Source organism: Subsaximicrobium wynnwilliamsii, assembly GCF_007997225.1.
In the GTDB taxonomy this organism is placed as follows: Bacteria; Bacteroidota; Bacteroidia; order Flavobacteriales; family Flavobacteriaceae; genus Psychroserpens; species Psychroserpens wynnwilliamsii.
Window position 1 is genome coordinate 1 of sequence record NZ_VORM01000030.1, and the last position, 52,074, is coordinate 52,074.

General features: G+C 34.4%; 48 protein-coding genes and 2 pseudogenes. 33 read left to right on the forward strand and 17 right to left on the reverse strand.

Going from position 1 to position 52,074, the window contains the following annotated elements; genetic code table 11:
* Positions 1–250: 250 nt before the first annotated feature.
* The 14 genes and pseudogenes from ESY88_RS17970 (at position 251) to ESY88_RS18030 (ending at position 17,197) form a co-directional block, all read left to right on the forward strand.
* Entirely contained in the window at positions 251–1,564 is a 1,314-nt protein-coding gene (locus ESY88_RS17970; RefSeq protein WP_147088066.1) for a restriction endonuclease, read from the forward strand.
* 163 nt (positions 1,565–1,727) lie between these two features.
* Positions 1,728–2,651 carry a DUF2971 domain-containing protein gene (locus ESY88_RS17975; RefSeq protein ID WP_147088067.1) on the forward strand — a complete coding sequence of 308 codons (924 nt, stop codon included), beginning with the start codon at positions 1,728–1,730 and terminating at the stop codon, positions 2,649–2,651.
* Between the two features lie 264 nt (positions 2,652–2,915).
* Positions 2,916–3,146 (forward strand): DUF2188 domain-containing protein, encoded by a 231-nt coding sequence (locus ESY88_RS17980; protein WP_147088068.1) that lies wholly within the window; start codon positions 2,916–2,918, stop codon positions 3,144–3,146.
* Between the two features lie 3 nt (positions 3,147–3,149).
* Positions 3,150–3,368 carry a hypothetical protein gene (locus tag ESY88_RS17985; protein WP_147088069.1) on the forward strand — a complete coding sequence of 73 codons (219 nt, stop codon included), beginning with the start codon at positions 3,150–3,152 and terminating at the stop codon, positions 3,366–3,368.
* A gap of 230 nt (positions 3,369–3,598) precedes the next feature.
* Positions 3,599–5,017 (forward strand): cyclodeaminase/cyclohydrolase family protein, encoded by a 1,419-nt coding sequence (locus tag ESY88_RS17990; RefSeq protein WP_147088070.1) that lies wholly within the window; start codon positions 3,599–3,601, stop codon positions 5,015–5,017.
* Positions 5,018–5,312: 295 nt separating this feature from the next.
* The gene (locus ESY88_RS17995) at positions 5,313–7,262 is read left to right on the forward strand and encodes a type I restriction-modification system subunit M (protein ID WP_147088071.1); all 1,950 of its coding nucleotides are present in this window, start codon (positions 5,313–5,315) and stop codon (positions 7,260–7,262) included.
* On the forward strand, positions 7,262–8,257 hold the full coding sequence (locus tag ESY88_RS18000) for a PDDEXK nuclease domain-containing protein (protein ID WP_147088072.1): 996 nt from the start codon (positions 7,262–7,264) through the stop codon (positions 8,255–8,257). The genes ESY88_RS17995 and ESY88_RS18000 overlap by 1 nt, the downstream gene beginning before the upstream one ends.
* Positions 8,250–9,527 carry a restriction endonuclease subunit S gene (locus tag ESY88_RS18005; RefSeq protein WP_147088073.1) on the forward strand — a complete coding sequence of 426 codons (1,278 nt, stop codon included), beginning with the start codon at positions 8,250–8,252 and terminating at the stop codon, positions 9,525–9,527. Before ESY88_RS18000 ends, ESY88_RS18005 begins: the two co-directional genes overlap by 8 nt.
* Positions 9,528–9,529: 2 nt before the next feature.
* Positions 9,530–11,980, forward strand: a complete 2,451-nt coding sequence (locus tag ESY88_RS18010; protein WP_223270881.1) for a type I restriction endonuclease subunit R — start codon at positions 9,530–9,532, stop codon at positions 11,978–11,980.
* Entirely contained in the window at positions 11,970–12,518 is a 549-nt protein-coding gene (locus ESY88_RS21545; RefSeq protein WP_223270882.1) for a hypothetical protein, read from the forward strand. The genes ESY88_RS18010 and ESY88_RS21545 overlap by 11 nt, the downstream gene beginning before the upstream one ends.
* 325 nt (positions 12,519–12,843) lie before the next feature.
* Positions 12,844–13,356 (forward strand): annotated as a pseudogene (locus ESY88_RS18015) (ATP-binding protein); the annotation flags it as partial.
* Positions 13,357–13,664: 308 nt separating this feature from the next.
* Complete coding sequence (locus ESY88_RS18020; RefSeq protein WP_223270884.1) at positions 13,665–14,714, forward strand: helix-turn-helix domain-containing protein; 1,050 nt, start codon at positions 13,665–13,667, stop codon at positions 14,712–14,714.
* Positions 14,715–14,848: 134 nt separating this feature from the next.
* Positions 14,849–15,535, forward strand: a complete 687-nt coding sequence (locus tag ESY88_RS18025) for a DUF6624 domain-containing protein (RefSeq protein ID WP_147088076.1) — start codon at positions 14,849–14,851, stop codon at positions 15,533–15,535.
* 9 nt (positions 15,536–15,544) lie between these two features.
* Positions 15,545–17,197 carry a serine hydrolase domain-containing protein gene (locus ESY88_RS18030; protein ID WP_147088077.1) on the forward strand — a complete coding sequence of 551 codons (1,653 nt, stop codon included), beginning with the start codon at positions 15,545–15,547 and terminating at the stop codon, positions 17,195–17,197.
* A gap of 69 nt (positions 17,198–17,266) precedes the next feature.
* Here ESY88_RS18030 and ESY88_RS21190 read toward each other — a convergent pair whose 3' ends face one another.
* A complete protein-coding gene (locus ESY88_RS21190) occupies positions 17,267–17,410 on the reverse strand; it encodes a hypothetical protein (protein WP_189702648.1) in 144 nt (47 codons plus the stop codon).
* 238 nt (positions 17,411–17,648) lie between these two features.
* Here ESY88_RS21190 and ESY88_RS18035 point away from each other — a divergent pair, with 238 nt between their 5' ends.
* The 9 genes from ESY88_RS18035 (at position 17,649) to ESY88_RS18075 (ending at position 26,540) form a co-directional block, all read left to right on the forward strand.
* Positions 17,649–18,191 carry a helix-turn-helix domain-containing protein gene (locus tag ESY88_RS18035; RefSeq protein WP_147088078.1) on the forward strand — a complete coding sequence of 181 codons (543 nt, stop codon included), beginning with the start codon at positions 17,649–17,651 and terminating at the stop codon, positions 18,189–18,191.
* Between the two features lie 88 nt (positions 18,192–18,279).
* The gene (locus ESY88_RS18040; protein WP_147088079.1) at positions 18,280–19,215 is read left to right on the forward strand and encodes a hypothetical protein; all 936 of its coding nucleotides are present in this window, start codon (positions 18,280–18,282) and stop codon (positions 19,213–19,215) included.
* 269 nt (positions 19,216–19,484) lie between these two features.
* Entirely contained in the window at positions 19,485–20,150 is a 666-nt protein-coding gene (locus tag ESY88_RS18045) for a CPBP family intramembrane glutamic endopeptidase (RefSeq protein WP_147088111.1), read from the forward strand.
* Positions 20,151–20,170: 20 nt separating this feature from the next.
* A complete protein-coding gene (locus tag ESY88_RS18050; RefSeq protein ID WP_147088080.1) occupies positions 20,171–21,208 on the forward strand; it encodes an alpha/beta hydrolase in 1,038 nt (345 codons plus the stop codon).
* Between the two features lie 11 nt (positions 21,209–21,219).
* Positions 21,220–23,505, forward strand: a complete 2,286-nt coding sequence (locus tag ESY88_RS18055; protein ID WP_147088081.1) for a serine hydrolase — start codon at positions 21,220–21,222, stop codon at positions 23,503–23,505.
* A 105-nt stretch (positions 23,506–23,610) separates the two neighbouring features.
* Positions 23,611–23,847: a hypothetical protein gene (locus ESY88_RS18060; RefSeq protein ID WP_147088082.1), complete on the forward strand. Its 237-nt coding sequence runs from the start codon at positions 23,611–23,613 to the stop codon at positions 23,845–23,847.
* 10 nt (positions 23,848–23,857) lie between these two features.
* Complete coding sequence (locus tag ESY88_RS18065) at positions 23,858–24,550, forward strand: hypothetical protein (protein ID WP_147088083.1); 693 nt, start codon at positions 23,858–23,860, stop codon at positions 24,548–24,550.
* A gap of 120 nt (positions 24,551–24,670) precedes the next feature.
* Positions 24,671–25,429, forward strand: a complete 759-nt coding sequence (locus tag ESY88_RS18070) for a LytTR family DNA-binding domain-containing protein (RefSeq protein WP_189702649.1) — start codon at positions 24,671–24,673, stop codon at positions 25,427–25,429.
* 127 nt (positions 25,430–25,556) lie between these two features.
* Positions 25,557–26,540: a hypothetical protein gene (locus tag ESY88_RS18075; RefSeq protein WP_147088085.1), complete on the forward strand. Its 984-nt coding sequence runs from the start codon at positions 25,557–25,559 to the stop codon at positions 26,538–26,540.
* Positions 26,541–26,740: 200 nt separating this feature from the next.
* Here the strand turns inward: ESY88_RS18075 and ESY88_RS18080 are convergent, their stop codons facing one another.
* Entirely contained in the window at positions 26,741–27,871 is a 1,131-nt protein-coding gene (locus ESY88_RS18080; RefSeq protein ID WP_147088086.1) for a serine hydrolase domain-containing protein, read from the reverse strand.
* Positions 27,872–28,421: 550 nt separating this feature from the next.
* On the opposite strand from ESY88_RS18080, the gene ESY88_RS18085 reads away from it, so the two are divergent.
* The gene (locus ESY88_RS18085) at positions 28,422–29,876 is read left to right on the forward strand and encodes a S41 family peptidase (protein WP_147088087.1); all 1,455 of its coding nucleotides are present in this window, start codon (positions 28,422–28,424) and stop codon (positions 29,874–29,876) included.
* A gap of 103 nt (positions 29,877–29,979) precedes the next feature.
* On the forward strand, positions 29,980–31,374 hold the full coding sequence (locus ESY88_RS18090; protein WP_223270885.1) for a S41 family peptidase: 1,395 nt from the start codon (positions 29,980–29,982) through the stop codon (positions 31,372–31,374).
* A 483-nt stretch (positions 31,375–31,857) separates the two neighbouring features.
* On the opposite strand, the gene ESY88_RS18095 is transcribed toward ESY88_RS18090, so the two are convergent.
* Genes ESY88_RS18095 through ESY88_RS18135 form a run of 9 tightly spaced genes read right to left on the reverse strand, consistent with a single transcriptional unit; the run spans position 31,858 to position 39,015 of the window.
* Complete coding sequence (locus ESY88_RS18095; protein ID WP_147088089.1) at positions 31,858–32,223, reverse strand: hypothetical protein; 366 nt, start codon at positions 32,221–32,223, stop codon at positions 31,858–31,860.
* A gap of 6 nt (positions 32,224–32,229) precedes the next feature.
* Positions 32,230–33,063: a DUF4138 domain-containing protein gene (locus tag ESY88_RS18100; protein WP_147088090.1), complete on the reverse strand. Its 834-nt coding sequence runs from the start codon at positions 33,061–33,063 to the stop codon at positions 32,230–32,232.
* A 25-nt stretch (positions 33,064–33,088) separates the two neighbouring features.
* Complete coding sequence (gene traM / locus ESY88_RS18105) at positions 33,089–34,003, reverse strand: conjugative transposon protein TraM (protein WP_147088091.1); 915 nt, start codon at positions 34,001–34,003, stop codon at positions 33,089–33,091.
* A gap of 11 nt (positions 34,004–34,014) precedes the next feature.
* Complete coding sequence (locus tag ESY88_RS18110) at positions 34,015–34,623, reverse strand: conjugal transfer protein TraK (protein ID WP_147088092.1); 609 nt, start codon at positions 34,621–34,623, stop codon at positions 34,015–34,017.
* A gap of 9 nt (positions 34,624–34,632) precedes the next feature.
* Positions 34,633–35,472, reverse strand: coding sequence for a hypothetical protein (locus tag ESY88_RS18115; protein ID WP_147088093.1), 840 nt, complete (start codon positions 35,470–35,472; stop codon positions 34,633–34,635).
* A gap of 4 nt (positions 35,473–35,476) precedes the next feature.
* The gene (locus ESY88_RS18120) at positions 35,477–36,046 is read right to left on the reverse strand and encodes a conjugal transfer protein (protein WP_147088094.1); all 570 of its coding nucleotides are present in this window, start codon (positions 36,044–36,046) and stop codon (positions 35,477–35,479) included.
* An 11-nt stretch (positions 36,047–36,057) separates the two neighbouring features.
* Positions 36,058–38,457, reverse strand: coding sequence for a TraG family conjugative transposon ATPase (locus ESY88_RS18125; RefSeq protein ID WP_147088095.1), 2,400 nt, complete (start codon positions 38,455–38,457; stop codon positions 36,058–36,060).
* Positions 38,444–38,728, reverse strand: coding sequence for a hypothetical protein (locus ESY88_RS18130; protein ID WP_147088096.1), 285 nt, complete (start codon positions 38,726–38,728; stop codon positions 38,444–38,446). Before ESY88_RS18130 ends, ESY88_RS18125 begins: the two co-directional genes overlap by 14 nt.
* Positions 38,728–39,015, reverse strand: coding sequence for a hypothetical protein (locus ESY88_RS18135; protein ID WP_147088097.1), 288 nt, complete (start codon positions 39,013–39,015; stop codon positions 38,728–38,730). Before ESY88_RS18135 ends, ESY88_RS18130 begins: the two co-directional genes overlap by 1 nt.
* Positions 39,016–39,203: 188 nt before the next feature.
* Here ESY88_RS18135 and ESY88_RS18140 point away from each other — a divergent pair, with 188 nt between their 5' ends.
* The 6 genes from ESY88_RS18140 (at position 39,204) to ESY88_RS18165 (ending at position 45,492) form a co-directional block, all read left to right on the forward strand.
* Positions 39,204–39,845: an N-acetylmuramoyl-L-alanine amidase family protein gene (locus ESY88_RS18140; RefSeq protein WP_147088098.1), complete on the forward strand. Its 642-nt coding sequence runs from the start codon at positions 39,204–39,206 to the stop codon at positions 39,843–39,845.
* 219 nt (positions 39,846–40,064) lie between these two features.
* Entirely contained in the window at positions 40,065–40,268 is a 204-nt protein-coding gene (locus tag ESY88_RS18145; RefSeq protein ID WP_147088099.1) for a helix-turn-helix transcriptional regulator, read from the forward strand.
* Positions 40,268–42,613 (forward strand): sensor histidine kinase, encoded by a 2,346-nt coding sequence (locus ESY88_RS18150; protein WP_147088100.1) that lies wholly within the window; start codon positions 40,268–40,270, stop codon positions 42,611–42,613. The genes ESY88_RS18145 and ESY88_RS18150 overlap by 1 nt, the downstream gene beginning before the upstream one ends.
* 4 nt (positions 42,614–42,617) lie before the next feature.
* Positions 42,618–43,277 (forward strand): response regulator, encoded by a 660-nt coding sequence (locus ESY88_RS18155; protein ID WP_147088101.1) that lies wholly within the window; start codon positions 42,618–42,620, stop codon positions 43,275–43,277.
* Complete coding sequence (locus tag ESY88_RS18160; protein WP_147088102.1) at positions 43,277–43,903, forward strand: HNH endonuclease family protein; 627 nt, start codon at positions 43,277–43,279, stop codon at positions 43,901–43,903. Before ESY88_RS18155 ends, ESY88_RS18160 begins: the two co-directional genes overlap by 1 nt.
* On the forward strand, positions 43,900–45,492 hold the full coding sequence (locus ESY88_RS18165; protein WP_147088103.1) for an Eco57I restriction-modification methylase domain-containing protein: 1,593 nt from the start codon (positions 43,900–43,902) through the stop codon (positions 45,490–45,492). Before ESY88_RS18160 ends, ESY88_RS18165 begins: the two co-directional genes overlap by 4 nt.
* Before the next feature lie 2 nt (positions 45,493–45,494).
* Here the strand turns inward: ESY88_RS18165 and ESY88_RS18170 are convergent, their stop codons facing one another.
* The 5 genes from ESY88_RS18170 to ESY88_RS18190 form a co-directional block, all read right to left on the reverse strand.
* Complete coding sequence (locus tag ESY88_RS18170; RefSeq protein ID WP_147088104.1) at positions 45,495–46,157, reverse strand: P-loop NTPase family protein; 663 nt, start codon at positions 46,155–46,157, stop codon at positions 45,495–45,497.
* Positions 46,141–46,893, reverse strand: coding sequence for a hypothetical protein (locus ESY88_RS18175; protein ID WP_147088105.1), 753 nt, complete (start codon positions 46,891–46,893; stop codon positions 46,141–46,143). Before ESY88_RS18175 ends, ESY88_RS18170 begins: the two co-directional genes overlap by 17 nt.
* A 3-nt stretch (positions 46,894–46,896) precedes the next feature.
* Positions 46,897–47,181: a helix-turn-helix domain-containing protein gene (locus ESY88_RS18180; protein WP_147088106.1), complete on the reverse strand. Its 285-nt coding sequence runs from the start codon at positions 47,179–47,181 to the stop codon at positions 46,897–46,899.
* Positions 47,182–47,456: 275 nt separating this feature from the next.
* Positions 47,457–48,296 carry an RteC domain-containing protein gene (locus ESY88_RS18185; RefSeq protein ID WP_147088107.1) on the reverse strand — a complete coding sequence of 280 codons (840 nt, stop codon included), beginning with the start codon at positions 48,294–48,296 and terminating at the stop codon, positions 47,457–47,459.
* Between the two features lie 29 nt (positions 48,297–48,325).
* Positions 48,326–50,725, reverse strand: a complete 2,400-nt coding sequence (locus ESY88_RS18190; protein WP_147088108.1) for an aminotransferase class I/II-fold pyridoxal phosphate-dependent enzyme — start codon at positions 50,723–50,725, stop codon at positions 48,326–48,328.
* Between the two features lie 202 nt (positions 50,726–50,927).
* Between ESY88_RS18190 and ESY88_RS18195 the strand changes: the two genes are divergently transcribed.
* The gene (locus tag ESY88_RS18195; protein WP_147088109.1) at positions 50,928–51,302 is read left to right on the forward strand and encodes a DUF7793 family protein; all 375 of its coding nucleotides are present in this window, start codon (positions 50,928–50,930) and stop codon (positions 51,300–51,302) included.
* Between the two features lie 72 nt (positions 51,303–51,374).
* Positions 51,375–51,995: a hypothetical protein gene (locus ESY88_RS18200; RefSeq protein WP_147088110.1), complete on the forward strand. Its 621-nt coding sequence runs from the start codon at positions 51,375–51,377 to the stop codon at positions 51,993–51,995.
* Here ESY88_RS18200 and ESY88_RS18205 read toward each other — a convergent pair.
* Positions 51,960–52,074, reverse strand: a pseudogene (locus ESY88_RS18205) (IS1595 family transposase); the annotation flags it as partial. The gene ESY88_RS18200 and the pseudogene ESY88_RS18205 sit on opposite strands and share 36 nt — an antisense overlap.

Consider the following 52,074-nt stretch of genomic DNA (forward strand, 5'->3'; position numbering starts at 1 on the left):
CTCGTTCCTCTTTAAAATGTGTACGACAGCTCTTTTCGTCTGTGAAATGAACTCCAAAATCAAATATATTCATAATCAACTGTTTTAATATCAAGTGAATATACGATAATTATTTCATTTTAGGGCTCTTTGCGGATATACAAAATTTAGCCAACATTTTGGTATAGATAAAGACATTGAACTTGACTTTGTAGATATTTACGCTTATCAAGATATTCCACTATTTCTTGATCCATTTGGAATTTCTGCAATGGGAACAAAATGGGCGAAAGAATGTGAAAATCAAATTGCTACTTATTTTCAGTATTTAGTTGATAGTTTAAGAACTGGAGATAAAAAAACGGTTACAAAATTATTGAACGCTTTACACGAAGTTAATGAAATTGCTTTAGGATATTCAGCTGGAATTCCAAGTGGCCGTGGAATTGGACCACAACAAGCGAAAGAAATACAATCAGCTTTTGAATCAAGTCAAGCAGCTCAATCTGGCGATATAAAAGATATTGCGGATTGTGCATTAATGATTCCAGGAATTAGTAGAGATAAAATTTCAGATATTACAGCCAATATCCTTAAGAGTCAGTTAGTCGAATATACCCAAAAACAGTGTGATAAGTATGAACTCCCGACTAAGAGAGTTGCAGTTAATAATGCATTTGATCATAATACTTTACAATTCACAAGTTACTTTGCTCAACTTCCAGTTATTGGAGACCACGCTAAAATATTATTACCGATTAGTTCGGTTCGTCAAGATCCGGAATTAAGTAAGAGTAAATATTATCGAAATTTTGTTCTTGAATTTTTAAGAGCTGAACATCAACATGCAGGAGATGCTCTTTCTTCAGTACTTAAAAACGGGCAAGTGGTCGTTAGAATTATGGACTTGAAGGAAAAATATCCTATGAACGTGGACTTTTTATATGATTTTTCTAAAAATCATCCTAAAATTCTAGAAAATTACAAGGCAGAATTACGAAGAACAGCAATCAAAAAAGGTAAAGCACAACTCGTTACAAATAGAAAAATTTTAAATTCTATTGACCGTAAAGTAATTATGAACTCAATTCAAACCGGTCGAAAAGACGCTCATCAGTTTCATAAAATATCATTTGATAATTTAATACATATTTTTGGAAAGCGAACTTCTAACCCAACAAGTGAGCAAGTCATAAATGAAAGTAGAAAAAGAATTGATATTGTATTTACCAATTCAGACAAAAATGGATTTTTTCATAATCTAAATACTGTACATAAGTTAAAGTGTCCAAAAATAATCGTTGAATGTAAAAACTATGGTAATGAGTTAGGAAATCCCGAAGTTGACCAAATTAATGGCAGATTTAATTCAAAGCGTGGTAGATTCGGAATTCTTGTTTGCAGAACAATAAAAGATAGAAAAGCTTTATTGAGCAGATGTAAAGACCTCATAAATGACAATGAAAATTATGTTATAGTATTAGAAGACAATGATATTCACCAACTATTGGAATTAAGAGATAAAAACGATGAATCTGGAATAGATAATTTCTTGGAAAAGAAAATGGACGAATTAATAATGTAAAAAATCATTAGCAAGCCTTATGCTACCTTTATATATCAAGCTAGAAGAGCCGTACGATGGAAGACTATTACGTACTGTGCTGTGAGAGACTCGGAGTGAAATTCCCCTTGCTTGCATGACTCCAAACGTTGACTTGTAAAAAAATACTAGAACACAAAAATTAATGAGTAAGAATTGGAAAAATAAATATTTGAAATTTATTTCAGCTGAGAATTTTGAAGAAGCAATTCCTCTCAAAACAAATAATTTCCCTAATTCTTTTTTTAAATTTAGACATTTATCACTGCGAACAATCGAAAGTATCAAAGATAATTATATTTGGTTAGCGGAAATATCTTCTTTAAATGACCCTTTTGAATGTTCAGTTCAAATTGATAACAATGAATGTTTAAGACAGTATCACTCAACAGACGGGTTTAAAAAAATGTTTAAATTTTTATCTGGTCACGAACTAACTGAAAAGGAAGTTAAACTTCTCACAACTAGCACAAAACCACACGAAACATACGTTGATATTTGTAAAAACCATAAACTACCATTTTCCCTAACACCTGAACAACATTTAGACAAAGTAAATGAACGTTGGAATCAGATTGTAAAAGACATCAACTTAGAACTAAGAATCTGTAGTTTTAGTACCACTAAAAAATCACTTTTACTTTGGAGTCATTATGCTGACGAACATAAAGGCATATCAATTGAATATGATTTTGTGGATACAGAATTAGTTACAACTTTTATTCAACCTGTTATTTATAGAGATTTAATAGAAAAGCTTGGTTTTTTTGACGAATATTCTGTTATGAAAATGGTTGGTTCCAGTCTTATAAAGTCTAAAGATTGGAAATATGAAAAAGAGTGGCGTTTAACTATTTTTAAACAAAAAGAGAATTTTCCACAAAAAGTTAATGTTCCTAAGCCAATAGCTATTTATCTTGGATCAAGATTTGATTTAAACGAGGAAAAACTTAAAATAGAGCTATTCAAAATCGCTGTGGAAAGAGAAATTCCTATTTTTAAAATGATTAAACATCCTAATGAATTTAAACTTATTGCAGATAAAACACAGTTGCTAAGCCGTAGGTAATTCATTACTAGTCATCGCCTTATTAACAAAATCCTCGAGAATTTCCCAGCTCATTTTTTTTTATAAATTAACTTCATGAGGTCCACAATTAATCCTACACAAGAGTTTTAACCAATTTCACAAAACATATCTGTAATATAATTTTCCAGAAAGATTGCTTGATCGAGTTTATTTAGAAATAATTGTTTATATCTTATTTACAACAAACTATAATTTAGGATTTTAACCACGAAAAAATATCATATTTTTAATAAAAATTAAAAAATGGGTAAAAATCAGCACGTAGTAAAAGGTAATGATGGCTGGAACGTAAAAGGAGAAAATAACTCCAAAGCAACTTCCAACCATAAAACTCAAAAAGATGCCATCGGAAGAGCTAGAGAAATTGCTAAAAACCAGAAATCTGAAGTTGTAATTCACGGTAGAGATGGAAAAATAAGAGACAAGGATAGTTATGGGAATGATCCAAATCCTCCTAAAGATAAAAAACATTAAAAAATGGAATATATTGATTATTCTTCAGTTAAGCAAAAAATAGAAAGAGAAAATTGTAGTAAACACAAAAAACATCCAAAATTTGAAAAAACGAGTAAAGGTTTCGAAATATTGGCTTGCTGCGAAGAATTCCGTTCTGATATGATAAAAAGAACGAAAAAGATTATGGCAGAAGAAACTAAATCTGCTATAGAAAGAATGCTTAAAAACACATTTAAATAGAAAACATGTTACAGACGGTGTAAAATTAATTGCTATGTTGTAGTCTAATTATGGAAATCCTTGGGGATTTAATGGCTTGTTTTTTATTGCTAGATTTACCGCTTGAGACATTCATCTAATAATATGCAAGAGCGATGTTATAAGAATTATGGATTGACCTAATAATTTAACAAACAGTTATTTATGAAAAGTAAAGTAAATTTGTGAAGTAGTATCAAACTGATTAAGATATGGAGGTAAATTTATTAGACATAACAACAGAAGAATTATTGGAAAAGTTTGGGGCTGGGAATCATAAGCCTGGTTCTGGAAGTGCAGCAGCATTTCAAGGAATGTTATCTGCCAAATTATTAGTTACTGTCATAAGCCTAACAAATGAAGAAAAAAGAAGGCACAAGTATAAAATTATTCTTCCACAATTGTTAGTCAAGGATAATGATATCCAAGAACGTATCTTTCCAGATTTAACAAGATTGTTTCATGAGGATGCAATACAATTTGGAAGGACAATTACTGCTAGAGAAGAAAGAGACAACGAAGTAGATTTATTTAAAAATAATAAACTCGGTAGAACAGCCTTAGATGAATTAAAGGTATCAATAGAAATACCACTATCAATAGGAAAACTATGTATTGAACTTGCAGAAATTTCAGAATTAGTTTTTGAAAGTGGTTTTCAATCAGCAAGAGGAGATTCCCAAGTTGCACTTAGTGGCTCTATAGCTGGCTTAGCAGGTTGTTTGTCTATAATACAATTAAATTTATTATCATTTGGGAGTGATGAATATTTTTGGACTTCAAAAATAATTGTTGAGGCTAAGAAATTGAAATCTAGATATCAAGAATTAAATGAAAGTGCTACTGCAAAAATTGAATCCTTAGAAAAGGAAGTTGATTCCAAAGCTAAATTATACAATAAGGTAGATAAATTACTAAAAAGGGTAAAGTCAAAATCAAAATTGAATAATACCGATATACAAGAAGTTGTGAGTGAATTGCAGAATTTGATGTGGATTCATAAAAATACAATTTGGCCATCAAATACGCCTGGCGATCCAACAAAAGTTTTAATGCCGAGCACCGTGTTTAGAAAAGCATTGGGTTTTAAGTATTCTCTTACAAGCGATATTGGGGTCTTAGAAAGAGATAATGAATACACTGAAATTGCGGGATTAATAGATCAAAAGGATAAAATAGTTTTAATCTCAAGTGGCTATGATGACAACATTCAAAATTTTACAGCAGCTCACGAACTGGGTCATGCAGTTCTGCATACCCAGACAATTATGCATAGAGATAGGCCTATAAATGGAACAACAATAACGGGAAAACGTAGCTTACAAGAAATTCAAGCAGACAAATTTGCTACTTATTTTCTTATGCCATCCAAACTTGTACAACAAATATTTAGAGAACTCTTTTTAACTAATAAGTTTGTCATTAATGATAATACTGCTTTTTTACTTACAAATGACTCTTCTGCAGACAAATTAAAAAATAGATGTAAAAATTTACGTGGATTAGCTTTAAAGCTAGCATCAACAGAGAGATATAATGACCAAAGTTTCCTCTCTATTGCAAAGTTATTTAATGTCTCTACAACTGCAATGGCGATAAGATTAGAGGAATTGGAGTTGATCGAATTCTAACAAGACATTACTGCAACGATTATAAAACATAGTTACGAAAAGGTTTCCGGTAAGTTTATCTCTGTTTTCTTATATGTCAAATATGGAAAACTTGCTTATAATCTTAAATAAAATGATCTATAGAACGGTATTAATTCCAAGAATGGGTGGCTTTACATGTTATTAGAATTCGTTTTTAAGAACACAGATATCCAGAGCAAATACTAATTAACCCCAAAATTCCCCACCACTTTTACAAGCAAATGCAAACTAAAAAGATAAATTTGAAATTGATTAAAAAGACATTGAACATATAATGATAGATTTTAAGGAAAAAGCAAATCTCATTTGGGAGGTAGCAGATTTATTACGAGGCGATTACAAACAATCAGATTACGGAAAAGTAATACTCCCTTTGACAGTTTTGAGACGATTGGATTGTGTACTGCAACCCACAAAAGATGAAGTACTGGCTCATTTACCAAAAGTTGAAGATAAACCGGATAAGACCAAAGATTTAATCCTTAATAAAATTGCAGGTCATAATTTTCATAACAGAAGCCAATATGACTTTAAAAAGTTGGTGGCTGAACCTGATAAGGTGGCAGCAAACCTGAGAAACTACATCAATGGATTTTCATCTAGTTCCAGGGAGATTATAGAATACTTCAATTTTGATGACCAGATTGAACGTATGGACGATCCCAAAGCGGACATCCTTTTTCAAATCGTTAAAAAGTTCTCTGAAATTGATCTTTCCGTTATGGACAGTATGGATATGGGTTATACCTTTGAAGAACTGATTAGAAGATTTGCAGAACAATCCAACGAAACCGCTGGAGAACACTTTACCCCGAGAGAAGTCATTAAACTCATGGTAAACCTCTTGTTTATTTCCGATAATGAGACCTTGACCAAAGAAGGCATCGTAAAAACATTATATGACCCAGCTTGTGGAACTGGTGGTATGCTTTCCATTGGTGAACAACACTTAAAAAGCTTCAATAAAAAAGCAAAGCTCGAGGTTTTCGGGCAAGAGATAAATCCTGAATCTTATGCGATCTGTAAATCGGATATGCTGATAAAAGGTCAAAATCCATCAAACATAAAATTCGGAAATACCTTTACGGTTGACGGATTGGAAGACGAAAAGTTCGATTACATGCTCTCTAATCCGCCATTTGGAGTGGATTGGAAGAAAGCACAGAAAACCATAAAATTGGAACACGAGAACAAAGGATATTCGGGGCGTTTTGGAGCTGGATTACCAAGAATCAATGATGGTTCTTTCCTGTTCTTGCAACATATGATTTCTAAAATGAAACCGGATGGCACAAGAATCGCTGTTGTTTTTAATGGCTCGCCGTTATTTTCAGGAAGTGCAGGAAGTGGCGAAAGTAACATTAGACAATGGATTATAGAAAATGATTGGCTTGAAGCCATTATTGCCATGCCAGACCAATTGTTTTATAACACGGGGATTTCCACCTATGTTTGGATTGTAAATAACAAGAAAGAAAAACAACGTAAAGGCAAAATTCAATTGATAAATGCCACCGGCACAAAGGATGATGAATTAATAGCAGAAGGGAAAATAGATTTCAATCGCTTTTATGAGAAGATGACCAAGAGTTTAGGGAATAAACGCAAGAAAATCATAGAAAACGGAGAAGAAAAGGGCATTGGCTTTATAACGGAATTGTACGGAGATTTTGAAGAAAATGGTTTTTCTAAGATTTATCCGAATGACTTTTTTGGCTATTGGCGCGCTACGATTGAGCAACCAGACTGGTCTGATTTAATGATCAAAGTCGCTCATGATAAGCAAGCGTTAGTTGAATTTTTAAATAATGCATCATCCGAGGACATAGAAAGAAAAGTCAATGATTTTGAAACACTATCTAAAATGCACATTGATGAAGGAAAATGGATTTTAAAAGAAAACGAATTAACCATTGAAAAAGGCAAGAAAATTAAAGTAAAACCAAATTCTAGCAGTAGAGACTATGAGAATATTCCATTCTTAAAATTGGATGCTAATAAAAAATTAGTGTCTCAAACCATCAAGGACTATTTTAAACGAGAGGTAAAACCACATTTGCCAGAAGCCTGGGTAGATGAGAGCAAAACCAAAATTGGTTACGAAATCAACTTCACTAAGTATTTTTATGAGTTTAAGCCTTTACGTTCGTTAGAGGACATTAAAGCGGAGATTTTTGCTTTAGAAACAACTGCTTTGGAGTTGGAGAAAAAGGTGCTTTACTAATGGAATTACAACCACAATTTGAACATATAGCCCAACTCATAGAGCAAGCTAAAAGACGTGCTTTTAAACAAGTAAATACGGAGATCATTGATTTGTATTGGAATATTGGTGCGTATTTACACCACCAAGTGAATACTGAAAATTGGGGTAAATCGGTCATAAAGCAGCTTGCTACACATCTAAAAAATAGACAACCCAGTACCAAAGGATTTTCTGCTCAAAACCTTTGGAGAATGAAACAGTTTTATGAAACTTATAAAGATGCCGAAAAACTCTCAACGCTGTTGAGAGAAATACCATGGTCGCATAATATGACCATAATCTCATCGGCTAAAAGTGCCGAAGAACAGGAGTTTTATATCAAGCTAGTGATTAAAGAAAGACTTTCCTTTAGAGAGTTGGAGCGCCAAATAAATAGTTCTTATTATGAAAGGGTAATGCTTGGCAATACAAAACTCTCAACGCTGTCGAGAGAATTTCCAGAAGATGTTTCCAATATTTTTAAAGACACCTATGTCTTGGAGATGCTGCAGCTGCCGGTGTCTCATTCTGAAAAAGAGCTAAAATTGAAAATCGCTCAAAATATCAGTCAATTTCTATTGGAGTTTGGGCGAGATTTTGCTTTTATGGGCGAAGAATATCCCTTGCAGGTAGGCCAACAGGATTTTGCCATTGATTTAATGTTTTACCACCGCACTTTGCAATGTATGGTCGCCATTGAACTGAAAATCGAAAAATTCAGACCCGAATTTTTAGGGCAACTTAATTTCTATTTAGAAGCTTTGGATAAAGACATTAAAACCGAAACCGAAAAACCAAGCATAGGTATTTTATTGTGTAAAGGTAAAGATGATACCGTGGTAGAATATGCACTCAACAGAAGCCTTTCGCCAACCTTGGTGGCCGATTACAAGACCCAATTGCCTAATAAAAAAGTACTTAAACAAAAATGGCAAGAAATACTCAATCAGCTAGATACTACTAAAAATGACTAAATACGAAACCTATAAAGATAGTGGTGTCGAATGGATTGGAGCCATTCCAGAGCATTGGGAGGTTAAGAAGATAAAACATTTTTGCTATGTAAAAGGTAGAGTTGGATGGAAAGGTTTAAAATCAAGTGACTTTTTACAGGAAGGATATGCTTATTTGGTCACAGGAAGAGATTTCAAAACGAATAGAATTGATTGGAAGAAAAGTTATCATATTGATAAAGAAAGATATGAGGAAGATCCATATATTCAGCTTGAAAATAATGATTTACTAATCACTAAAGATGGAACGATTGGCAAACTCGCCATTGTAGAAAATCTCGATAAACCCGCTTGTTTGAATAGCGGTATTTTTGTCGTAAGGTCTTTAGATGAACATTTATTGACTCAATACTTGTATTGGGTGTTGTTTTCTGATGTATTTAAAAAGTTTAACGGTTATACAACCTATGGTTCTACAATACAACACCTATATCAAAATGTTTTTGTTGATTTTGCATATCCGCTTCCATCGAATATTAGCCAAGAAAAAATAGCCAACTACCTAGACAAAAAAACAGCAGAAATAGACGATTTAATTGGCCAGAAAAAGCAACTGCTCAAACTCTATGAAAAAGAAAAGGAGGTCATCATCAACCAAGCTGTAACTAAAGGTATTAATCCTGATGTAAAATTAAAAGATTCAGGTATTGAATGGTTGGGAGCTATTCCTGCGCATTGGGAAGTAAAGAAGTTGAAATATGTTTTAGCTTCTCGAAACCATAAGAGAATTCCCCTTAGCAGTTCTGAGCGAGGAGAAATGATGTCAAAAAAATATGACTATTATGGTGCATCTGGTGTTATTGACAAAGTTGAGGATTATATTTTTGATGAACCTCTTCTTTTAATAGGAGAAGATGGTGCTAATTTATTAACTCGTAGTAAAAGATTAGTATTTATAGCAAAAGGTAGATATTGGGTAAATAATCATGCACATATTCTAAAGCCCAAATATGGATTAATAGATTACTATTCTGAATTACTAGAGTTATATGATTTCTCAATATGGGTCACAGGTTCAGCTCAACCGAAACTCACATCAGAAAATCTGTTAAATATTCCTATGGTAGTTCCACCGATTGAAGAACAAAATCAAATTAGCGAATTTCTGATGAAAAAAATATGGGAAATAACTCAGAAATCAGAGAACATCAAAAAGTTAATTGCATTACTAAAAGAATACAAAACAGCCTTAATAAGTGACGTCGTAACGGGTAAAATAAAAGTAACTTAATCATGGCAAATATTACAACAGAAAACACCTTTGAAACCGCCATAGTGGATTCTTTAATCACAAATGGCCGTTACACTCAAGGGAATTCAGCAGATTATAGTCCGGAATTGGGCCTATTTAAATATGAAGTTCTCAACTTTCTACAAGAAACGCAACCCAAAAACTGGAAGAAAATAGCGTCCATTCACGGAGAGCAAGTCGATAACCGTATTATTCAACGCATCTTCAAAGAAATGGATCTAAGAGGTGCTTTAGATGTGGTTCGTAATGGATTTACAGATTATGGTGTTCGCTTCAAACTGGCATTTTTTAAACCTGAAACCGGTTTAAATCCGGAAACCCAAGCCTTATACGATAAGAATCAGTTGAGGGTAATTCGTCAAGTGTATTACACGCAAAAGAATAAGAACTCAGTTGATATGGTATTGTCTTTAAACGGCATCCCCTTAGCGACCATAGAACTAAAAAATCATTTTACAGGCCAGAATACAGATAACGCCAAAAAACAATACGGCAATTCTAGAGATAATAGAGAATTGCTATTTGCTTTCAAAAAAAGAGCATTGGTGCATTTTGCGGTAGATGATGAGGAAGTTTTTATGACCACCAAATTAGAGGGTACAAAAACATATTGGCTTCCGTTTAATAAAGGCTATAACAGAGGCAAAGGAAATCCGCCAAATAAAGACGGTTACAAAACCGATTATTTATGGGAAAAAGTATTGGCTAAAGACAGTTGGTTAGATATCGTACACCGTTTTATTCATCTGCAAACTGAAGAAATTGAAATCGAAGGAAAGACATTTAAGAAAGAAAAAATGATTTTCCCACGTTACCATCAGCTTGATGTGGTACGCGATATTACCCATAATGTAAAGGAAAACGGAGCGGGACGTAATTATCTAGTCCAGCATTCCGCAGGGTCAGGGAAGAGTAATTCGATTGCTTGGCTGTCTTATCGCTTATCAAGTTTACACAATGCAAAAGACGAACGCATTTTTGATAGCGTCATCGTAGTGACCGACCGTAGAGTTTTAGACCAGCAATTACAAAACACCATTTACCAATTTGAACATAAAACAGGCGTCGTTCAAAAGATAGATAAAGATAGCACTCAATTAGCATCGGCATTAAATTCAGGATTACATATCATTATCACAACCTTACAAAAATTTCCTTTCGTCATAGAGAAAGTTGAAGAATTTTCAGGACGTAAATTTGCTGTAGTCATAGATGAAGCACATAGTTCACAAGGAGGCGAAGCGCATAAAAAAATGAAAGAAGTCTTAGGAGCATCTGAAACTGAAGATGAGGATGACAACGACTATTCCGCTGAAGATTTTATTAGTGAACAAGTAGAAAAATCGGCTGCGGCAAGAGGCAAACAAAATAACATTTCTTTTTTTGCATTTACAGCGACTCCTAAATACAAAACACTAGCCATTTTTGGAAAAACGGGTAATGACGGAAAACCGGAACCCTATCATTTATATTCCATGCGTCAGGCCATAGAAGAAGGTTTTATTTTAGATGTATTACAAAACTACACCAATTACGAATTGTTCTTTAAGCTTTCAAAAGCCATTGAGGATGACCCAGATTTAAATAAGAAAAAAGCATCAAGAGCAATTGGTGCGTTTGTTAATTTTCATCCACATAATTTAGCTCAAAAAACAGAAATTGTTATTGAGCATTTCCGTCAAGTGGTGGCTACAAAAATTGGAGGTCGAGCAAAAGCCATGTTTGTAACCTCTTCAAGAAAACTAGCCAAAAGATATTTTGAAGAGTTCAATAAGTACATCAAAGAAAACGAATATGGCAACGAACTAAAAATATTGGTTGCCTTTTCAGGAAAAGTTATAGATGACAATTACCCCGATGGTGTTTCCGAACCGCAATTAACGGGTTATGGCGAAAAGGAACTTCCAAAGGCATTTAACGAAGAAGGCTACAGAATACTAATCGTTGCAGATAAATACCAAACAGGATTTGACCAGCCTCTTTTGCATACCATGTATGTAGATAAAAAACTGTCTGGAGTAAAGGCAGTTCAAACTTTGTCACGGTTGAACAGAAAGACCCCAGGAAAAGATGATACGTTCATACTGGATTTTGCGAACGACCGACAAACAATTTTTGAATCTTTTCAACCTTATTACGAAAAGACAATGGTGGCAGAAGAACCTGAAATCAACCACCTTTTTGATTTGAAATTAAAGATTGATGAAAAGCAAATCATTCAAGAATCAGAAGTAAACGCTTTTGCAACTATTTATTTTAAACCTACAGGAAAGCTAAATCCTAAAGACCAATCCCGCTTATATGCTTTTATCGACCCTGCAATTGATCGCTATAAAGCAATAGAAACAGAAGATGAAAAAGAGGAGTTTAAAAAGAGTTTGAGAACTTGGACGAATCTTTTATGCTTTCCTTGCTCAAATTATGCCATTTAAAGACCCTGAATTTGAGAAATTCTATGCCTATTCTAAATTGTTACAAACCAAACTACCAAAGAAGGAATTAGCCGAGAGTTTGCAACTTTCAGATGAAATAGCAATGGAATATTATCGCTTGCAGAAAGTTAAAGAAGGATCAATTGATTTAATAAAAGGGGAAGATGGGGAGTTGGATGGCTTGACCGAAGCAGGGATTAAGAGAGCAAAAGAGGAAAAGGCTTTACTTTCTGAAATAATCAATGTTCTCAATGACCGATTTGGAACTGAATTTGAAGAAGCAGATCGTTTGTTTTTTGAGCAAATAGAAGCAGAGCTAGTGCAAGACGTAAAATTACAAGCACAAGCAAAAGCAAACAAAATTGATACGTTCAAATATGCATTTAATGATATGTTCTTGAACAAACTGATTGAGCGAATGGACCAGAACCAAGATATTTTTGATAAAATAATAGAAAATAAGTCCTTTGGAAATTTGGTAAAGGAGCTCATGTTAAATAAGGTGTACTCGAGAATTAATGATGAAAGCCAACTTTAAAAGCCGTTGAAACGTGATGTTTGGTTGGAGGAATTGTAATCTATATTAGTTTATTCAAAACAGCCTGTTGAAAGAAAGGTCAGTTTTAGACATTTAGAATGTACAATACTAAAAGCAGGATTTAACGCTACAACGAACTTATTAAAATGGCGCTTGCTCCCTTGGCGTTCTAACAGTAACCTTCCATCTCCCATCCAACTTCACAAGCTTAAAGACTCCAGGAGTCTTATCATAGGCTGTGGAGTATTTTACCCAAGCTACGTCTTCCTTGATGTCTTGATCAATTAATTTGAAGTTTGTTTTTGAGCTTTTGGGCCTTGCGAATATCTTTACCGACAGAATTGAAATCACATCGGCAGGTGGTTTGCCGGAAGGATTGAGCAAACAAGAATTTTTCGAGGGCTTTTCAATTCCACGAAACAAGGAACTGATGCGAATTTTTAAAGATTTGGAACTGGTAAAGCAGTTGGGTTCTGGCATTCCTCGTATTTTGGAACACTATGGCAAAGAAGGCTTTAGTTTTTCAGATAACTTTCTTAGAATGACTCTTATCGCTAAAGAAGTTACTGATGAACCTACTGTTAAAGCAGATGACAAAGAAGGTGGTCACATAACAGATTTAGTCATCGATGCTATTGCTGAATTGACTCATAGACAAAAAGAAATATTAAAACTTACAAATGCGAAGAGTAGAATAAGTCGTTCAGGCATAGGAGAAGTAATCCTTAGTAATGAATCTGCTATTCAAAAACATTTGAACAATCTGAAAGAAGCAGGTTTTTTAAAGCGCAAAGGTGGCACAAGAGGCTATTGGCAAATCAACCTCGAAAATAAATAGCACACTAATTTTAGAAATACAATTACTATTAGAAAGTCACGCAGTACTCTTCAATTCATTATCCTTTTGGGAGTGTAATTCCCAATGATTTCAAAATATTCATATCTTTAGCGCACGCAAATAAAAACAATTGCGAATGCAAATGCGGTTAATTTTATATAAATACTTAAACGATGTTTTTTGACTTCAACCAAAAGAGCTCGTTACTTCTCATCTTCTTTTTTAATGGTATCATTTTTTCTTTCCTATTATTCAAAAGAGCAATAGCTCATAACCATAACCCAAGTAAGTGGTTGGGATGGTTCGTTATGTTGAGCACTTTATACATCAGCCCTTTTATGTTTGGTTATGGTGGGTGGTATTCTAAAAAACTGTATCGCGAGATTCTCTTTTTCATTCCTTTCCAACAGTTATTTCTGCTAGGGCCTATCATTTATTTTTACACACAAAGTTTGCTGAACAAGACGTTTAGGCTTGAAAAAAGAGACCTTATTCACTTTCTTCCAGCAGCCTTATATATGGTGTACACCATTATAATTTTTGTCACGGATAAACTCATCCTGGAAGAGTATTATTTTTATGCCGATGGCAAGGATAAGGATTTGGCATTTTGGTATCAAATAGCAGGCCTGCTTTCAATGTTATCATATCTTCTGTTGAGCTTGCGGTATTATTTTATTTATAAAAATCTGGCCTATCAAGAAGTGAGTTTTGCTGATGCCATTCTCTTTAAATGGATAGGTCACTTTTTATTTGTGTTCACGGCAATCTTGGTTTTAAGGGTACTGTTCTTCATCCTCAATCCCGAGTGGTGGGAATTTGGTAGTAAATTCTGGTATTATCTGTGTTTCTCGGTATTGTTCTTTTATATCGCACTAAGCGGGTATTTCAATACCGTCAGAGCTCCATTCGCTCTGGACACCTCTTTGTTAGATTATCCGAGAAAAACGAATCTAAAGAAGGAGATGGAATCCTCAAAATTGAAACATTCCCAGCAAACTGAAATCCCTGATTTAGAAGAGTGGAAATCAAAAATCACCAAGTTTATAGAACAGGAAGGATTATATACAAATCCAAACTTAACATTGACTGATGTGGCATCTTCCTTGCAGACGAATCGAAATCTCATATCCAAGGCAATTAATCAAGGTTTTCAAATGAACTTCAATGATTATGTCAATGCCCAAAGGGTGGATGCAGTTATATCAAAGTTTAGATCTGGACAACAAAATTCAAAAACATTACTTGGTATCGCACTGGATTGCGGCTTTAACTCAAAGTCCACATTTAACAGGGCTTTCAAAAAGAAAACTTTGCTAACGCCCAAAGATTTTTTAGATAAAAAGGGTGTCAAATGACCATTTGAAGCGATTTATCGAATTTAAAATGATTCTTTTGAAGATAATCTTAATGAACGACTTTAAATGAAAGAATTTCTTTTAACACCAATTTTAATTGTAAATGGTTGTGTGCCAAACGAAAAAACATCATTATGAATAAAGTTTATGGATTACTATTAATCGGATTACTTGTTGTCGCTTGTAAAGAGAAAACTACTAAAAACAAACTAGAAGATAACAAAGTGGAATTCAATCAAACTTTAGCCGATGAACTTTCTAAGATGGTTATAACCGACCAATTAGCTGCTGCTAATGCATATCCACCAGAATCTCATTCAAATCTATCATTGGAAGAATGGAAGTCTTTTAAAGACAGTGTTTTTACAACTCATCAAAAACGTGTGAAACAGATTTTTGACGAACATGGTTTTGCGGGTTTCGATTTAGTTGGAGAAGAAGGATCTTCAGATTTTTGGTTAATTGTTCAGCATTCTGACCATAACCCTGAATTTCAATTAGAAGTTCTGGAAAAAATGAAGATTGAAGTTGATGAAGGAAATGCGGATTCTAGAATTTATGGTCTTTTAGTTGATCGAGTGAAATTGAATACTGGAGAAGCCCAAATTTATGGTACTCAAGTAGCTTACAATATGCAAATATGTCAAGCTTATCCAAGAAAATTAGCGGATAGCATAAACGTGAATAAAAGGAGGAAAGAAATTGGTCTCGAACCATTAGAAGTCTATTTAAACGATATGACTAAAATGAACTTCAAAATGAATAAAGAGTTTTTTGCTAAAAAAGGAGTGACGAAGCCTAAATTATATTTAACGCAATAGATTAAAAAAATGAAAAATAAAAATGGAATGATAATCATCTTGCTATTTATTGCAGGAAACATTTTTGGTCAAACCAAACTTTCGGAAAACCAGCTAAAGAAACTGGACAGCATTGCCACGCAGGACGTACCTAAAAATGCACCTGGAATTGCAACCGCCATAATCAAAAAAGGAAACTTGATATTTGAAAAATACGCAGGTATAGCGGATTTTAAGGACAGTCTTAAAATTGACAAACACACGCGATTTAATATTGCATCGAACGGCAAGCAATTTACAGCATTAGCTATACTTACCTTAGAAGATGATAACAAAATAAAACTGTCCGACGACATTCGTCAATATCTTCCTGACTTGTATCCAGAAATTAAATCTAAAATTACAATTGGCAATCTGCTAAACCATTCAAGTGGAATAAGGGACGTATATGATTTATGGTCTTTAAAAGGACTGACTTGGTGGGAATATTCGTTTAACAACAATGATGTTTTAGAATTGATTAAAAAACAAGAAGCGTTAAATTTTGAACCATCGAGTAAATATGTTTACAGCAACACAAATTACATCCTACTTGCAATAATTGTAGAAAAAATATCGGGAAAGACTTTTAAAGAATATACAGATGGTATTTTCCAAAAACTAAATATGCCAAACACATCTTTTGAGGCAGATTATTCACAAATCGATGGAAAAATCGCAAGAGCATATTTTAATTTTGACAAGTGGACTACCTATGATTGGGTTTGGAATGTTGTAGGAGATGGCAACTTATTCTCGACCTTAACTGACCAAATTCAATGGGAAAAGACTATTCAAGGTTATGGAAAGAGCAGGATTAAAAATAGTATTATTCAGAAAAGCCAAGAATTGGTCAATCAAGACGCTAATGACAATTACGGTTTTGGATTAGAGTTTGGAGAATACAAAGGTCTAAAATATAAATTTCACGAAGGTGCAACTGGTGCTTGGAAAGCTACCGTTATAAGATTTCCAAAGGATGGTATTTCAATGCTCACCTTAACGAATTCAGGAAAGTCTATTCCTTCAATGCAAACAAGACAAATGGCAGATGTAGTTTTCGACCTGAAAAAAGATGCGAAATATCTCGTTACAAAGCCTTCCAATATTGGTAAATATATTAATGAAGATGAAATAATAGGAACATACATAACCCCAAATAATTTCACGTTTGAATTTTTAAAAAAAGATGATGGTAAGCTTTATCTCAAACGGATTGGTAGAAGTGACATCGAATTAATAAGAGAATTCGATAATATTTTTAATCAAAAATTTGACAAAGACTTTAAGCAAGAATTTATAGAAAACGAAAATGGCGAAATGCAAGTTACAGCCTACTACACTAATCATTCGCCATATACGCTAACAAGAAAAAAAAGCGACTGGAAAGATTATGGCTACCAAGCTCTAAATGGAAAATACAATAATTCAGAAACAGATGTAAACATTGAAATTAGCTATTTGTCAAATAAAGATTACAAAGTTTTGATTGGGGATCAAGAAAATTCTGGGTTGCTTATTGCGCCAACGAAATTAATGGTAAACAATTACGTTTTTGAATTTGCTAATGGAACAAACGTTGTTGAGTCATTATCCTTAAACACTGATAGAATAATAGGTGTGAATTTTGAGCGTTTAGATTAAGCTAAATCGCAATTGTTATCAGAGTTTTTAAAATGGCGCTTTATCCTTAGAACCTTTTGCGGTAGCCAATCACTTGCCATTCTGCTTGACCACTTTTAAAATGCCAGGCGCTTTATCATAAGCTGTAGAATGTTTTACCCAAGCTACCTCGCCATTCATAGCTTCATCGACCACTTTAAAATTGGCTTTTGAAGCTTTATCTTCGGTAAACATTTCTTGAATGCTCGAAAGGTTGGCATAGTCTTCGATAATATCCCTTTTAGCTTGGCTCCGTCCGCAACATTGAAATATCTACCGAAGAATTTCCCAGGACGGTACATGTGTTTTTGAAAGGCATGTAGTGTGATTTTTATAGTCCTTATATCGTAGAAGGTTTTTCAAAGATATTAGCTTAGATTAATACATTTAAGCAGCAAATATTTATATTTATCAGTATTGAAATTAAACAGGTATGGGAAATAGGCTTCAGACTTACCGTTTGGAACAAAATATGACACAAACCGATCTTGCTGAAAAAGCGGGGTTGTCTTTGAGAACAATTCAACGAATTGAGTCAGGTGCTGCACTCAAAGGTTTTACCTTACAGTCTATCGCTGCAGCTTTTGGCATTCCGCCAGAAAAGTTAACACAGTACAAGGAGGATAGTATAGATTTGAAGCGGGTTAAAATCATTAATTTATCGGCTCTGTCTTTTTTTATTATTCCCTTTGGAAATATCATATTACCATCAATTCTGACCTACAAATCAAAGGATGACAGGGTAAAGACATTTGGGAAAGATATTATTAGTGTTCAAATAATCTGGTCTGTTGTCACTTCAATTTTAATGATCATATTCCCATTTCTTCAAAACTTGGTTTCGATAAAATCTCCCTTGTTTTTGATCATGTTAGTCCTCTTAATTTGTTTGAATGTTTTCCTGATTTTTAAAAACAGTCAATCCCTCACAAGAAACTCCACTCTACATATAAAACTAAAAAACAGCCTTTTGTAAAATATGACAAAAGATTGTCACATAATTGGCGTATAGAATAACTTCACTATTTGAATAGCAATTCGGAATTTAGCACAAAAAATTCAGGATGAAAATATTTAAAAGAATCGTACTAGCTTTATTAGTTTTAATAGTAGTATCATTTATTGGTGGTTACTTTTATTTTGACAATAAATTCACACCAGCAGAAAACTACTTGACAGTTCAAGGGGTTTCAAAAAAAGTCCCCTTGAAATGGGTCTCAAGTGATAGTAATCCAAATGTTGCAATGCTTTTACCCGTTAAACTTGAAGGTGTTTCACAGATATTTTATATGCAATTGGATTTTGGTTCCCCAACTACACTGATGTATTCCAATGCTCTAAAATCCATTAATGAAAAATTCCCAAGTGCACTCGATTTAAAAGACGATTCTCAGATTGCTTCCGTACAATTTGGTTTAGGTAAAATGACAATTTCTTCAGATAAATTTGAAGTCTTGCACTATGGCAACGAGGTAAAATGGGATCAAGAAGCCATAAATGTTATAGGAACGCTAGGAACAGACCTGCTTGAAAAGCGTCGTATAACCTTAAATTTCAAGGAAGACTACTGCCTATTTGATGTCAATGGAAATCAGAATGGGTTTACAGCCTTTGAGTTTGAAAAAAGGAGACTATTATTTCCGGCAAAAATCGCTAATGAAAATCTTAAACTTCTATACGATTCTGGAACAAGCGGATACGAATTTATTACAGACCAAAACGAGTGGGAAAAATACAGAGTAAAGGATGGAAAAACAAAAAGTGAAAAAGCAAACTCTGTGGGGAATACATTGACTGTAATTTCCGCACCTGCCCAAGAAACAATTGAAATAGGCTCTAAAAGCTTAAGCTTATCGGAAGTCACTTATATAGAAGGCACCTCTGCAGTTCAAAACATATTGATGCGATTTTCAGGGATGCAGGGAATGATTGGAAATAAACTATTTTTAAATCAAACTTTAATTATTGATTGCAAGACTGAAAAATTTAAAATAGAATGAAAACTATTTGCTAAGACATTATATAATTAATTGCCTTCGCAAGCCTCCTGAGGCTTCCAAAGATTTAGTAATGAGCGTTTTTTTATGAGGGTTTTATTTGCTAAATTAATTCTTTACACACTCAACAAACTACATACAGACCATTGCAATTCATTTGAAAATGTAACAAAAACCCAAGTTAATGGTCATTTAAGAGAAGCTATATATAAAGACAAGTGACTAAAACTAATTCTAAAGCAACCAGCAAAAAGAAAACTATTGTCGTTTTCATGTTAACAATTTTATTAGGCTATGTTTTATTCATCATCCCAGATATATTCTTTGGGGTTACCAAAATCAATGGCGGAAAGATTGGCATAAATTTACTCTGGATTGCATTGTTTCAATTTTTATCGATTCTAGCCCTACTTTATGCTTCACTCAAAATTTTGAAAAAGGACTTCAGTTATATTGGTCTCAAGTTTGTGAACGTAAAAAAAGACTTCTTATTAGGTCTTATTTTCGGTACTTTATGGACTATCCTTCAATTTGTTCTCATCATACCCAATACAGGTGGTATCAACCGACCAGACATCAATGGCATGTTGGAAATGTATGATGGTAGTTTAATAGGAACACTTTCATTTATTGCATTGGGAGTGATAGGAGGTGGAATTACAGAGGAACTCTTTAACAGAGGATATTTCATTAGTGTACTTAAAGATGTCTTTAAAAAACCAAAATTAGGATTATGGTTTTCTGCAATTTTATCTATTGTACTATTTTCGCTTGGCCATATGCCAGTTAGTGCATTAGATTGGTTTGATATTCTAATTCCGACTATTATGTACACTTTCTTATTCATAACAACCAAACGATTGACTGCATCCATAGTGGCTCATGGAATTTATAATATGACAGCTATTATATTAACCTATTACCTTTATTTCAATTGAAGATTTGTGAACAATTTCTTATGAGAAAAATAGGAGTTTTATTAATATTATTCTCATTGACATGGAATTCTCAGGCTCAAATTCAAAAGATACTATTTGACTTTGAATTTGAAGGCGCATTCCTTAATGGTGTATTGAATATGCCAGACACTATTCCTAAAGGTGTTGCACTTATTGTTCACGGTTCTGGTAAGACAAATGCTGTAGAACAAGAATGGTACTATGATGTTCGAGAACAATTCGTTAAATCTGGATATGCAGTTTACATGTGGGATAAAATGGGATGTGGTGCTAGTGGGGGTGCTTTTGAGTACAATCAATCTGTCCAAAATAGTGCATTAGAAGTAATAGCGGCAATAGGTGCATTGAAAAAAGCTAATATTTCTGGTTCTGACAAAATTGGTTTGTGGGGTATCAGCAGGGCGGGTTGGATAAATCCATTGGTTATTGACCAATACAAGGACATCCAGTTTTGGCTATCAGTAAGTGGAGTGGATGCTAAAGAAAACTTTAAATATTTACTAAAAGAAAGCTTGAGAATTAATGGATACCCAAAAGACGCTGTTACCTTATTAGTAGATGAATGGCAAAAAGGTGTTAGAATAACTCATTCAGGCGGTAGTTTCGAAACCTATTTAGAAGCCACTCCAAACCTCAGAGATAATGAATTTTTGTTAAGGTTTACCAATGGCGGAATCACAGAAGAAGGCTATTACACCTATCAAGAAGGGTTTATGAAGGAAAAACTGGATGAAGAATCTGGTTTACAAGTGTATATAAAGGATTTTGATAATATTTTATCTAATACAAATTGCCCTGTACTCGCTTTATTTGGAGAAAAGGATATGAACGTTGATTGGAACAAAACAAAGGCACTTTATGAAAGCACCCATAGAATTACTTCAGATCTGACTATCAAATCATTTCCTGACTGTTATCACAATATGTATAAATGCAAAACAGGAGGCTTTTTTGAGTTTCAAGACAATAATTTACCGCGAGACAGATGTGAAGACTTCCTTAAAACAATGTCGGATTGGTTAGCTAAAATAAAATAAAACTATCACAGATGGATTCAGTTTTTTATAGAGAAAATAGAAAAAGTATCATCAGAATATCAACACTAATTCTGGTTTTTATTATTAGTCATTCGATTTTTGGACAAAATATAGTAATTGAAGGAGTAATAAAAGGCTCGGAACAAAAAGAAGCATTGCCTTATGCAAATGTTTTTTTACAGAAAAATTATTTTGGAACAGTAAGTAATCAAAACGGAAAATTTAAAATTATCATTCCAGAAGAAAAAAGTAGTGACAGTTTAGTTATATCATATATTGGATACAAAACACAAAAATTTAGTATTTCAAATATTAAAAATCCTTTGGTGGTGTTTTTAATTGAAGATCTAGCGACACTTAATGAAGTAGTAATTACTGGATATACAGCGGAATCTATTATTAAAAAGGCAATAGAAAAAATACCAAGTAATTACTTTATCAAACCTTATCTATCCGAAGGATTTTATAGAGCTACCGCTCAAAAAGAAAATAGTTTTATTCATCTATCTGAAGCCGTTTTTGAAATTTATCAATCTAAAATTGACAAACCACGTCAGCAATTTAAGTTAGAAAAAATGCGTGCCATTAAAGATGAAAAGATGCTCAAAGGAGTATATGTAGGTGCAAAACCAAATGGTATCTATGGCTTTGATATTGTTAATAATTTAGACGATATGGATCTTTTAAATAAAAAAGGATTCAGACGTCATAACTTTGAAGTTGAAGGATCGGAACTAATCAACGGTAAAGAAGCCTACAAAATTTCTTTTGATCAAAAGGATATTAAAAAAGCTGGTTACAAGGGTTATATGTTAATTGATAAAGAATCCTTTGCTTTTGTCTATTTTAATTATGGCTTTAGTCAAAAGGGTATTTCCTATCATAAATATGGAGATGTAGCAACAAGATTATTAATGAAAATTGCAGGTGTAGATATTGGTTTGAATAGCAATAGTGTTTCAATTACTTACAAAAAAATTAAAAATAAATATTATCTGAATAATGTAGGTTATGCGGAGACCATAACTATGAAAAGTGAAAGAGAACATTATAATTTTACTACAGACACAAGAGTAGATTATTTGATAACAAAAATTAAAACTGATAGTATTTCGCCTTTTTCTGATGATGAAACTTTAGGAAACGGAAAACTAATAGAGGACCAAACCTCTATTTATGATACAGCTTACTGGAAAAATTATAATATTTTACTACCTACAAATGATTTCACTGAAATTGCAAGAAAATTAGAAGCGAACAATAAAGCAAATGATTTTAAGGTTGAATTAGAGGACAAAATTTATAAACTACCAAAAGATAAAACGATTAGAATAGACTCTATTCTCTCTTTTTATAACCAAAAAGACTTGTTTAACGGTAATGCATTGATTTCTTATGAAGGACAAACCATTTTCCAAAAAAGTTATAATAACGATTTGACTAGCAATAATGTGAATTCTCAATTCAGAATTGGTTCGTTAAGCAAAACATTTACTTCAATGATAATTGCCCAACTGGAAAATGAAAACAAATTAAATTATAGTGACGAAATTGAAAAATTTTTACCAACCTATCCAAATGGTAACGTAACAATAAGCCAATTATTAAGCCACCAATCGGGAATCCCAAATTTCTTATCGAATAAATCATACTTACCACAGATATTAACGAATAAATATTCAATTGAAGAAGTCGTAACGCTATTTTGTAGTGATACGTTAGAATTTGAATCTGGAAGTAAGTTTGAATATTCCAATTCGAATTTTGTGATTTTAAGTTTAATAGCCGAAAAAATCATCGAAAAAAAGTATAAAGAAATTCTGAACCAATATATTTTTAAACCTTTAAATATGAAGAATACATATTTTGGGAAATCAACAGATAGCATAAACCTTGTAACTGGTTTTATGTATGGAAATCCTGAAATAAAATACGACGCTCAAAATGTAGGAGGAGCTGGTGGAATTACCTCTACAACTTCTGACTTATTAAAATGGAGTAATGCCTTTAGTGATGAACAACTGCTTCCTCAATCAAAATTAGAAAATTTATTCAAACCACAAGCTGAATATACCGATTGGGATGCGTATTATGGATATGGTTGGATGATTGACAGATTTATGTTTTCTTCATCAAAAAAAAACAAAATAAATTATCATCCTGGAACTGATTTTGGGTTTTACTCAATGTTCGTAAAACAGCCTGATTTAGGGATTACAATTATATTATTAAATAATACCGGAGAGTTCCCGAGATTTGAAATGACAGAGTTGATATTGAACGAATTGAATAGATGATTTTTGCATATAAAACGTTGCAATGTATTTAATAAGAAATGTGAAACAATTGAGGCGTCCTAATCGTATTAGTTTTTTTTATTGGCTAAAGTCTAAACTAACACCGTGAGAAAACTATTACTTTTAAGTTTATTGCCTATTTTAAGCTTTGCGCAAACTCAAATAGGAAATGACATTGATGGTGAAGCAATCGGCGATGCGAGTGGCCGTACTTTGTCGTTGTCAGCTAATGGCAATGTAATTGCTATTGGTGCATTTTATAAGTACAGATTTTCTTCCTCAAAAATCTTCATAAACAAACATCCAACTCTTCACAAACATTGGAGCCGGAGGTCGAATTAGAAACAAAAAAATGAAAAAAATAAAAAATATTTTAAAGAAAATCAAAGGTTTGCTGCCTAAACTAACTAAATATTTCTTCGACTTTTTAGTTGTGTTTGTGGGGGTTTTCTTGGCTTTTTGGCTAAACGAAAGAAAAGATAGGCAGGAAGAAGAAACGCGGAAACAGCAAATTTATATCTCCATATATGAAGACTTTAACGATTTTTACCTTTCGGGTAGAAAGGAAAACAAGGAAGGGTTTATCAAACTGTTTGAGAATCAAAAAAACAAAATGGACAGTCTGGTTGCCATCAAGGAACTTCCGTCCACTTGTCGAATTTTTGGTAATTATTGGCAAATAGGAATTATTAATGCTCTTATCGAAAGCGGTAATTTAGAAGATGTTGACATTGGAATATTCAAGGGAGTCACTGGATTCCAAACCATGCATCGTAATATGTTGACGGAGATTGAAGCATTTAACGAGCAATATGAAAAGTATATCACTGCAAATTACGATAATGAAATTGATGATTTTTATGAGCCAGGAACAAACGAACTTAAACAAAAATATAAACTGCCACTCGATCGTCTAAATACACTGATTGCTCAATCTAAAATGTTGGTGGAAATTGCAAAGGACGCTAAGGAAGGTTTAAATGAGCTATATAAAATTGAAGAGGAATTAAAAAACAACCAACAACAACAACAACAACAACGTTAAAAATACAAATTGAATCATTTTCAAAGATGATACACTGCTTTCTTATTTAGATAAATTCAATGAAATATGGTTTTTAGTAGATCAATCGCATATACTTCCAGCTGGTATCACACATTCATATTGAGTGTTATTCTAGCAACTGTGATTGTGATAGTTCTCATATTCCTTCAACCATTTGATATCTACGCAAATGAAATAGCTCACAAAAATATCAAGCTCATAGGTTATGGTTTTTGCAACATCATACCCATACTGCTGATTCATTTTTTTGAAGGTTTTTGGTTTATACGCAACCAAGGAAAATGGTATATTCATCAGGAGCTGTTCATTCTGCTTTTTGGCTTTTTACTGATTTCATTAGTCTCTTACTTCTATAATATTTTAATAGTAAATGATCTAAAAACAGAACCTGAATATATTTTTCGATGGTTCAAAGATTTTAGTTTACCCTTTGTTCCAATTTTCATTCCTTTTTGGGCATATCTCAGATTTAGGTTTAGCAAAACCACAATGCATCCAACTTTATTTGAAAGTAAAAAAGAGGTTTCAATACAAGGAAATAACCAAAATGAGACAATAAAATTTCATGAAAAGGATTTTATTATGGCAAGAGCTCAATCGAATTATGTAGATGTTTTCTTTGTTAAAGACAATCTTCTTGAGAAGCAAATGATACGGTCAACGCTATTAAATATTAAAAGTAAAATCCCATCAGCGGCACAGGTGCACAGATCTTTTCTTGTTAATCCTCAACAGATAGATAAAATTTCTGGAAATTCTCGTAAAGGGGATATTACTTTAAATTATTTGGAATATGAAGTCCCTGTATCACCAAAACACTTTTTAGGCTTAAAAAAATACCTTCAAAATCGTCCCTAAAGTACACCATTATCACAAAAACTTCAAATTCACCCCAAAAGCTTCAAGTCCATCACTTCGCTTTTTCAAACAATAGTTTACATACGTTCTTTGCGTAATTTGAATTCAAAAACGTCACTTTATTATTATGAAAAAAGGGTACAAGATTTTAATTATAACAGCCTTGTTCATAAGTGGATTATCATTTACTGCATGGAACGTATTTAACTATTACTGGAGAACTCAAGGTACAGTGAATACATTTAGCACTTTTACGGAGCCCGAGGCTTTGAGTTTTTCTAAAATCAAATGGGTGGAAGATTCCTTTGGTACGTTTAAAACAGATATTAGCGCATTCTTTATAAAAGTGGAACTGAACGGTGTTGACGATTCCTTTTACATGCAGTTTGATACAGGAACTTCACAAACCTTGTTTTATGGTAAAACATTACATGCATTAAAAGCAAAACATCCTTCTTTTGAGCCGGTTGAAAGTCAATCGGGAAATTATTGGTTAAAATCTCCTGTTTTAAAAATAGGAGATCTAAACTTTGGGGCAAGGGATCTATTGGTAAAAGCAGATCTAGGGAGTGAAGAAATAGATCCTTCGTTTACCATAATTGGAACTATAGGTTTTGATGCAATTGTAGGAAGGAAACTAATACTCGATTTTAAAAATAACCAATTGACCATCACTAACAAAGACATCAATAAATTAAACTACATCTTCAAGCCTCTTGAAGGAGCCAGCTTAGATCGTTTTCCAATACTTATCCCTGCCGAAGTAGATGGTGAAGATGTGCAACTACTTTATGATACTGGATCAAGTATGTTTCCGCTAATCGTGGATAACCAAAAATTACTCCATATCGAAAACGCTGGGCGCACGGATACACTTTGTTGCACCACGAGCTGGGGTAAGTCTTATGATTTTTACAGAAGAAAATTAAATACTGATATCAAAATAGGAAATCTCGTTGAAAAACAGCCTTACGTGTACTCATCAAAGAGCATGGATCAATACGACTACTTTCCTAATTGGTTAACGATGGGGATAGCTGGAAATCATATGTTCATCGATAAAATCCTATTAATAGATACTCAAAATAATATTTTTGGTATTTGTGACTAAATACGCATGAACGTCGAAGAGTTTGAAATACCAAGGCTCTTAAACTACTAAATTGATCAGAACGGATAGTAGGGCGGAAGAAACGTGACTACCGTTCTGTTGAACTCAAGCCAATTTAAAATTTTGCGGTCTTTACAAACATACAAAAACCTTTTGTAAAGCCTGTAATAGCTAAGTTTTATGAATGTTGCCCAGCGTTTTTAATTTTCAATTATGTCTTTCAGCATTTTATTTACTGTTCTACTCAATTCTTTTGGGGTTTTAGGTCCACTTTGATTTGTTATTATAGAGATTCCTAAATCATATCTTGGAAAAATAAACAACCAATTTTGAGTGCCGCTTGTTCCTCCGTGATGATTATAGGATGTTCCATATTTATCGTTCCACACTCTCCAGAAATAAGATATTTTGAACGTTTTGCATTCTTCATAAAGCACTTTATGAGATTCGGAAACTATTGGATTTTTGCTGTTTAATTGTAATGCGATATAGTGCATCATATCCATAATTATCATTTTTACACCACCTCCTGTTGCCCAAAGCGTGTTAAGTTGATTAGGCGAAAACGTTTCATTATCCATCCAGTATCCTTGGACAAGTTCTTGTTTTTGTGTATGATTTAATTCAATAGCTGTATTGGACATTCCGTATTCTGTCAAATAACTTTCTTCCATTAAATTATCAATATTTTTCTCAAATACTGTTTCCAAAACATATCCAATCAATTCAGCTCCTGCATTGGAATAGGAATAAGTTGTACCTGGTGCTACTTTTAAAGTAACATTCTTCAAATCTGCCAAAAATTTTTCTTTGTCATAGGATTTTTCCAACTGAAAATATTCGTTGGGAACATCTTCAGTTAATTTATCAAACACTCCGTTCATTTCCATTGGAAGGAACATTGGCAATCCGCTTGTATGTGTCAGTAAATGCTTTATTGTGATTGGATTGCCATTGTATTGTAAATTTGAATAATCGTCTTTCAAATACATTGTTATTTCATCTTCCAATTTGATTTTTTTTTCCAGAACAGCTCTTGCGACAAGATAACCAGTCATAGTTTTAGTTACGGAACCAATTTCATAAATCGTCCCGTCATCAGGCGGATTGGATTTGCCTTTTTCAATTTCCCCAAAGTGTTCGGTGTACATTTTGCCATCTTTATAAATTCCGATGGATGTCGAGTTGATGTTCTTGTTTTTTAAAAAGGCTAGACCATTTTTCTGAATTGTTTTTACAATAGTTTCATTAGTAGTGTCGCTTTGAGGAAACGTTTTCTCACAAAAAATTGTTGAAATAGTGATAATGGCAATGAGTAAAGAATATTTCATTTTCTTTTTTTTAATTTGGATCAAAAATCAAACCAGCTTTTTCTGATACTGACGAATACTGATTTGTGTCCAAATGTAGGATTAGGTAAAGGTATAACGCGTGTGAGGCTTTCCTGCTATCGGGCTGTCACCCTCTCCGCTTTAGTTTTATCTGATGAAGATATCAAATAGATTTGAAATGTAAGGCCTCACGAGTAGCATCTTGCCTCCGACGAGCTTTTGCGAGAGGAAGACACTAGAGTAGGTTGGAAGTCTTGAAATTTTTATTTCTTATGAATGATTTAGCGTATTGGAGGTGCTTTCAGCCGAATTATTTATAATCCCTAACCACAGATCATAATTTCTTAGCGGAAAGCTACGGCCGCACTCAATTATCTTGAACTAGCTAAATGAAATAGTTTGCAGCTAAAACTGTAACAATTTCTTTGATTTGACGTCCTAATAGTATGAAGTGCTGCGCTTTAATGAAATTAATATTTGTGTTAAATTTGTATGACCATAGCATTTTATCAACCACAAGAACCAACTACTAATTTGACCAATTATCAAAATGAAACAATTTCACAAAATTTCAATTAGCCTTTCCTTATTATTTCTTCCTTTTCTGCACCTGCAGGCACAGGATTGTTCTTGCGAGGATTCGTTTGAAACTGCGGTTAATGCTTACGAAAAAAATTATTCTTTATTTATGTATAAGGTAACCGATGAAAACCGGGATTTATACAACGCGCATACAGATTTGATGCTCGCTAAAGCTAAACAAACTGAAGACTTACAAGACTGCAAGGTTTTGCTGGAACGATGGCTTGATTTTTTTAGAGATGGCCATACCTACATTGTAATGTCAACCGAACAAGTAACTGAAACCTACAATGAAAGTATACAAATTACTGAAAAACAATTTAAAGCAGATTATCAAAAGAAATCTTACGAGCGCAATCCCCTTTTAGGAATTTGGAAGAGTGGTGCTTATACTGTGGCTATTCTTCCTAACCCGAAAAGCAGTATTAGAGAAAGAGATTATGTGGGTGTAATCCTAGAAAGTGAAAACCCTGAGTGGAAAAAGGGTGAAGTTAAATTGGAACTCAGCTCTGAGTTTGGCAATTCATATCAAATTAACTTTATGATGGGTGATCACTCGCTAGAAAAAACTTCTGGGCAACAAACAGATCTTGCAGTGATTGAAATTGACGGCTTGGGTAAATGGATGAAAATATGGCCAGAAGTTGAAAACTCCAAAAAACGTAGCGAAATAGAATTGAAATACGACAAGTTTCATATCTCTTATATTGATGACATCCCATACCTAAGACTGCCAGACTTTTATTCCGTTGATCCAAGTTATGTGGACAGCCTTATGCAAACTCATCATGATAGGATTTTAAAATCTGATTTTATGATCGTCGATATTAGAGGTAATGGAGGTGGAAACGATGCGACCTACTTTCCAGTACTCCCCTATGTTTTAAGTGGCCCTGTCGAAATCCCTTCAAATGGTTTCTGGCTAAGTGAGGATAACACAGAATATCTTATAAGTGCCATGGCAGCCAGCAAGGGTTTTACTGTTGAAGAATACAAAGAGAAAGACAAAAAGGAATATGACATGTTTAACGATAATAGAGGGACTGCCTATTTTAAAGGTAATGGCAAATGGACCTTTACTGCGGATACCATCTATAATAGTCCGAAAAAGGTCATCTTATTAACAGATAAAGAAGTAGGAAGTTCGGGAGAAACATTTGTATATCGTGCCAACCAAAGTGACAGAGTGGTGGTTTATGGACAAAATACCGCAGGAGTTGTAGACGGGTTCAATGGCTTTCCTTTTGACATTGGCTGTTTTACAGTTGTTTTCCCAACGTCATACAGAGCGCCAGATCTTAAAGAGAACCCAATCGACCCTTATGGTATTGCACCAGATGTTTATGTGGATGAAAAAGAAGATGTGTTAGCGTATGCTATTGAACATATGAAGCAATTGATAAAAAATGAGGTCTCAGATTAGTAGCTCATAAAATTCAGCATATTTTAAATCTAACACTTTCAATTATAAAATTAAAAAAATGAAGCAATCATCCAATTTAGCCCTTAGTTTATGTCTTATAATAATGAACATATTATCCTTAACAGCTCAAGATTGTAATTGTGAAGATTCCTTCGCAAAAACAGTCGAAACCTACGAATCAAACTATTCGCTTTTTATGTATAAGGTCACCGATGAAAACCGGAATTTATATAGGGCTCATACAGACATCATGCGAACAAAAGCAAGTCAAACGGAGACAGTGCAAGATTGTAGAGCCGTATTGGGGCAATGGCTTGACTTTTTTAGAGATGGCCATACGCGCATAGGTATATCTGCCAAATCAAGAATAAATTCTGAAAAAATCGCTATTTCGGAAGAGCTATTCAAATCCGAGTACAAAGGCAAGAAGTACGAGCAAAACCCATTACTGGGAATTTGGCAAAACGGAGGGTATAGTGTAGCCGTTATCCCAAATCCGAAAGGGAGTGATAAAAAAAGAGATTTTGTAGGCGTTACTCTGGAAAGCAGCAGTGAAGATTGGGATAAAAACGATGTGAAATTTGAGCTAACTACAAATTTCGGCAGCAGTTACGATGCTAATTTCATGATGAGGGATCATTCACCTGAGCCCACCAAAGCACAACTGCTGAGTAAAAGAAAACTAAGCTTTGAAGGTTTAAGAGTTTGGACGAAGATTTGGCCTGAAGCCGATGTTGAAGCATTAGATTCTGAGGTCATCCGTAAATTCGGCGAATTTCACTATACAGAATTAGACGGCATTCCCTATTTGAGATTTCCTGATTTCTATTCGGTAGGTGAGGCACATGTCGATAGCATTATGAAGGTAAACCATGAAAAGCTTATCGCAGCAGATTTTATCATTGTGGATGTACGGGATAATGGAGGTGGAAATGATGACACCTACTATCCTATTTTACCTTATATTTTAAGTGGACCTGTTCAAGTTCCTAATTCAGGACTTTGGATGAGTAACGATAATATTCGGCAATTTCTTGACAATAGCGATTTGAAAGGAAAGTCTGTAGAGGACTATTCTGAAGAAGAACGCCAAATGTACGATTATGTAATGTCTTTGAAAGGCACTGCTTTTTTTCAAGAGCAGGATTATGCTAATACCTATGAGCCAGACACCTTATATGCTGGTCCAAAAAAGGTGATTCTTTTAGCTGGAGATGCTGGTAGTTCTGGTGAAACCTTTGTGTATCGCGCCAATCAAAGTGACAAAGTAGTGGTATATGGCCAAAATACTGCAGGGGTTGTCGATGGCTTTAATGGTTTATCCAAAGATATAGGTTGCTTTAAGTTGACTTATCCTTCTTCTTTCCGTGCAAGGGATGTGGATAAAAACCCCATAGATCCTTACGGCATAGCACCAGATGTCTATGTGGATGAAAAAGTGGATGTCTTAACTTATGCCATTGAACATATGAAGCAATTAATTAAAGATTCTGACTAACAACTGTTATGATTTCAGCAAGAGACAAGCCTCGAGATTTAGGTTGCTACATCGGTTTTAAAATAACCCAAGCCTATTAAAATAGTTCAACGAACAATGACAAGTTGTAGTTGGCATTATAGGATTAGATGCTCCTATTACGTTTTTTTAAAAAAGCTATTATGACCGAAAAGAATAGTTTAGCCAAGTCTAGCGATCAATAATACTGTAAAACTATATTTATAGTCATTCAAAAGGATTAATGTCCGACAGGAAATGCTTCTCATAATTGTTTTCCTTAATATTCATTTTATAATGTTGTGTGATCGGATTGAAAAATATTTAGAATATTTCCGGTATGCCTTCTCTAATGCAATTTGGTCTTATTATTTATGATATTTCTTCAGTACTGAGGTATGGAATAATTCCAGTTGAGAATATGATATATTTATTTAACCTATAGGTTTTGATTCAGTCAGATGCTGGACTTGATTATCGAAAATGCTAAAATGGCGCTTGCTCCCTTGGCGTTCTAACAGTAACCTTCCATCTCCCATCCAACTTCACAAGCTTAAAGACTCCAGGAGTCTTATCATAAGCTGTCGAATATTTTACCCAAGCTACATCGTCCTTGATGTCTTGATCAATTAATTTGAAGTTTGTTTTTGAGCTTTTGGGCTTTGCGAACATCTTTTGAAGGTTTGAGAAATTTGCATAGCCTTCGGCTGTAGTATGTTCTTTCAGCGCAACATCATTGCCCTGGTAAAAGCTTTCAGCAACAATTTCAGCAACTTTGGCTGGCGCCGTGTCATTTGCTTCCGAGCAGCTTAATAGCATCATGATAAACGCTAAGACGAGTAAATTTTTCATCGGCTTTTAATTTGGATTATTTATGTATCTATGGGAGATCTTCAATTTTAAATTTCGTTCTCCATTTTTTTCATTCAGTTTCAAAACGGCTCGGCGGTCATTGCTGATTGAGAACTTTCTCATTACGTAAACTAATCGAGTTGTTTCGTTAGCCTCAATTCTTTCAGGAACATTATACACAAACAGTGGCTCTTGATACAGTTCTTGCACGGATTTCTTCTTTCCTTTCTGCCGAGTTTGGATTGAAAATTTTAAGAAATTCAAGTCATAAGCCAAATTCGATTTATTAGTAATTGAAACAATGAAATAGAGCTCATTTTTGTCGAACACAATATTTTCAAGTTGCAAAATGATCTTTTGGTCTCGCTTGGTTACTGTGGTCAACCCTTGTCTTTGATCTAATAAAAATGAACAGAATTTTTGATAGTGAAATCTGTTATTATCAATTTGCTCAATTGGTTCAACGGCGTTTAACGAGTCAGGTGGCATTGGTTTTTCATTGCCAATGCTGCCAGTTTCAGAAATAAAATAATTGAGCTTAGAAAGCTGCTTTTTATACATTACAATATACGAAAAAATTGAACCGTTTTTATTGATTACCAATAGATTGCTTTCTTGACTTGGCTTTGCTTGTAACAAACCGAAATACTGTTCATTTTCTTGATTGTATGTAAACACAAAATTATCTGAACCAACAATACCCTGACGAATTGGTTCTGGAAAGAACAAAGCGACGTTATTTTGATCATTAGCATAAATTGTATCTAGTGCTATTTGTTCTTGTGCATTCGCTTTAATAATAAGTAAAAGTATGCTCGGGATAAGAATGAGATGTTTCATGAGATTAATTTTATTTGGGTTATACTTATAAAGTTGGTTTTAAAATGAGTTTGTAGTTATTGAGAATAGTGACTTTTATATTCCGGTTATTGCGTTTCAAAACCCTGGTAATGCCACCTATTTGAGGGACACTCGGTATATTTATGTCTTGAATAACACCATCAACAACCTCGTTGGTAGCTTCTGCGCGGAAATTATTTTCCACGTATAATCCTTCACTGCCATCCTGCAGATCAAAAGCTTTTAGGTGTGTTGGTTGATGTTGGATGTTCTCAATTTCAATCGTCGCTCGGTTAGGCTGAAAATTCACAAAACCGTATACTGAAGTGTTTTTCTCAACGAGGATATTATTTATAATCGCCTCCTTTGTCAATCGCATTCGCAAGCGCGAGTTTGTTTTTACAATTTGGGTCCCATCTACAGTCACATAGATAATATCATCGGTACTTCCTACCGATATCAATTTATTCTCTTTTGGTGCGGATGAAAAAAACAATTGATGTTCGAATCCTAGTTCTTTGATCTCTAGTACCGGTTCCATATCAACTTTTTCGTCGGGTATTAGTCTTGGTTTTCTGCTAACACTATTTTCCGATGGTGTTTCAGAATAACTGATGCGTCCAGAACTATAAATACTGTCAACGATCCGTTTCTTTTCTTTTTCCGTATAATCTGCATCGTAAAAGCCCAAAGAATCCATCAATTTTTCATCGTAAATACTTGGTGCGTTGGCTTGGCGTACCTCTTTTAGATCATTTATGGCATCCAACTTAGAGTCATAAATCTTTTGGTTCTCTTCCAACGCTGGAACTAAGGTCTGTTTCAGGCTTTCATCCTCACTTTCATCATCGCCCATAACCATGAACGTATAGCTCACAAGGAATATCAAGATCACTCCCATGACGCTTCCAAATACTATTTTGTTCTTTTCTATTTTCATAACCTTAGGTTTTAGATGTTGAGTTTTTTTAATGACTTTTCGAAAAAGTCAGTGATAAGGAGTCCGTGAGGGTTGTTGGGAAAATTTCGATCCACGATGATCAGTTTTCCTGTTGTGATGAGTTCATAAGTATCGATGACGGCACCTCTATTGATTTCGAAACGTGTGGTGGTCTGGAATTTATAAGAGGCCTTAGAGTTTTCTATTTGAGTCTCTATGCTCAATACTTTTTGAACCAAAGAAAATTGCAATAGTCTGTTATAAACACCTTCTGCACGTTTTTGGCGATACAGATTATCAACTGAGCTATTTCCCAGCCATAGTGCTTTTTTCAGGTTCTTCTCATAATTACTGGCATCGATATTGTAAAAATAGTTGTGGAACAGATCCAAATGAGCTAGAGCCTCGACTTTGAAGTTCTCTTTTTGACTTACGATTTTAAGCGGAATGATGCTTCCATCTGTATTAATCGCAAAGGCACTATTTAATGCTTTCTCATTTGTCTGAAAAACGATCCAAACCGAAAATAAACTTAATAATAGAGCGCAAACCACAACCGATATCACTATGATGCGATTTACTTTCAAGACCGAATAAATATTTCTATATGGTGTTTTCATAATATGGTTTTAACTGGTAAATAACCTTAATGTAAAAGATGTAGCGCGTCGGTAGAGCTTGAATTTCAGGAATACTATAAAACCAACAGAGCCAACTTGAACCACCGGTGCAAAGAAGCCTTGTCCGAATTCTGTTCCAAAGAGGTTGCTCCAAAAATTCGTATTGATTTCAATGTAAATGGCATTGACAAAAACATTGACTAGAAAGAAAGCAGGAACTAGCATATAGACCGCTGCATATAATTTGAAAAAGTTGTAGGCCATTTCCCGAAATTTTTCAAAGACTGCCAAGCTAATTACCAATGGAAAAAAGGCTTGCATGATACCAAGCAGAAAGAAGCGTTCAGCCAGAAATAGGGGGTATATGAATAAATCCAAAATCCATAGAATGGTACTTATGACGAAAGCGATAATTTTGAATCCGTACAATGGTGTGATTAACGCTTCATAAAGTAAGGTCATGGCCATACTGGCTGCATCTAATAAACCCACTTCCTCCTCTAAATTGATGTCTTGCATTTGCAATGGTAATAGGGCAGGAGCGGTGGTCCGATACTGGCTCTCGATTGCGACAAGGATGCTATCGAAAAATCCTAAAACTTGGGTGGAGAAAATGACCAAGAGCACAATTGCCAAATTTTTGGCCAATTCTGAAGGGCTCAATCCCCATGTGTAACCATCCTTGTCTGCGATACCTTCGTTATACTTCTTTAGAATATTGACCAAAAAAAACAACACTGCAAGCGTTTTCATCCCCACAATAGTGTATTGTGAGAAATCACTGTTTTGTATCGTTTGGAAGACAGTATCAATATATTCCAGACCTATGCCTAAAAAGTGAATCGCCATGATTTTAATATTCGGTTTCCCGGTTGTTGATTTTATCCTGCATTTTTCTAAAGGAAATGATCTCACGATAGCGCTTTGTTTTAGATTTGACTTGAGAGACCATTTGCTTGGATTCCATTTCCTTTTGCTTGAGAATCTCAGCGCGTTCGGAATCCGTCATTTTTAAATAGTCGTTGGAAAGTATTTCCTCTACAAAGTTTACCGTTTCAAGAGAGTTGTCCAATATATCAGTAAAGGATGCTGTAATGTTTTCAATTTCATCAACGTTGACGTAGGGCGAGCCAAGAATTTCAGACAAATCGTTTTGTACCAGATTAAATAATTGCTGATTATTCTGTGCAATTTTCTGAACTGCCTGTAATTGTTGAATGGCATTTGCCACTTTCTCTAAATTCTCTTTCTGCTTTTTCAAAAATTCTACGGTTTTTAGTAGTTGGGATGTTTGTTTGGCGGACTCTATAAGGGATTTTGCTAAACTTATGAAATTGGTGTTGTCATAAACTGGCATACCTTGAGCACCTACTTTTAAGCTCAACAAGACTACGGTTACGAATATTAAGAATTTTGTTTTCATGATGTTATTCTTTAGGAGTTAATGAAGATTTTTATGGCCTCTTCCATTGAGCCGGTTTTTTTATAAATTGCCATGATGGCATCGTTCTCTTTTCCATCAGTCAAGTAAGCTGCATATACCTCCTTCGGAACTTCAAGCCTGAAAACATTGCTCTCCCGACCAATTTTAATGAACATCTCGGTGTATTTGCGTGGCCCGGAGAGGTTGTTCTTGATGGATTTTAATTGGTTCAAATCGTGGCTTGAAAGGTTAAGCCGTTTGACCAGTTCATCATATCCTTTTTCATTGTTTAGGCTATAGATGACCTGGGTGTTTTCCAATATGCTTGCTGACGTTGAATTATTCGGTAGCTGGTTGATGGATTGCAGAATAATCCCAATTGCTCCGTTCTGTTTACGTATGGCTTGATAGTAGAATTCCACGCTTTCCAATACATTTTCAAACTTCAGTTGCTTTGCAAACTCATCAAAAAGTATGATACCTTTTTCAGCACGATTCTTCCAAATGGTTCTTTGGATTGCTGATTTAATCAGTTTCAACATTACAGACAGGATTTCCTTGTTATCCTTGACTTCATCCAATTCAAAAACAATCAGTCGTTTGTCCTCAATTTTATAGGTCTGGTCTTCGCTCACTTCAAACAGAAAGCTATATAGACCATCGCCGACGTATTCTGACATCACGTGTAAGAAGCTCGTGACATTGAAGTAGTCGGGATGGATTTTAAGATTGTCAAGAAGATCGTCTTGATTCGTTTCTATAAAGTTGTAGAAACCTTCCAAAGAATGATTTTCTGAGGTACTATCATAATAACATCGCAGTATTTTTTTGACGGAAACCGATTGTGCCTTGGTCACTTCCAAATCTGAAGCAAACAATTCAAACAGGAATACTGATAAATCTTCAAGACGTTCCGGTGTCAGGTCATTTTGATTGCTGATATAGAATGGATTAATACCTAAGTTCTTTCCGCTTTCATAACGCAGGACTGTGTATTGTTCAGGATAGAGCTTTGCAAATTTAGTGTACGAGCCACCCAAATCGATAATAACTAAGCGAACGCCACTTTCAAAATATTGGCGTAATATGTTATTAGCCAAAAAGGATTTGCCCTCACCTGTTGGCGCGAAAATGGCAAAGTTTCGAGCCTTGATGCGTTTCTTGCGTTCGTCCCAAACATCCTTCAGAACAGGGATGTTGTGTTCTCTATCATTGAAGATTATTCCTGTAGTATCCGATTTGTAATTGGTGTTATTTATAAACAGGCAAAGTGCGTGTTTTAGATCTGTAACGTATAAATCGTTATTCGAAAAATTGGAAGAGAAGCAGCAGTAACTGTTGAGTATGTAATTCTTGCGTTCTTCGCCTCGCGGATAGTAGGGAATGATATCCAGTTCCTTGAATTCAGTTTTAATCTTTGAAGTTATTTTGTCCAATTCCTTCGCTTCCTTTGCCCAGTAAACAATATTGAGATGACCACGAATAATGCGTGCATTGTCATCGGCGTTGATCTGATCTAGGATGTGTTGAATTTTTTCAAGAACCACTTTATTTTGTGAACCAAAATTTGAACTTTTGTTCAGTTCCTCGATTTTTTTATCGAGCAGCTTGCGCCATTTTTGTTTATCGTCTAGATAGATAATCTGATTAACAATATGATTTTCATTAAGCGTAAGCCCTAGACCATCAATAAACCCTTGATGAAACACAAAATCGTCTGAAGTGAATTTCTCATTGGTCTTGCTACTCTGTACACTTTCGCCAAAGCACAGTTCGCTATTGATGGCAAGGGCATCAAAATGGTTTTCGCCAATAGTGACGCTTTTTTTGTCTAGTATGATGTCGGTGTCAAAGCCTTCGTTGAATCCATTGAAATAGCCATTGGTCAACTGCTGAATCTGTTCCGCTATAAGCGGAAGGAATGCCATTTTTCTACTGTTATTTATAAAGGAAACCGAATCGCTGACCGAGTTGGCGAAGCTCTTTATGTTATCATCCAGTTCCTGAATAATTCCCTTGGAAACCTTACGGAAGGGATTGATATATTTTGGATTGTTGAGCGATTTATTTTTAGTCAAAATGAAGAACAAATAGCACTTGTGCTCAATATGATCGCGACCTTTGAAATGCTCGTGTGTGGCTTTTTCTAAAAAGGTTTTATTGGGAAGTTGTTCTGAAGAATAAGATTTCTTCAAGTAGATGTCCTGTTTGTGAACCACAGTTCCCACAGGCAAGGATTTCAAAGCTTGAAACCAGGCACCGTGCATATCTTCAAAATCCTTTTCGGATAAGGAATAGATTTCTGGCAGATTTCCTTCATAGCACAAGATTACATTGCCATTGTTGGCAAACAAGATATTGTCTTGAATATCCGCAATGGGTTGATATGCCGAAAGGTTAATCTTGTTCATAATCGAAGCCTGAATTTCTTTTGTTACTTATGATTCTTGGGAAGGCTTTGGCCATTTGAAAAAGTTGTGGGTTTTGGTTGATTCTTGTTAATGCGATATATAAGCCAGCATTAAATATTAAAATACCTATAACCATCCCGAAGCTGAATGAGAAGATGATGACCAGGAGTGAAACAAGTATGGCAACCATCATCAAAGCAAACAGGGAAATAGGCAGCCCAAAAATGACTGCCCGTTTCCTAATGTTTTTATAGATCTCAAATCGCTTCATTAAACTACGATTGAAATCAGATAAGTAAATATGCCTACCACTGCGCCAGCAATAAGAACAAATACAAGTACTCGTGTTATTCCTTTTTTGAGATCTGCATTCTCCCCAAAGAAATGTCCGGCATTAAATAGAAAGCCAACAAGAAAGATTACCCCTAGAATGATAGGAAATATGGATCTGATAGTATTAGCAACATCATCAACGGAATCTTCGATTCCTCCAATTTGTGCAAATAGCGTAGTGGATAACAGTGACAGAAATGTTGCCAAATAGAGTGATTTTTTCATAACGGAAAGTTTAGATTATTGATTCGTTTTCGTTATTGGAAATTTACATATATTTGTTTATAAATTACTGAAAATCAATTATTTGTGAGTAAAATATTGTTAGATATAGTTTGGGTTCGGTTGTTATTATTTGGCATCAAAATTTATGGAAATTGGACTTGCAGTTGGTCATAACCTGAAAATTGAAAATGAAAAAAGTTCTGAAAAACGTCAGTTTTGTCTTTTTGCTTCTAAAAATGTGTATCGTTTTTGGACAAGAATCAGCAACTCAAAAACGAATTGTAATTGATGTTGGACACGGTGGAAAAGATTCTGGTGCAATTGGTATAAATGGCATTCAAGAAAAAGATGTTGTACTCGATATTGCTTTGGAAATTTTGAAGTTAAACGAAAATTCAGAAATGCCACTTGATATCTATTTGACGAGATATAGCGATACGCTTATTTCTTTAACCGATAGGAGCAAATTGTCCAAAGCTTTGGAAGCAGATATTTTTATTTCTTTGCATTGCAATCATTCAGATAATCCAAGCGCTAGAGGGATTGAAGTTTATGTGGCCAATGCCACTTCAAAATACTCAGAGATAGCCGTTTGGTTTGCTTTTCAATTGCAAGATGCGTTCAGAGAACAATTGGGTTTTGAGAGTAGGGGTGTGAAGTTTGCGAATTTTCAGGTGTTGAGGGAAACTGTTGATTATTGTCCTTCCGTGCTTTTGGAATTCGGGTTTTTATCGTCTTATGATGAGGCAATATATTTGACTAAAGGAGAAAAACAAAGTGGTATTGCGCTTGTGGTTCTCAAATCCATTATTAAAATTTTACAATTTTGACAGAGTTTTATATTAAGGTTATTTGTTGTTTGAAGGAATTATTTAAGTCAACTTATAGTATAGTTGTAACTATCTTCAAGAAGATACCTGAAAATTACTTGTAATTATTTTGATAAGGATTTTAAAATTGCAATTTTGTAATGGCATAACTCAAATAACTGATTTTTTAGTGAAAAGTATGCTAATACTTAAATATATTTGTGTTTTAGGTTAATATTTATGTCAGCATCGAGCAATTATAATCGGATAAAGCAAGTTCTCGTGGAAAATAATAAATCCAACAAGTGGTTAGCAGAAAAACTAAAAATGAGTGAAACTACAGTTTCAAACTGGTGCACTAATAATCGACAACCATCTTTACCAACGTTATTTAAAATAGCAAGTGCTTTAGAAATTAGTCCTAAAAACTTAATTAACGCATAGTGAGTAAAACTGAAGAAATACAAGCCAAATTACTTTTAGCGATACAAAGTGTTCCGCCTAATTTGGATGACATATTGTTTTTATCTAGAGAACTAGCGAAACAAGATCCTCATAATCAAAGGTTTTATATAGACGCTAAAACACTAATTCATCTTGGTAGGGATAGTATCAAAGATCATTCTACAGCTTTACTTGAATTAGTGAAGAATAGTTATGATGCTGACGCAACTAAAGTGGATATTGAAATTTTTTCAGAGACTAAAGATTTAATTCGAGTTGCTGATAACGGTTTTGGTATGACATCTGATGAGCTGAAAAACAGTTGGTTGCGAATTGGCTATTCTGGTAAACGTGTTTCTACAAAAAGTAAGTTAGGTCGTCGTAAAACTGGAGAGAAAGGAATTGGACGTATATCAACTGATAGATTAGGTTCTATACTTGAATTAAGAACTAAATCAAAAAATGATAAACTAACAGGACTAAAAGTAAATTGGGATGATTTTGATGTAGAAGGAAAATCTCTTTCAGACATTAGAGTAGAAATATTTGAACCTAGTGAAATCAGCCTTCCTGTTAAAGATGGTAAACCATCAGCTACTGGAACTGAAATTATTATTGAAAGACAAAGGCAACCTTGGTCAAAACTAAATATTGAGAATTTACAGCAAGAGCTATCTGCTCTTACACCGCCATTTGAAGATGTTCAAGACTTCAAAATATCTCTCGTTAACGATATATATCCTCTACCATCCGAAGAAATTAATTCAAATTATTTAAATGCTGCGGAAATTAAAATAGAAGCTTATTACCCAGGTACTGGTTCAGAAATTATTTATACTTATTGGGACAAGTATAATGGTAAAGAAGTGATAGAGAAAATAGAATGGTCAAATTTATTAACTCGAACCGGAATGGATACTAGTAATTTGATTGATAACCAAATTAGGTCGGGTTCTATGACTATAAAGCTATATTTCTTTTTGAGAGAAGGTGCTTCGGTTAAAGATTTAGATTTTAATTTAACAAAGCTTAGAGAATTTCTAGATAACAATGCTGGTATTAAAATATATCGTGATAGGATAGTTGTAAAACCTTACGGTTTTCCAAGCTCTCAATTTGGTTATGACTGGTTAGGTTTGGCAGATAGGAAGGCGAAAGATCCTGCTGGTATCAGTAGGTCAAAAAATTATAGTGTAACGCCTAATCAATTGGTTGGTGCTGTTTTTATAGCTAGAGATTCAAATATTGAATTGGCTGATAGTGCAGCGCGAGAAGGACTTGTAGAGTCAGAAGCATTTTATGACCTTAAGAGTTTAGTAATGGGTACTGTAAATATGTTGGAATCTTACAGAACTAAACTAATTCCAAAAATAAATGAAGCAAAAAGAAAATCTCGAACTAAAGAGTCGCGTACAGAACGTATTATTAAAGCATTAAATAGTGTAGAGAAAGATCTTTACTCAATTAATCTAGAAATTCAGAATAATACGGATATAAAAACCCATCTAAAGGAAAGAGTTCAAAAAAACATAAATCAATTAAGTGGTACGACAGATAAAGTTGAAAAAACAATAACAGAACTATTAAACTGGAACAGAACACTTAGTGGGTTAGCTACAATAGGTATATCATCAGCAGTTTTTGGGCACGAAACTGAAGGTTCTATAACTCAATTAAAAGGTTCTGTTATGGCTGCAAAACTCGCTTTGTCGAGAAAGGATCCTAACGTTGAAGAAGCTCTTAATGAAATCGCGAAAGCAGTCACTTCTTCCACAAAGGTAGCAGCTTGGGGTGCTTACGCTCTAACTCGCGTTCAAAGAGAAAAAAGGAGCAAAAAAGATGTCAATATTGGAAAAATCATTAATTCAGTCGTTAATGAATTAGAACCTGCATACAGAGCTGCCTCAATTACATTAAATATGAATCTAAAGGATGTTTATACCTATACTTATCAAATGGACATTGAGACGTTATTGATAAATCTAATGACCAATGCCTATACTGCTGCAACAAATAAATCTGGAAAAAGGGTTATAAATATTCAGTTGATAGAAGAAGATTTAAAAGAATCAAAGAGACTAGTAGAGAATGGGTATGCACTAATAATTTCAGATTCAGGACCAGGTGTGTCTAAAGAATATGAGCATCGTTTATTCGAACCACTATTTTCAACGAAGGTTAATCCTAGTATGGGGAGTAAAAGTATAGGAACAGGTTTAGGCTTAACAGTAGTTAATTCTATTGTTCAAGATTTAAATGGTAAAATTACTTTTGATAAAGATCCAGAATTAAAAGGAGCTAGATTCAAAATATGGTTGCCTAAAGAGAGAAAAACAATTATTTAAAATTATGAGTAAAATTGCCATTATTGATGACGATAAATCACAGAGAGAAACTTTAAAGTCAATTTTAAAGTCTCATTTATATAATCTAGAATCAAACCTTGAGGTAATTGATACTTTCCCTTTTCCTGATGATTTGATTTATGAATACAATGAATGGATTGAGCAAAACGAAATTGTATGCTTAATATTTGATGAACAAATGCACAATGATTCCGAGGAGAATAGTGAACCAGTTGGCTATCGTGGTAATCAATTGGTTATGGAAATTAGAAAAACCTATAAAGATATTCCTATCTATGTTATTACATCTCATAAAAACGATGATGATTTGCAAGCAAAATTTAGTGAGTTTGAAGATATTATAGGTAGGGAAGAGTTTATTTTAGATGGAGAGAAATATGTTAAAAGATTCCTACGTGCTAGTCAAGGTTTTCTTGAAGAGCATATATCCGAACTTTCTGAATTAAAAGAACTATCAGAATTGGTGGCATCAGGTAAAAGCAGTGATGAAGATTTAGTAAAACTTAAGGCTTTACAGCTTAAGCTTAATATAACATTAGATAGTAGTTTAGGCGAAAGAAAAGATTGGCTAGATGATTACGAGTCTAAAATTCAATTTCTTGAGAAATTACAGAAGAAGATAGAAAATAAAATCACAGAGTAATGAACTGGAGATTAATTGTAAAAGATAAAACAAAACAGCCTAAAGAAGGTAGTTACTCAGATTGGAAAGAACAGATTGCAAAAGAATGTAATTATCAATGTATTTATTGTTCAATTAATGAAGCGCAGTTTGGTGGTATTGACCATTATCATATAGAGCATCATAAGCCTAAGTCTATTTCTAGATTTAAAAGTTTAGAGGATGATATATGTAACCTATTTTATTGTTGTCCAATTTGTAATAGATTTAAAAGTAATGATTGGCCAAATGATGCAGATGATTTAAACATAGCCTGTTATCCAGATCCATCCGAATATGATTATTCAGAACTATTCGATATAAGTTCTGATAATTATAAAGTTTATGGAATATATGTGAGTACTAAGTATATGACTGAGCGATTATATTTGAACAGACCTCAATTATTATATGAAAGAAGAGAATCATTTCTAAGAGATAGAGAACAAAAAGCTCTAGAAGCTATTGATGAATTATTAGAGAAATTAAATAATAATGAAGACTTTGATATGCTGAAAGAGTCTTCAAGAGCAGTAATTGACTTGAATAAAACGATACAAAAGCGTAGTAAAATACGTCCATATAAACTAGCTGAAATTAGAAAGTGAATAAAAAAAACTCAGGATCATATTATACACCTATTCGGTTGGCAAATTTCATTGCAGATTATTGTCTTGAAAATTTTGATCAAAACAATATTTCTATTTTAGAACCAAGTGTAGGAGATGGTAATTTTGCAGCAGCAATTTCTAATAATATTCAATTAAATAGATTTCAAAATACAACTCTTACCATAGTTGAAAGAGAGCTGGATGAATTAAATAAAGCAATAGATAGATGTAATCCGCAAGTTAATCTTAATTCTATCCCAAGCGACTATTTAGATTTTCATAATTCCGATGATAATTTTTATTCTTTGATAATTGGAAATCCACCTTACATAAAAAGTACATTGCTCTCAGATGAACAAAAACACCTCTGTAAATCAATTCATATTGATAGTGGGTTAAAAGACAAAAAAATTAATAATATATGGACAGCATTTTTAGTTAGTGCTATTCAAAAAATAGAGAATAATGGTGTTATCGCATTTGTTCTTCCCTTAGAATTACTTCAGGTAAAGTTTTCAGAAGAAATTAGAGACTTACTGAAATCAAGTTTTGAAAGACTCGAAGTGTTTATGTTTGATGAATTGCAATTTCAAGAATGTAAAGGACAAGATACGGTGTTAATAGTAGGATATAATCAGCATCAAGTACAAGGCACTTATTACACTACGGTAGGAAGTATCGAAGAATTAGAGAATAGAAGTTTTACATTGATGCAAAATATTTCTGTGTCTGAATCAAATACCAAATGGACACATCATTTCTTGTCACCAGATGAACATCACTTCTTAGAGAATTTAAAATCTAAACTAGATTTAACAACTCACTATGTGGATAATAAAGCCGGTATAGTTACAGCTGCTAATGATTATTTCATAGTCAATGATGAAGTTGTCACTAAAAATAGACTAAGATTCTACTCTAAACCTATTGTTCAAAAGGGATTTTACGTAAATGGTTCTGTTACATTTGAAGATGAAGATTTTAATAAATTAGTTGAAGATGACAAACCAGCTTATCTCTTAGATTTTAATAGGGCCAATCCAGATAAATTATCTAAAAGTGTTTTATGTTATTTGGATATAGGAACCGAAAGAAAATTAGAAACTAGATTTAAATGTCGCCAAAGAAAACATTGGTATCAAGTTCCTAATATAGCAAAGCAATCAGAAGCTTTCTTTTTCAAAAGAGCGCACGAATATCCAAAACTACTAAAGAATAACGCAGAAGCTTATGTGACAGATAGTGCTTATATGGTTGAATCAAAAGAAGGATATAATATTGAAAATATTATATTTTCATTTTATAATTCTTTGACACTTGCATTTGCCGAGTTAGAAGGTCGCTATTATGGTGGTGGAGTATTGGAAATAACACCAAATGAATTTAGATCATTACCATTACCATATGAGGTAGTCCAAGACTTTGAACAATATAGAAATGACTTTAAGAATAAAAAAAGTATTGAGGATATCCTGGTTAAATATAATTTTAAGATTTTAAATTCTGCTTTGGGCTTGAATATAGAAGAAATAGAAAGAATCGAAGCTATTAGAAAAAAGTTAGTTGCTAAGAGAATGAAAAAATAACTTTATTTCCGCTTATCCCCAGCACCCTTATCAAAAGCAATTAAATTAAACATTTCTCGCATCCGGCTGCGAACACGATTTCCATAGCGTTCTTCTAGTTCCTCAGCGTTCAGATTTGTAGTAGCGTGGGTTTTAATTTTATGTTTGGTTTTTAAATATAATTCATAACGAGATAAGAGCACTTCACCCATCACATTGAGATCTTTCCCGTAAAATCGTCCAGCAGGCTCTACACCCAAATCGTCAAAACAGAAAAATTTCGTACTTCCATATTCCTCGATGGTTTTAAAACCAAGATGATTAAAACTGAAAGCCACATTCCGGCAGGGAATCATCTCATACGGTCTTTGCATCGGGACGATGTGCCGCAACAATTTCATTAAAGTGGTCTTTCCGCATCCTACAGGGCCAGAAAGTAAAATGCCTTTGTCAGGGTCTATGCCTTCCTTTTGACAATTCTCTTTGTCCTTGATGAAATAGTAGCATAGTTTACGAATGATAACCGTGTCCTCATCGTAGATTCTGAAATTCTTACCAAAGAGCAATTTTCCCTTGGCATTTAGGTAAATCAGGATTTGATCAAAATCGTAAAGTACGCTTTTACCATCAAACTTCCCGAGCGAATATTCCACGCCACCTTCAGTAATTTTAGAGGGGTTGTCCATAGTCCTTGTTTTTAGTGGTTCGCAAGTTGTCCTTGATTTGGGACGCTTGATTTTTCTTTGGTATGTTTTCCTCGTCAAATAATTCGGTTCTATCCATCCAATTTTTGGCTAATGCTCGCCAATCTCGAATTTCTTTTCCATCACTTGTTTGCCAATTCCGAGTTTCGTAATGCTCGAAGAATTTTTTTGCTTCATCAGCATCAAAACCTTTTTCTTCGAAAAAATTAAAAACGGCCTGCCAGCCCTTTGGTTGTTTTATACTGTTTACTTGTTTGGTATTGTTTATAGTAGATACCAATGCTTGTCCACTGGTGGGACGGTGTGAGTCTACAGCTTGTCCAGATATGGGACACTGCTGTCCCGTTACCGGTACATTTCTGGGACGGTACTGTTCCGCAACCTGTTCTAATATGGGACTGTACCGTCCCAGAACAGGTTCATCACTTGTCCCGATAATGGCCATTTGGATCTTACTGCCTTTGTATGGATTGTTGGAAGGAAAATAATAAAGGTAGCCATAGGAATCTAGGTCGGTAACGCATCTGTGGTATGTAGATTTCGACCCTATTTTTGAGGCAAGCATCAAATCCCTGCGGTTTACGTAAAACTCGCCCGCAAAGCGGCTACTGTTCCATTCTTGAAACAGCGCCATATACAGACTGATATGGGTGGGGTTTAAGCGGTCATCAAAAAAGAAGGTTGAAAAAGCCGCATTAAGTAGCTTTATGTAGTTCATCGCTTAAGAATTTAAACCGTGCTGCACACGGTTCGCGGTCATCACATTTTGAATTTCCTCGGTATCGTAGTAGATGATTCCGCCAACCTTGGTGTAGGGCAGGGTGCCATTGATGCGAAGATTCTGTAGCGTGCCTGGACTTACTTGTAGCAGGTCCATAACCTCTGAGGATTTCAGATATTTTTTTAGCTTTCCTTTTGATTGTTTGGCTAAAAGATTTTTAATGTCATCGAGTAATTCCATTTTGAATTCCCGAAGATCGTCGGTGGTAATGATGCTTGTTGGCATAATAGAACGGTTTTTAAGAAAAGGGACTATCGCATCGCTGTCAATTGATTTGATAGCCCTTGACCTGATTTGACTTTCGTTCTACAAATTTGATATGATTTAATGTCTATTCATCAATAGTTTACCCAGAGTTGGGGATTTTTTTATTTTCATGAAATTTGATTTATTTTGGGGTTGCAACGGCAATTTAGTATGAATAACGAATGTCGTTATTATCTAAATTCAAGGAACCTGTAACACTCGTACGGTTTGCCCAAGTTGGGTTGAACTTGGGATTATTCATCAGAATCTTTAAAGCGTTTATTCAATGATTCAGTAAGGTTATCCAGAAATTTAGTTTTGCTGCGTTTTCTTGCCCTAATCTCAATAAAGGTATGGTAGTAGTTGCCTAGCTCAATGTTGAAGAGTTGCTCAAACATTGAGGCGAGTTCCTTGATATCGGCAGTACCGCTATTAATGGCGCCGCTACTGTGAAGGGCATAAATTAACTCAATTAATTGTGTTTTGCTTCCTGTCCAAAAAAGCTTTGAAGTTGCGTACTTCATGTTGTTGTTTATGGTTTCTGTGTTGGTTTGAAGTTTTTCAATTTCCTGTTGCAGATAAACGATGAGCATGTCATAAGCAATTATTGTGGCTACTGTTGCGTCTTGATACGTGGAAAATTGTTCGTCAATAATAAAATGGTAGGATTGAGTGGGAAGACGTAAGTAGGATTTGCCACGAACGAAATATTCCTCGTCAAGGGTAGTGGCGCCCATTCGGTAGTAATGATAGAAATCTAGGTTTTCATTAAAGAAAACCTGTAACTTATTGATATGGTTGTTGAGATACTTTATTTGAAATTTAGAACTGCTTCTGGGACGCTTACTCTCAATATTGAAAAGCCTGACGTAATAAATGAGTCTGCTGAATATCTGAGGCTTTACATGCTTAAAGAAGCTTATCTCCTCACCTTTGGAATTAAACCCTTTTTCGATGACTCTGCGTCGAAGTTTCTTGATGCATTTTTCGGTTTTGCTAATACCACTTTCCGCTTTATATAATACATCATCACTTTGGGATTCCAAAATTTCTAGATTTGTTTCAAACTCCAATATTAGTTCCTGATATTTCATTTGTATGTAAGGCCATAAATTTCATAATTTTAGCCCTCTAACAAACCCAAAAGTTCCAAACCATAATTATCGGATGTTTGGATGTAAGCAAACTTCTCATTAATGTTTGCTCCCAATTTCCGTTTTTCAAACGATGCCGTCAAACCTAAATCAATATGGCGAAGGTTTAATTGAATCGCTCGCTTGATGGTTTGGTATAGCAATTGTCTGTAAGTTTGATGGTTTTTTATATAGTCGTAGTCTAATCCTATCAAGGAGGGAACATAGGTTAGATTATTGTTTTTATAACAAAACATGATGCCGATCATTCTGTCATTGTTTTCCAAAGTATTAATTATTATAAACTCCCAATTTGGGTGGTGGGACATGTTTTCAAATAGTTTTGCTGGATATTTGAAAGTGTTCAGTCCCAAATTATTTTCTCTGACATTGTTGTACAGGTTCTGAGCTTGCTTTATCTGCGAACCGTTGAGCTTTTGCACTATTGCAACATCCAGTTCTGACTCATGCTTAAGAATGTCATTTCTGAAATGCCTTTTGTTACGAGCAGATAAATTATTAATGTATTGCTCTATGGATTCTTCAGGGTGCAACTGAATTTGGCAAGCATCAGGCATTTGCAATCTTATAAAACCACGACCTTGAAAATAAGTGTGTAAATCTTCATTTCCGTCAAAATCGCGTAGAACAATCATTTTTGAATTCGATTCCACTTCTAATTTTTCAGTAGAATGCAGAAATAAATTCAACGCTTCTTGTTTTAAGGCGTGCTTCGTGTTAATGTAGAGGTGGTCGCCTTCAGTAAATAGACAACCAAGACTTAGTACTTTCGAAGTCATATAGTAAGGGTCTGTTTTCCGTTCGTCTTCTATAGTTTTAGAAGCGGAAACAGATGCGAGCATGTCTTCTTTCCATAAGCAAGCGCATAAAAATGAAGCCAGTACAGGAACATTCTTATTGTCATTAATAATGACATACCAAAATTTCCAATTATTTTCCTCGAGTTTATTGTTGCTAAAAGTTTCCTCTAAAAATTTAAGTCCATCCCAATCTTGCACGCCACAGGTTCCTACTAAAGTATTCCAGATATTCTTGTCAATTTTTGAAATGGAATCGACGAGTTGTATGGTCAAGTCATTATTGGAATCAAGAGCCGTTTTTTGTTTGGTTTCTAATTTGAATGCTTGGTAAACGCGATTCAAACTTGTGTTTGTTTCTTCAATTGCTTTGGGTAAGTGATATACCATCGCATCTACCAGTGCCTTGATCTCTTCATACTGGTTATGTCTTGATATCGTAATTCTTACACCGGTATTTTTGACTGGGACTGCGGGAAATAGGCCTAGGTTTACATAAAAACCATCTTTCATCAAGCGGTTAACAAAATTATAGCCTGTATTTGGCATTCCTGTACCGATGAAGAACACCGGCGAATCGTTTTTATCAATCAAGGGTAAATCCGTTTCCCTCAATAATTTATTAAAGTATTGTGTTCGTTCCTTAAGATCATTTTGCAAAGTATAAATTTCGGGCGTCAAATGGATTTTTGCAGAGGCAGTTGCAGCAGCTACAGATGCTGGTTCCAGTTGTGCGGAGAAAGTCAAAGGGCCGCCAAATGTCTTTATTTCCCGATACAATTTTTTGTTGGAGCAAACAAGTACAGAACCACTGGCACCAAAGGTTTTGCTCAAGGTTCCAAACAGTAGCATATTTTCTGAGAGTTCATTGATTTCACTCATCACATACCCCGTACCATTTTTACCTATCCAGCTCATTCCATGTACATCATCAAAATACAGATAGAGCTGAGGGTATTTTTCGCTCAGTGCTTTTAGGTCTTTGATAGGGGCATAATCTCCAAACATAGAATAAATGCCATCGGCCATGTACCAAATTCTTTTACGGGTACCGGATAGTGATTTGATCTTATCCTCCAACATGTTCAAATCATTATGTCTAACCATATCAACTGGCACGCTTCTAGTCTTGAGCATCTTTGCGGCACTTTGAACACTCCAATGCACCTGGTGATCCAAGATTATAGCATCCTGGTCTTTGACTGCGCTTGGAATGACCCCAAGATGCCCTAAGGTGCTGTTTTTCGTGATCACAACGGGGTTATTGTACATTTGGGTCACTTTTTCTTCCAATTCCCTGTACAAGGGATTGGATATGTAGGATTTGGATAAGGGAAATTGGGTGCCGAATCTTTCAATAGCGCTAATCGCAGCAGCTTTCAATCTTGGATCTTGCTCCAGACCTAAATATCCCGTAGTTCCAAAATGAAATAGGTTTTTGCCATTAACGCCAATTGTTCTACCTGAAAATGACTCGCCGTCTGCATATAAATGGAGGACACCCTCATCAATTGCGTCTGTAAATACATCATTTACAGTGTCTAGGAAATTGTTGTGTTTAATTTTTGCCATCTTTAAAAGTTTAGGACGATTAATTTAATAAGTTTTTGTAGGATTTATGTAATTATGCACATCCATAATCCTTTAGAGGCAAACGTTAATCCTTAGCAGACAATTACTAATCCATATTGACCAACCCTAATTAGAAAACAGGCAAATGTTATGTTGATTATTTTGTAAATTTATAATTGTAATAACCAGTTTTCAAAACCCCATGTCAACAACTACTAAAAACGCATACGCCAGTTATGAACTAATTGACGGAATTTTACATATTACTTATGCCAAGGACGTTATTTTGGATTTACCCGCGGCACTATATGTAGTAAAGGATCGGCTGAAAATGCATGAAGGTCGTTATTTCCCTGTATTATGTGACATTCGTTGCATAAAGGAAATCAATAAGGCCGCAAGATCCTATTTGTCGGTTGAAGGCTCAACGCTTATCAAGGCCGTGGCTTTTATCGTAGAATCCCCGGTATCGGAAATGTTATCTGAATTCTATCTCCGTACGAGTAAGCCACCTATCCCCAATGAATCCTTTAATACTATTGAGAGCGCCTTAAAGTTTCTCAATCAATACAGATAGTCTGGATTGAACAGCTCATATATTGAAGCATCCGCCTATCTGAGAGTTTTCATCATTTTAAAAGGAAAAATCATGGAGGACGATATTCTATACAGAATGCAGATCATTAATGAAATGTTGCTGGAAATGGCTTCTGGCAACTTCTATTATAGAATTGAGCGCTCTGAAAATGACGACAATATCGAGGCGCTTATTGCTACCTTGAATATGCTGGCGGAAGAAATCCAAGAAACCATAGTGCACCAAGGGTATGCAAATACAGAGCACACCACCCTTGATATTGTACAGATGAGTTTCATACTTAATTCTAAAGGATTTATTGAGATGGTCAACCAAAAGACCTGTAATATTCTTTCCGCTTTATATGATGATATTATAGGTAAGGATTTTGAGAATTTTCTGGCTAAAGCTAGTATCGCAAAATGGAAAGCAACATGGAACCTAATAAAGGAAAAGGAAATTTTTGATACTTCACTGGATTTGAACTTCAAATCGAAAGGAAAACTTATTATCCCGAAAATTGCTTATATCACGACCTTTATTGATAGGCTGAGCAAGGAAAATAAGACCTTAGTCACAGTTGTGCACCATTCCAATTTTAAAAAACAACTTGATGCCGATTTGAAGGAACGCGTAATTGGCAGCTTGTATATCCGTTTAGTGTCCATTAGCTGTAATGCTTGCTATTACTAGTCTATCAAAGATTCGCTCACCAAAATATCTTCGATTTAGCTTGTAAACAAACTCGTTTAGATAAAGTTGCAGATATTTT

Excerpts from the sequence above, each read along its gene's own strand:
- ESY88_RS17970 (WP_147088066.1), top strand. The coding sequence starts at position 251 with ATGGGAACAAAATGGGCGAAAGAATGTGAAAATCAAATTGCTACTTAT.
- ESY88_RS17975 (WP_147088067.1), top strand. The coding sequence starts at position 1,728 with ATGAGTAAGAATTGGAAAAATAAATATTTGAAATTTATTTCAGCTGAG.
- ESY88_RS17980 (WP_147088068.1), top strand. The coding sequence starts at position 2,916 with ATGGGTAAAAATCAGCACGTAGTAAAAGGTAATGATGGCTGGAACGTA.
- ESY88_RS17985 (WP_147088069.1), top strand. The coding sequence starts at position 3,150 with ATGGAATATATTGATTATTCTTCAGTTAAGCAAAAAATAGAAAGAGAA.
- ESY88_RS17990 (WP_147088070.1), top strand. The coding sequence starts at position 3,599 with ATGGAGGTAAATTTATTAGACATAACAACAGAAGAATTATTGGAAAAG.
- ESY88_RS17995 (WP_147088071.1), top strand. The coding sequence starts at position 5,313 with ATGATAGATTTTAAGGAAAAAGCAAATCTCATTTGGGAGGTAGCAGAT.
- ESY88_RS18000 (WP_147088072.1), top strand. The coding sequence starts at position 7,262 with ATGGAATTACAACCACAATTTGAACATATAGCCCAACTCATAGAGCAA.
- ESY88_RS18005 (WP_147088073.1), top strand. The coding sequence starts at position 8,250 with ATGACTAAATACGAAACCTATAAAGATAGTGGTGTCGAATGGATTGGA.
- ESY88_RS18010 (WP_223270881.1), top strand. The coding sequence starts at position 9,530 with ATGGCAAATATTACAACAGAAAACACCTTTGAAACCGCCATAGTGGAT.
- ESY88_RS21545 (WP_223270882.1), top strand. The coding sequence starts at position 11,970 with ATGCCATTTAAAGACCCTGAATTTGAGAAATTCTATGCCTATTCTAAA.
- ESY88_RS18020 (WP_223270884.1), top strand. The coding sequence starts at position 13,665 with ATGTTGAGCACTTTATACATCAGCCCTTTTATGTTTGGTTATGGTGGG.
- ESY88_RS18025 (WP_147088076.1), top strand. The coding sequence starts at position 14,849 with ATGAATAAAGTTTATGGATTACTATTAATCGGATTACTTGTTGTCGCT.
- ESY88_RS18030 (WP_147088077.1), top strand. The coding sequence starts at position 15,545 with ATGAAAAATAAAAATGGAATGATAATCATCTTGCTATTTATTGCAGGA.
- ESY88_RS21190 (WP_189702648.1), bottom strand. The coding sequence starts at position 17,410 with ATGTTTACCGAAGATAAAGCTTCAAAAGCCAATTTTAAAGTGGTCGAT.
- ESY88_RS18035 (WP_147088078.1), top strand. The coding sequence starts at position 17,649 with ATGGGAAATAGGCTTCAGACTTACCGTTTGGAACAAAATATGACACAA.
- ESY88_RS18040 (WP_147088079.1), top strand. The coding sequence starts at position 18,280 with ATGAAAATATTTAAAAGAATCGTACTAGCTTTATTAGTTTTAATAGTA.
- ESY88_RS18045 (WP_147088111.1), top strand. The coding sequence starts at position 19,485 with ATGTTAACAATTTTATTAGGCTATGTTTTATTCATCATCCCAGATATA.
- ESY88_RS18050 (WP_147088080.1), top strand. The coding sequence starts at position 20,171 with ATGAGAAAAATAGGAGTTTTATTAATATTATTCTCATTGACATGGAAT.
- ESY88_RS18055 (WP_147088081.1), top strand. The coding sequence starts at position 21,220 with ATGGATTCAGTTTTTTATAGAGAAAATAGAAAAAGTATCATCAGAATA.
- ESY88_RS18065 (WP_147088083.1), top strand. The coding sequence starts at position 23,858 with ATGAAAAAAATAAAAAATATTTTAAAGAAAATCAAAGGTTTGCTGCCT.
- ESY88_RS18075 (WP_147088085.1), top strand. The coding sequence starts at position 25,557 with ATGAAAAAAGGGTACAAGATTTTAATTATAACAGCCTTGTTCATAAGT.
- ESY88_RS18080 (WP_147088086.1), bottom strand. The coding sequence starts at position 27,871 with ATGAAATATTCTTTACTCATTGCCATTATCACTATTTCAACAATTTTT.
- ESY88_RS18085 (WP_147088087.1), top strand. The coding sequence starts at position 28,422 with ATGAAACAATTTCACAAAATTTCAATTAGCCTTTCCTTATTATTTCTT.
- ESY88_RS18090 (WP_223270885.1), top strand. The coding sequence starts at position 29,980 with ATGAACATATTATCCTTAACAGCTCAAGATTGTAATTGTGAAGATTCC.
- ESY88_RS18095 (WP_147088089.1), bottom strand. The coding sequence starts at position 32,223 with ATGAAAAATTTACTCGTCTTAGCGTTTATCATGATGCTATTAAGCTGC.
- ESY88_RS18100 (WP_147088090.1), bottom strand. The coding sequence starts at position 33,063 with ATGAAACATCTCATTCTTATCCCGAGCATACTTTTACTTATTATTAAA.
- traM (WP_147088091.1), bottom strand. The coding sequence starts at position 34,003 with ATGAAAATAGAAAAGAACAAAATAGTATTTGGAAGCGTCATGGGAGTG.
- ESY88_RS18110 (WP_147088092.1), bottom strand. The coding sequence starts at position 34,623 with ATGAAAACACCATATAGAAATATTTATTCGGTCTTGAAAGTAAATCGC.
- ESY88_RS18115 (WP_147088093.1), bottom strand. The coding sequence starts at position 35,472 with ATGGCGATTCACTTTTTAGGCATAGGTCTGGAATATATTGATACTGTC.
- ESY88_RS18120 (WP_147088094.1), bottom strand. The coding sequence starts at position 36,046 with ATGAAAACAAAATTCTTAATATTCGTAACCGTAGTCTTGTTGAGCTTA.
- ESY88_RS18125 (WP_147088095.1), bottom strand. The coding sequence starts at position 38,457 with ATGAACAAGATTAACCTTTCGGCATATCAACCCATTGCGGATATTCAA.
- ESY88_RS18130 (WP_147088096.1), bottom strand. The coding sequence starts at position 38,728 with ATGAAGCGATTTGAGATCTATAAAAACATTAGGAAACGGGCAGTCATT.
- ESY88_RS18135 (WP_147088097.1), bottom strand. The coding sequence starts at position 39,015 with ATGAAAAAATCACTCTATTTGGCAACATTTCTGTCACTGTTATCCACT.
- ESY88_RS18140 (WP_147088098.1), top strand. The coding sequence starts at position 39,204 with ATGAAAAAAGTTCTGAAAAACGTCAGTTTTGTCTTTTTGCTTCTAAAA.
- ESY88_RS18145 (WP_147088099.1), top strand. The coding sequence starts at position 40,065 with ATGTCAGCATCGAGCAATTATAATCGGATAAAGCAAGTTCTCGTGGAA.
- ESY88_RS18155 (WP_147088101.1), top strand. The coding sequence starts at position 42,618 with ATGAGTAAAATTGCCATTATTGATGACGATAAATCACAGAGAGAAACT.
- ESY88_RS18160 (WP_147088102.1), top strand. The coding sequence starts at position 43,277 with ATGAACTGGAGATTAATTGTAAAAGATAAAACAAAACAGCCTAAAGAA.
- ESY88_RS18170 (WP_147088104.1), bottom strand. The coding sequence starts at position 46,157 with ATGGACAACCCCTCTAAAATTACTGAAGGTGGCGTGGAATATTCGCTC.
- ESY88_RS18175 (WP_147088105.1), bottom strand. The coding sequence starts at position 46,893 with ATGAACTACATAAAGCTACTTAATGCGGCTTTTTCAACCTTCTTTTTT.
- ESY88_RS18180 (WP_147088106.1), bottom strand. The coding sequence starts at position 47,181 with ATGCCAACAAGCATCATTACCACCGACGATCTTCGGGAATTCAAAATG.
- ESY88_RS18185 (WP_147088107.1), bottom strand. The coding sequence starts at position 48,296 with ATGAAATATCAGGAACTAATATTGGAGTTTGAAACAAATCTAGAAATT.
- ESY88_RS18190 (WP_147088108.1), bottom strand. The coding sequence starts at position 50,725 with ATGGCAAAAATTAAACACAACAATTTCCTAGACACTGTAAATGATGTA.
- ESY88_RS18195 (WP_147088109.1), top strand. The coding sequence starts at position 50,928 with ATGTCAACAACTACTAAAAACGCATACGCCAGTTATGAACTAATTGAC.
- ESY88_RS18200 (WP_147088110.1), top strand. The coding sequence starts at position 51,375 with ATGGAGGACGATATTCTATACAGAATGCAGATCATTAATGAAATGTTG.